Consider the following 42,625-nt stretch of genomic DNA (forward strand, 5'->3'; position numbering starts at 1 on the left):
CCAAGGTAAGCGCCACAATCAAGCCCTCATTGCGCTAGCTCGCCGGCGCTGTGATGTCTTGTTCGCCATGCTCAGGGACGGGACGCTGTACAGCCCGCCCAGAGCAGAAAACCCGTTGACAACGACATAGGGGCACCCCCCGAAGAAAAGCAGCTCATCCCATGCGTAAGACGGTTGTCCCGGTACTGTTCTAGCGACAGCATCCCCAAATCATACGCGGCGATCTACGCCAGACAACGTTTTTCTACCGACTCGGGATCACTCCCACTCAATCGTCGCGGGCGGCTTCCCCGAAATGTCATACGTGACGCGCGAAATCCCATCGACCTCGTTACAAATCCTTCGCGCCACGAGATCGAGGAACTCATACGGCAACCGCGACCATCGCGCAGTCATGAAGTCGATCGTCTCGACCGCGCGAAGCGCAATGACGTAGTCATAACGACGTCCGTCGCCCATGACCGCCACAGAACGCACGGGAAGGAACACGGCGAACGCCTGGCTGGTGCGATCGTAGAGGTCGTGTTTGCGAAGCTCGTCGAGGAAGATGGCGTCGGCCTGGCGCAGCAGGTCGGCGTATTGTTTGGTGACTTCGCCGAGTATGCGAACGCCAAGGCCGGGGCCCGGGAAGGGATGGCGATAGACCATCTCGCGAGGCAGGCCCAGCTCGACGCCGAGCTTGCGCACCTCATCCTTGAACAGCTCGCGCAGCGGCTCGCACAGCTTGAGATTCATCTTCTCGGGCAGGCCGCCGACGTTGTGATGACTCTTGATCACATGCGCCTTGCCGGTGCGCGCGCCAGCGGACTCGATCACGTCGGGATAGATCGTGCCCTGCGCCAGCCAGCGAATGCCCTGCAGCTTGCCGGCTTCTTCTTCGAATACTTCGACGAACAACCGGCCGATGATCTTGCGCTTGCGCTCCGGGTCCACTTCGCCCTTCAGCGCCGTGAGGAAACGCTCCTCGGCGTCGACGCGGATCACGCGCACGCCCATGTGCTTGGCGAATGTTTCCATGACCTGATCGCCTTCACCCTGCCGCAGCAAGCCGTGATCGACGAACACGCAGGTCAGCTGATCGCCAATCGCACGATGCAGCAGCGCGCCGACAACGGAAGAATCGACGCCGCCGGACAGACCGAGCAGCACGTTGTCGCGGCCGACCTGCTCACGCACGCGAGCGATCGAATCAGTGATGATGTTGTCAGGGCTCCAGCGCGCTTCGCAGCCGCAGATCTCACGAACGAACCGCTCGAGGATCTTTTCACCCTGCAGGGTGTGAGTCACTTCAGGATGGAACTGCACGCCATAGTAGTGCCGCGACTCATCGGCCATCGCCGCGAGCGGCACGCTGTTGGTGAAACCAACGGCCACGAAGCCGGGCGGCAGCTCATCGACGCGATCGCCGTGGCTCATCCACACATCGAGCAGCGGCCTGCCCTGCCCGTCTTTGTGATCGAACAAGCCGTCGAAGAGCTTGCAGGGCGCCGAGGAAGTCACCTGCGCGTAACCGAACTCGCGATGCGTTCCGGCAGTGACGCGCCCGCCGAGCTGCGCCGCCATCGTTTGCATGCCGTAGCAGATGCCGAGCACCGGCACGCCGCTCTGGAACACCGCTTGCGGGGCAGCTGGTCCTTTCACGTCGGTGACCGACTCCGGACCGCCGGAAAGAATGATGCCCTTGGCGCCGAACTCGCGGACCTCGGCATCCGTGATATCCCAGGGAAGGATCTCGCAATACACGCCGCTTTCGCGGACGCGGCGAGCGATCAGCTGAGTGTATTGCGCACCGAAATCGAGGATCAGGATGCGGTGCGCGTGGATGTCGGAGCGAGGCAAAGTATCAGCTGACACGGTAGTTGGGTGCTTCTTTTGTGATCGTCACATCATGCACATGGCTTTCGCGCACACCCGCGTTGGTGATGCGCACGAATTGCGGTCGCGTCCGCATCTCTTCGATGGTGCGACATCCGGTGTAGCCCATCGCCGCGCGCAGGCCGCCGGCCAGCTGATGCAGGATGGTGACCACAGAACCCTTGTACGGCACGCGGCCTTCGACGCCTTCGGGCACCAGCTTTTCCAGTTCCGCGGTCGCGTCCTGGAAATAACGGTCCTTGGAGCCGTGCGCCTGGGACATCGCGCCGAGCGAGCCCATGCCGCGATACGACTTGTACGAGGCGCCTTGATACAACTCGACTTCGCCCGGCGACTCTTCGGTGCCAGCGAACATGCCACCGCACATCACTGAATGGGCGCCCGCAACGAGCGCCTTGGCAATATCGCCGGAGAAACGAACGCCGCCGTCCGCGATCAGTGGCACGCCGGTGTTCTTCAACGCCTCGGCCACGTTTGCAACGGCGGTAATCTGCGGCACGCCCACGCCGGCGACGACGCGAGTGGTGCAGATCGAACCTGGTCCGATGCCCACTTTCACGCCATCGACGCCTGCCTCCACCAATGCCAGTGCCGCGTCGGGAGTGACGATGTTGCCACCGATGACCTGCTGATCGCGCCAGGTCTTCTTGATCTCGCGAATCATCTGGATCACGCCGCTGGAATGGCCGTGCGCGGTATCGACGACGATCACGTCGACGCCGACTTCACGTAACGCGGCGACGCGCTTCATGGTGTCCGCCCCGGTACTGACGGCGGCGCCGACGCGCAGCGCGCCTCGATCGTCCTTGGCGGCGCGAGGGAATTCGGTGGCCTTCTGGAAGTCCTTGACGGTAATCATCCCCTTCAGGTTGAAATCGGCGTCTACCACCAGCACCTTCTCGATGCGATGCTTGTGTAGCAGCGCCAGCACTTCGTCCTTGGGCGCGTTCTCGCGAACCGTGACCAGCCGCTCCTGCGGGGTCATGACGGTGGAGACCGGCGCGTCGAGCTTGGTTTCGAAGCGCAGATCGCGATGCGTGACGATGCCGACCGCCTTGGTACCCACCACCACCGGCACGCCGGAAATGTTCTTGGAGCGGGTCAGCTCCAGCACTTCGCGAATGGTCTTGTCGGGGGTGATGGTGAACGGGTCGTGGATGACGCCGCTTTCGAACTTCTTCACCTTGCCCACTTCGCGCGCCTGGGCCTCGATGCTCATGTTCTTGTGAATGATGCCGATGCCGCCTTCCTGGGCGATGGTGATGGCCAGCCGCGCTTCGGTGACGGTGTCCATGGCGGCGGACACGATGGGCAGGTTGAGGCGAATGCCGCGAGTGAATTGCGTGCTCAGGTCAGCGTCGCGCGGCAGGAAATCGGAGTAAGCCGGGACCAGAAGCACGTCGTCGAAGGTGAGTGCTTCCTCGAGAATACGCATGGGGGTGCCCGTGGGTAATCGATGAAAGCACGCCATTGTACGCGGCGGAGGTCTCTTGGTAAATCGGCATCGGGAATCCTGCCGTGGGCGCGCTTCCCTGCGCGCCTGTTCCGGCCTGCGCATCCAAACTGCGGCGTTCTCGCGGTCTGGGGATACGTTAAGTGTCCCCGGAAGGCATCCGGCAAAAGGCGTGGCTTTGCCGCTCGCCGCCGGTGGCGGGGTGCATCCTCGTACCCGAGGGAGTTCTCCATAGCACCGTTCATGGCGACAGGTAACGCCGGACGTGCGCACTCGGGACGTAGGCTGTAGCCTTCCGCCCATGAATCGCGAGCTGGAATTCGACTTCTCAACGCCCTCCCCGGCGCCCAATACGCCGCCGGGCACAGGCGCTGATTCGCGGCCGGCCGAGCCTCCGCCGCCTGCGCCCGCGGCAAAGAAGGCTGCCCCAGCCCGAAAGACGCCCCGGGCGCCGGTGCGCGCTCCGATAGACAATATCGATGAATCCGAGGTCATCCCCGCGCCCGAGCCTGAACGGGATGTCTATACCCCCGCTCGCCTGAACCGCGAGGCCCGCGCGCTGCTGGAGCGCGGCCTGCCTTCGCTGTGGCTGGAGGGTGAAATCTCCAACCTGTCTCGCCCCTCGTCCGGCCATTGGTACTTCTCGCTGAAGGACGAGTCAGCCCAGCTGCGCTGTGCCATGTTCCGTCAGAAGAACATGATGGCCCGCTTCACGCCCAAGGACGGCATGCACGTCCTGACTCGTGGCCGCGTGAGTCTGTATGAACAGCGCGGCGACTATCAGTTCATCGCCGATCACATGGAAGAAGCCGGTGAAGGCGTGCTTCGCCGTCGCTTCGAGCTGCTGAAAAACAAACTCGCGGCGGAAGGTTTGTTCGAAGCGGCGCGCAAGCGAGCGTTGCCACGATTGCCGAAGCGCATTGGCGTGGTCACCTCCCCCACGGGCGCCGCGGTGCGCGACGTGCTGAACATTCTGCGCCGCCGTTTCTGCACGATTCCTGTGTTGATCTATCCGGTTCAGGTTCAGGGCGCGAGCGCCGCCGGTCAAATTGCAGCGACGATCCGGCTCGCATCGGTGCGGGCCGAATGTGACGTATTGATCGTTGCCCGCGGCGGCGGATCGCTGGAAGACCTCTGGGCTTTCAACGAAGAAGTGGTGGCGCGTGCCATTTTCGATTGCCGCATTCCAGTCGTGTCGGGCATCGGGCATGAAGTGGATTTTACCATCGCCGATTTTGTCGCCGACGTGCGCGCGCCCACACCCTCGGGCGCGGCGGAGATCGTTGCGCCGGATTGCAACGAATGGACACGCAGCGTCGGTCTGCTCGGCCGGCGCCTGAGGACGGCGCTGGTTCGCGGCCAGGCGAGCCGACAGCAGCGTTTGGTGTGGCTCGAACGCCGGCTGGCTCAGGTTCATCCCGGCGTCGAGCTGCGACAGAAAGCCCAGCGGCTCGACGAGTTGGAGCAACGTCTGATCCGCTGCGCACGCAATGGCTTGCAAGAGCGCCGAACGACGTTGATGCACCTTGCGTCCCACTTGCGCCAGCGCTCACCGGCCCTGCGCGTGGCTGCAGCTCGTGGCCGTCTGGAAATGGCACGCAAGACATTGGGCACATCGTTGCAGCGGCGGGTGAGCGTTCTTCAGCATCGCCTGCGTGATGCGGCGGGACATTTGCGCCAGCAGTCACCCGCGACTCGCATCGCTGCCTTGCGCAGCCGACTGGCTATCATCGATCGAAGCCTCGACTCTTGCGTTCAGCGACAGCTGCATCGTTTGGAGGCCAGGCTGCGAATCGCGGCCGGCAAGTTGGATACGGTGAGTCCGCTCGCGACGCTGCAGCGAGGTTATGCCATCGTGACCAACGCCGAAGGTCATGTTGTGACCGACGCTAGCGAAGTGAAAAATGGCGACATGATCGAGTCTCGCCTGTCCCGCGGCTCACTGCGGGCCCGAGTCGAGCAAGTCACGCCGCATCGAGACGACGAGAACCAATGAAGTCAAAGCTGCTGTCCCGCATTCTTCGCCTTGCCCTGCCCCTGTTGCTGTTTGCCAGCCTGACTGCCGGCGCTGCCGAATTGCCCAAGGAAAGCCGCGTGCCCGGTGGCATCGCGCTGGTGCCCGTGCCCGGCGATCCTTCGAACAGTCTTGCGCCAACAGTGATTTTCAACACGCATCGTGTCGCAGTGGTGCGGCGGGATGATCAATGGATCGCCGTGGTCGGCATCCCGCTGGCCGAGAAGCCTGGCGAGCTGAAGCTGAAAGTCAGCACGCCGAGCGGCACGACCGAAGTGCCCTTTCGTATCACCGACAAGAGCTATCGGACGCAGCACCTGACCATCAAGAACCAGCGTCAGGTCGATCCCAATCCGGACGATCTCAAGCGCATCAGCACCGAAACCCAGCGCTCGGACGCCGCGCTTTCGAAGTTCACCGCGACGGATGCCCCGACGCTGCAGTTGATATCTCCAGTCGAAGGCGTGCGCTCGGACTCGTATGGTTCCCGCCGCGTGTTCAACGGTCAGCCGCGCAACCCGCACTCAGGCATGGACATCGCCGCTCCCAAAGGCACACCGATCCGCGCACCCGCCGCCGGCGTGGTCGTCGAAGCCGGCGACTTCTTCTTCAACGGCAACACGCTGTACATCGATCACGGCGACGGCCTGGTGACCATGTACTGCCACCTCGACAGCATCAAAGTAAAGCTGGGCGATCGCCTCGAACGAGGCGATCTGATCGGCACCGTCGGCGCCACCGGCCGCGTCACCGGTCCGCACCTGCACTGGGGCGTCGCCCTGAATCGCGCCATGATCGACCCGGCGCTATTCATCGGCATGAAGTAATCAGGCCGTCGCCAGCTCCAGGCCGGCGAGGAAGTCGGCGACCACGGGGCGGAAGCGGTCCATGTCGACCAGGAAGGAATCGTGGCCCTGGATTGAAGCCAGCCGCGCGAATTGCACGGTGCGAACGCCGTTGCTGAGGCCCTCGGCCAGTTCCTGCTGCTGCTCGATGGGGAATAGCAGATCGGTTTCCACACCGATGATCAGGGCGCGCTCGACAGTGTAACGGCGCAGGGCTTCGGCGACCGAGCCGCCGTGGTCGGCGAGATCGAACAGGTCCATGGCGCGCGAGAGATAGAGATAACAGTTCGGATCGAACTGGCCGATGAACTTGGCGGCGTGGTTCTCCAGGTACGCCTCCACTTCGAAATCGATGCCGAACGGGTCGCCGGGCTTGCGCTCGACGTTGGCGCGCTCGCGGCCGAAGCGCTGCTGCCATTCCTTCGCCGAACGATAAGTGATCATGCCGAGCTTGCGAGCCAGACGCATGCCCTGCACGGGAATGGCGTCGGGCGAGTAATTGCCGTCCAGCCAGGCGGGATCGCGGCGAATCATTTCCCGCTGCAGCGAACGCAAGGCGATGGCGAACGGCGTCGAGCGCGCGGCCGAGGAGATCGAAACCAAGGCCCGCGCTTCGCTCGGAAACAAGGCGCAATACGCCAGCACCGTCATGCCGCCCAACGACGGGCCGACCACGGCGGCGAGTTTCTTGATGCCCAGAGAGGCGACCACTTCATGGCCGGCGCGAGCGATGTCCTCGACGGTCAGCACCGGGAAGGTCAATCGATAGCACTGACCGGTGGCTGGATTGATGGATGCAGGCGACGTCGAGCCGAACGGACTGCCGAGCGAGTTCACGCAGATCACGAAAAAGCGCCGCGTATCGATGGGCCGGCCCGGCCCGATCATGTCCTCCCACCAGCCCGGCGCCGGGTCCTCGATGGAGGATGCCGCATGGGCGGAGGGCGACAGACCGGTGAAGATCAGGATGGCGTTGTCGTTGCAGAAACTCGGGTCGCCCCAGGTTTCGTAGGCGATGTGCACATCCTGCAGCGCGCCGCCCCGCCGCATGGGGAAGGGCCGGTCGAGCTTGAGAATCTTGCGAGCTGAAGCCATGAGTCGTCGGGGGGTCAAACCGGATTGTTACTGGGGAGTGTAATCCCCCGGGGCGGCAAACCAACATTGCGGGCCGCTATATGCAAATGCCCGGCCAGCTGCGGGTCAGCGCTTGGCGCGTTTCAGCTTGCGGGCCTGGGTGCGACGCTGGCGGGGTGTCAGGGGATTGCGTTTGCCCTTGAACGGGTTCTCGTCGGTGCGGAACTGGATGCGAACGGGCGTGCCTTCGAGGCGGAAGTTCTTGCGGAACACGTTCGCCAGGTAGCGCTTGTAAGCATCGGGGACGTGCTGGATCTGGTTGCCGTGGACCACGATGATGGGCGGGTTGCGGCCGCCTTGATGGGCGTAGCGCAATTTGATGCGGCGGCCGCGGACCAGCGGCGGCTGATGTTGCTGAATGGCAGTCTCGAGCACTCGCGTGAGCTCCGGCGTCGCCATCTCTCGCATCGATGCATCGTAGGCATGTTTGACAGCGCGCATCAGCTCACCGACGCCCGTGCCGTGCAAGGCAGAGATAAAGTGGACCGGCGCGAAATCCAGGAACGGCAGACGCAAATCCAGGCCCGCGCGAATCTCGTCGCGCTTCTCGGGAGGAATGCCATCCCACTTGTTGACCGCGATCAGCAACGCACGGCCGCGCTCTGCGACCATGCCGAACAGACTCGCGTCCTGCTCGGTGACAGCATCATGGGCATCGATGACACCAATGACGACGTTCGCCGAATCCACCGCCTGCAGCGCCTTGATGACGCTGAATTTCTCGATGGCTTCCTCGACGCGCGCCCGCCGACGCACGCCGGCAGTGTCGATCAACATATAACGATGACCATCGCGCTCGAACGGGACGAACACCGCATCGCGCGTCGTGCCAGGCTGATCGTATGAAATCAAACGCTCTTCGCCGAGCAGACGATTGATGAGCGTGGACTTACCGACATTCGGACGGCCGATGACCGCAACGCGGATATCGTCCTGGCCGCCCGCCGCCGCAGCGCCTTCCGCAAGCTCGATCCCTTCGAGCGCCTCATCCATCAGCGCACGCACACCGTCGCCATGCGCAGCGGAAATCGCGCGAGGCTCGCCTAATCCCAGTGCATAGAAATCGGCGCCAGCCGTGGCGGCGTCAACACCTTCAGCCTTGTTGGCGACAATGAAGACTTTCTTATTGAGCTTGCGCAGTGTCTGCGCGATGTAGTGATCGTCCGGCGTAACACCGCTGCGCGAATCGACGAGGAACAGAACGCGATCCGCCTCCTCCACCGCGCGCAACGCCTGCTTGACCATCTGCTGCTCGACGCCCTGAGCGTCGACCACCAGACCGCCGGTGTCGACCACCACATAAGGAATGCTGCCGACCTTGCCGTAACCGTAGTTGCGATCGCGAGTGAGGCCAGGCAGATCCGCCACCAACGCGTCGCGAGTGCGCGTCAGAAAGTTGAACAACGTCGATTTGCCGACGTTGGGGCGACCGACCAGCGCAATGACAGGCAGCATGAGCAGTGACTGATGACTAATAAGAGACGACTGCAAAAGCAGTCACTGCTGACAACGGCTATTCGCCGCTGTCAGCTGTTTTGACTTCGCGCGGCGCGCTGCGGAATACCAGCAGCTTGCCCGAATCGGTTTGCACGAACACGCGCTCGCCATCGGTGACCGCGGCATTGGTGATGCGTTCGCCATCGGTCTTCTGGCGCGCCACGATGGCGCCGGTCTCTTTGTCGAGCCAGTGCAGATAGCCCTCGAAGTCACCGACCACCAGCGCGTCGCCGTCGACCGTGGGTGCGCTCAGGCCGCGACGGCGCATCGTGTCCTGCTCCCACTGCACGGCGCCGTCCGAGCGACGCATGGCGATCACCACGCTATCCGCGTTGGTGAGATAAAGATTGCGCTCGTCCATGGCAAAGCCGCGATAGCTCGAAGCATCGCGAGCCCACCAGATCTGGCCGGAATCACGCGCGAGCATGGCGATGCGGCCTTGGAAGCCGACGACGAAGATGTCGTCGCCCGCGACGCGTGCCGGCGAGTCGATATCGGCCAGCCGCTCCAATTCAGTTCGTCCGCGCGGCGCATTGACGATCGTGTCCCACAGCACTTCGCCGTTGCGCGGATCGACAGCCAGAACCTTGCCGCTGTCGAAGCCCGCGATGATGCGATCGCCCGCCAGAACCGGCGGCGCGGTACCACGCAGCGTCAGTCTCGGCACGGACTCGTCGAGAGCCCACTTGGTCGAGCCATCGACCAACGACAATCCTTCGAGGTGACCATCGACGGTGCGGATCACCACCAGGTCGTTCACGATCAACGGCTGCGCGAGAATCTCGCTGGCAATCGCCTTACGCCAGCGCTCCGCTCCGTTGCTGGCATCGAGCGCGATGACGTCGCCATCGCTCGACCCCAACACGACCATACCCGCGCCGACTTCGGGACCGGCCGACAACGCCAGCTTGGTCTTCACCTGCCAGATACGCTTGCCATTGTTGGCGGCCATCGCAGCCACCACACCTGCGTGAGAAGCGGCATACACGGTGCCTTCGACGACGACAGGCTTCAGCGCCAGACGCAGCCGTTCAGCATCGCCACCGAGCCCTGCCGTCCACACACGGCGCACATCGCGCGTCGTGGTGATGTCAGTCAGCTCCGCAGGTGGATCGACATCCTTGTCATCGCCGCAGCCGAGCATGACCAGCAAGGCTGTCGTGGCGGCGGCAATGCGCGCACCCCGATACAGACGCGTCAAGGAAGTCTTGATTTCGATCATGGTTGACCCTCGGCCGGTGCCGGCTTGGTCGCAGAGGCCGTGGCGGCCTTATCGCCGCCCACATCCTGCAGTTTCATTTCCAACAAGGTGCGATCGATCGTGCGACCGGCCGTCGCATCGATGTTAGCCGCGAGCGCGGCGGCGTACTCGGCCCGGGCCGCGTCGGTATTACCTTTCGCAACCTGCGCGTCGCCGCGAATCTCACGAACCTGTGCGGCGAAGGCGCCGGCCTTGTCCGGGTTCAGCAAGCTCAACGCCTCGTCGTGCTTGCCTTGCTGAATCAGCAGACGAGCGACACGCAGCCGCGCCACCCATGCCAATTCGGCGTCTTCCGACTCTTTGATCACGGACTGCAACAGCGGCACCGCCTCGTCGTACTTGCCGTCGTCGACGTGCTTCTTGGCCAGCAACATCCGGCCCAGCTGTGTGTACGGCGAATCGTCGTAGTCGGCGACCAGCGTGGCGAGCGAGCGATTCGCGGCATCCAACTCGTTGCGCTCCAGCGCGCCCTGAAACTCTTTGTACACCGCCGCGGCCGCAATGGCCTCGGTGTGAGTGCGATGCTGCCAATACTGCCAGCCGCCCAGCAGCGCGAGGCCGAGCACGATGCCCCCCAGGACCCAGCTCCAGTTCTCGCGCCACCAGTTGCGCAGCGCCTCTTCCTGATCGCGATCGGTCAGATATTCATCGACCATGACTTGCCATCTTGATTGTAGTAAGGAGTGGAAGCTGGCCCGGCGCTTCAGGCCGGGTTCAGCCGTGATTTCAGCTCTTCGGCCAGTCGCTCCCAGGCGACTTCGACCTGCGGCGCTTCCACCCGCAGGGACTTCAGACCAGCGACACGCTTTTCAGTTTCCGCGTCGCCGAGAATCAATGCCCAGGCCGCGCCGCTCTTGTCGGCGCGCTTCATCTGGGACTTGAAGCTGCCGCCGCCGCAGTTCATTTCGAGCCGTATGCGCGGCACCTGATCTCGCAGCAGCTCGGCCAGACGCAATCCCTCCGCCTCGGCCCGCTCGCCCGCGATCACGAAATACACATCCGGCGGCGTCGCCGGCACCTCGCCCGTCTGCACGCGCAACAGCTCGATCAGGCGCTCCTCGCCCAGCGCCCAGCCGATGGCCGGCGTCGGCGCGCCACCGAGTTGCTCGACCAGGCCGTCATAGCGGCCGCCCGAGCACACCGCGCCCTGCGAACCCAGCTCGGTGGTCACGAACTCGAACACGGTGTGCGAGTAGTAGTCCAAGCCGCGGACCAGCAACGGATTCAGCACGTACTTGATGCCGAGCGCGTCGAGATGGCGGCACAGCCCGCTGAAGTGCTGGCGCGACTCCTCGTCGAGATGCTCGGTCAGCATCGGCGCGTTCTTGATGATGTCCTGCAGCTCGGGATTCTTGCTGTCCAGGATGCGCAGCGGATTGCCTTCCAGGCGCCGCAGGCTGTCGGCATCGAGCTTGGCTTTGTGGGCGGTGAAATACTCCACCAGCTTCTCGCGGTACACGCGGCGCGATGCCGGGGTGCCCAGAGAATTCAGATTCAGCTCGACGCGCCGCACGCCCGCCTTCCTCAACAGACGCGCGCCGATCAGGATCACTTCAGCGTCGATGTCCGGGCCCGCATAACCGAACGCCTCGACATCCAGCTGATGAAACTGGCGGAAGCGACCGCGCTGCGGCTTCTCGTGCCGGAACATCGGGCCAGCGCACCACACGCGCTGCTTCTGGTTGTGCAGCAGACCGTTGCTGATCATGGCACGCACGATGCCGGCGGTGCCCTCCGGACGCAGCGTCAGCGAGTCGCCCCCCGGGTCCTGGAAGGTGAACATCTCCTTCGAGACCACGTCGGTGTACTCGCCGATCGAGCGCTTGAACAACCCGGTGTGCTCGACGATGGGCACACGGATTTCCTGATACGCATACGACGCGAAGATCTCGCGCGCCAGATCTTCCAGGCGCTGCCACGCCGCTATCTGCGACGGCAGGATATCGTTCATGCCGCGAGGCGGCTGGATCTGCTGCTGGGTCACTCGACCGGAACCTCACCACTCGTCATCTGCACCACGCCGCCGGCGGCGATCAGGAATCGGGTCGAGTCGCGGCCCGCCTGGCGCGGCACCACCACCGGACGGTCGTTCACCTGAACCGTGACCGCCGAGGCATTGCCGAGCGTGACTCGCAACGGCGGCGTGCCCGTTACCGTGCGCGTCCGCCCGCTTTCCCCAAGACCGAACATCAAACGTTTGCCCGTGGCGTCGTAGATCTCGGTCCACGACGCATCGCTGAACTCGAGCCGCACCCGGAGCGCATCAGCAGCGCTGGTTGCGGCACCCGTCGTGCTCTGCGCCGGCGCGCTCGTGGTCGGCGCTGCCTCGCGCCGTTCTGCCTCGACCGCTGGCGTCGGCGCACCTTCGGGCGCCAGCGGCGCAGGCAACTCGGTGCTGCTCGCCTCGGCTTCTGCCGCAAACTCTTCGTTCAGCGCTTCTTGCATCGGATCGCCGGGCACTGCCACGGTCGACCAGATCCACCAACCGAGCGTCAACGCGATCAGCGCCACGCCCATCCACAATGGCCCCGCCAACGAACGGCGTTCCATGCCCATCGACGTCCCCACGGCCACCGACGCGGGAATCGGCGCTGGCACTTCCTGCTGCCCGACGACTGCCTCGTAACGTTCGATGATGAATTGCGGCGACAATCCCAGCAGCGCCGCGTACTGGCGCAGATGACCGCGCGCATACACGGGCACGCCCAATTCCCCGAAGCGATTGCCTTCGATGGCGTCGACCATGCGCACGTCCAGGTGCAGTTCTTCGGCAATGTGCAGCTGGGTTATCGAGCGCTTCTCGCGCTCCCGTCGCAACAATTCGCCGGGCGTCAGCGACTCCGGCCGCCGGGCATCGTCCCCGGCGGTCTCCTCAGCCATGCTGTCATTGCTGTCGCCAGCCGCATTCATCCAGGATTCCGCTCGGACTCGATCAGCTCCTTGGTTTGCGCGGCCCTCGGGTATTCCAGTTTCAGCCGCTCCGCGTAGTTCTTCGCGGCGGCCTCGTTGCCCAGGCCACGTTCGATACGCACGCCCAGCCACAGGGTCGTTGGCGTCGTGCGGCCCACTTCCATGTACCGTTCGAGGAAACCGCGAGCGGACAGATAATCGGTTTGGTTGTATTGCAGATCGGCCATCTGCAGCAGCGCTTCGCCGAACTTCGGCCGCACCGCCAGCGCCTTGCGCAAGTTCTCTTCGGCGCGCTTCAGGTCACCGCCGTTGCGGGCACAGTTTGCTGCGTTGAGATACGCGACCTCGGGCGTGCGATACAACGGATTGCTGGCGGCCTCGATCATCAATTTCTCGCCGCGCGAATGCTTGCCCTTCTGGCACAGGAACGCGCCATAGTTGTTCTGCATTTCCGGATTCTTCGGATCGAGCGACAGCGCCTTGGAAAAATGCGAATCGGCTTTGTCGCTCTGGCCGAGCCGCTCGTACAGGAAGCCCGCGGTGATGTGCGCGTTGGGGCTGCGGGGATTCTGCTCGAGGGCCTTGTCGATCTTCTCTTTGGCCTGCGGCAGGTTGCCGCGACGCAGATAATCCGTGCCGATCTGCAAATTGATTTCGGCCGCGCGCTCCGCATCGGGCTTGCCGAGCGTATCGCTGGTCGTCATGCAGCCGGCCAGGGAGGCAGCCAACGCGACCACGGACAGAGCCATCGCCGTTCTTTTCATCATTGCGCCGCTCATCACTGCACCGCCACTGAGATCAGCTTGGAACCCAGACGCACCGTCGTTCGATCGTGCACCCGGCCGACCAGCTGTCCGCATGCCGCATCGATGTCGTCGCCACGCGTGCGGCGCGTGGTCGCGATCACTCCGTTGGCATTCAGAATGTCACGGAAGCGCTCGATAGCGGCGGCACTGGATCGCTTGTAGCGCGTGCCCGGGAACGGATTGAACGGAATCAGGTTCAGCTTGGCGGGCCGGCCTTTCAACAACGCGACCAGCTCGTAGGCGTGTTCGGGAAGATCGTTCACGCCGTCGAGCATCACGTATTCGAACGTGATGCTGCGCGCGTTCTGCTTGTTCACGTACACCCAGCAAGCGTCCAGCAGTTCGGCGATCTTGTGCTTGCGATTGATGGGCACCAATTCGTCGCGCAATGTGTCGTTCGGCGCGTGCAATGACACGGCCAGCGCGCAGTTTGTTTCTTCAGCGAGCCGCAGCATCTGTGGCACCAGGCCGGAGGTGCTCACCGTGACACGGCGGCGAGAGATATCGAATCCCAGATCATCCATGAGAATTTCCGTGGCGGGGACGACGTTACGATAGTTCGCCAGCGGCTCGCCCATGCCCATGAAGACAATGTTGGTGACGACGCGATCGCCGCCGTGTTGGTAGCCCAGCTCCTTGTTCGCGAGCCACACCTGGCCGACGATCTCGGCGGCGGTGAGATTGCGATTGAAGCCCTGCTGGGCAGTCGAGCAGAACGTGCAGTCCATGGCGCAGCCGACCTGGCTCGAGATGCACAGCGTGCCGCGGCCAGGCTCGGGAATGAACACCATCTCGATGCCCTGCTTCACGCCCTCGCTTGCCCCATTCTGGGAAGGCATCGCCAGCAGCCACTTGCGAGTGCCGTCGCTGGACACTTGCGTCAGGGTGATCTCGGGCACCACGACTTCGGCAACTTCACGCAGCTTGGCGCGAAAGCTCTTCGCCAGATCGGTCATCTGCTCGAAGTCGGCAATGTGGCGCTTGTACAGCCACTTCATCAATTGCCTGGCGCGAAACGGCTTCTCGCCCATGTTCGCGACGAACGCCTCCAGCTCGGTCCGTGTCAGGCCGAGCAGGTTGGTCTTGGCAGTCGTCGCGTCCATGAGGTTCGCGGGAGGTTCGCTGATTCGCGCCGGCGGGATTACTTGGCGCGCGGGCAGAGATCGGCGGTCGCAAAGAAGTATGCGATCTCGATCTTCGCGTTGTCGACGCTGTCGGAGCCGTGCACCACGTTCTCTTCGATGCTGGTGGCAAAGTCGGCGCGAATCGTGCCCTTGTCGGCCTTCTTCGGATCGGTGGCGCCCATCAGCTCGCGGTTCTTGGCCACCGCGTTTTCGCCTTCCAGCACCTGCACGATCACCGGGCCGGAGCTCATGTACTTGACCAGGTCCTTGAAGAAGGGACGCTCCTTGTGGACGGCGTAGAAACCCTCGGCCTGGGCCTGGGTGAGCTGCAGCATGCGCGCGCCAATGATCTTGAGGCCAGCCTGCTCGAAGCGGCGGTACACCTCACCGATCACGTTCTTTTGCACGCCGTCGGGTTTGACAATGGAAAGTGTGCGTTCGACCGCCATGGAATCGTCCCGTTAATCAATGAATTGGAAAGAGTTTGCGACACCCGCCCGAGCTGCTGTCGCCGGGCGGCGGCAATTGCGCGCGCGCAGTCTACCCGGCATGGCCGGGACCAGCAAGAAAATGAATAGGGACGCGGAGTTAGGGCAATAGCCTGAGGCCAATCGCGGAAGCGGTTAGCAGTTGGTGGCTAGTGGTTGGTCAGCGAACTGACCTGCCACCATCTAACCACCAACCGCTAACCGCTGACCACTGAATGCCCTCAGACGCTGAAGCTCTCGCCGCAGCCGCACTCGCCCTTGGCCTTCGGGTTGCGGAAGCGGAACGCCTCGTTCAGCCCCTGCTTCACGAAATCCACTTCCGTGCCGTTGATGTAATCGAGGCTGTCGCGGTCGACGATGACCTTGACGCCCCGATCCTCGAACACCACGTCGTTGGAGCCGACGTCATCGGCGTAGTTCACCACGTAGGCGAAGCCTGAACAGCCGGTTTTCTTGATGGCGAGGCGCAGGCCCAGACCATGGCCCCGGCGTGTAAGGAAAGACTGGACACGATCGGCAGCAGCGGGAGTCAGTGAGATGCTCATAGCATGTACAAGCGTGATGGCGACGGTCTGCTGAATCAAGTGCGAGGGCCATGCCAAATTGGCCGGCCCATATTCCGAAACGAGCGGATTATGGAATAGATTTCTGGCCAAGGGGATCCCAGGCGGCCGCCAGTGCGCGTACGGCATCCTCGAGAATGAGAAGTCGTCCACGTTTTTCCAGCGGAAAGTGCAGCACCTGGTCGGCATCTCGCCAGTTCCAGGCGTTCAGCTCGGCGCGCGTCAGGCCCACCAACTGTTCGCTCAGCCAGGACCCCGCGGCGATGCAGTGAGGGCATCCGTAAGCCTCGAAACGCACCGCTTCGATTCGGTCCCCGGCGACACGCGCACTGAGCGCGAACATCGTCCCTTGGGCGATGCTGCCCGCTACGCCTCGGATAACGCCCTCGCCCGCTTCGAAATGCCCGCTATTGCGCGGGTGCTCGAAGTGGTCGACGACGACCGATGTGTATTCAGGTTCCATCGCTGACAACAGCTAGCCCGACTGCTTGGAGACGGGAGATAGCGTACGCAACCGGTTCACCTCGCGAGTCACCGACGCAATGGCGCGATCGATTTCATCCGCGGTCGTGAAGCGACCCAGGCTGAAGCGAATCGAGCTTTGCGCCAGCTGATCGCTTCGACCGAGCGCGCGCAGCACATACGACGCCTCGTCCGAACCGGACGCGCAGGCCGACCCTGACGACACCGCGATATCACGCAGGGCGAAGCGCAAGCTCTCGCCTTCGACCCCGTGGAAGCAAACATTGAGCACGCCCGAAACGCGCTCCGTGGGGCTTCCGTTCAGCTCGACGCCACCGAGGGCGGACAATCCCTCCCACAGCCGGTCGCGAAGCGCGCTGATGCGGGCGACATCCGACTCGCGATCGCGTTCGCCGATCTCGAATGCCTCGCCCATGCCCACGATCTGGTGCGTCGGCAGCGTGCCCGAGCGCAGCCCGGCCTCCTGCCCGCCGCCATAAAACAACGGCCGCAGCCCCAGAGGCGGCTTGCGACGCACGTAAAGCACGCCGATGCCTTTGGGGCCATAGCTCTTGTGCGCCGTCAGGGACAAGAGATCGATATTCATGGCCTCGACATTCAGCGGCAGCTTGCCGGCGCTCTGCGCCGCGTCCACATGAAACGCGACGCCTCGCTCGCGACAGATCGCGCCGATCGCGGCAACGTCCTGGATCACGCCCGTCTCGTTGTTCACGTGCATGATGGAAACCAGCTGCGTGTCGGGGCGCAGCGCTTCACGCACTTGCTCCGGACGCACGATGCCGTCGCTGCCCGGCTTCAGCCAGGTAACCTCGAACCCTTCCTTTTCGAGCTGTTTGAACGCATCGAGCACGGCTTTGTGCTCGGTGCGGGCCGTGATCACGTGGCGGCCCCGATCGGCGTGAAAGCGCGCGACGCCGAAGATCGCGAGGTTGTCGGACTCGGTCGCTCCCGACGTCCAGATGATGCTCTCCGGACGCGCCCCGATCGCCGCTGCGACTTGCTGCCTCGCCTTCTCGACCAGGGCACGGGCACGGCGCCCGAAGTCGTGGCCCATCGAGGAAGGATTGCCGTGCGCACCCTCGGGCCGCAGGCACTCGATCATCACTTCGGCGACGCGAGGATCGACCGGCGTGGTGGCGGCGTAATCGAGATAGATCGTGGTTGCTTTCGTGGTGCTCATGCCAGTCATCAGTCGGTGGTCACCAATCACTTCGTTCCGGCGGTGCGCCGGCGAGCTTGCACCGCGGTCAAGACGCCACGAAGGATGTTTATTTCATTCTGATCCAGACGCGCGCGATTGAACAGCCGACGAACGCGCGCCATCAGGTGACCGCCGCCGGTGCGGTCGCGAAAGTCGATCTCTTCCAGGACTCGCTCGAAATGCTCGTAGAACAGTTCCATCTCATGCGCTGTCGCGAACGGAACCTCGGCTGGCGGCGGCGTTGGCGCACCCGGGCGCGTGGCCAACAGGATCTCGTATGCAATGACCTGCACCGCCATGCCGAGATTCAACGACGCGTAGTCGCCCGCGGTCGGAATGGTCACCAGCCGATGGCACCGCGCCAGCTCGACATTCAGCAGGCCATACTTTTCCGAGCCGAACACGATGGCGACATTGCCGACCTGGGCGGCCTGAGCCACCAGCTGCGCGCATTCGCGAGGCTCGACCAGGTCGAACGTCAGGTGCCGCTGCCGGGAGCTGGTGCCCACCACGAAGCCGCAGTCGGCGATGGCGTCGTCGAATTCCTCATGCACCCGGGCAGCGTCCAGCACATCGTCCGCGCCCGAGGCGCGTGCGGTCGCTTCAGGATCGGGGAAAGCCTTGGGCCGCACCAGGTGCAGCTCGCTCAGCCCCATGTTTTTCATGGCGCGCGCCACCGCGCCAATGTTGCCGGGGTGCTTGGGATCGACCAGGACGACACGAATACTCATCGTAATGCGCTATTCTAGCGCCCCTCAGCTAGCGGTTGGCGGTTAGCGGTTGGTGGTTGGTCAGAATTTCGAGGCGACATTCTGAACTAACCACCAACCGCTAACCGCTAGCCACTGCCACGCTCTTTACCATTTCTGCCCCTGCCCTGGTCCGGTGCGATCGGGTCACGCTTTCGAGGTCGTTGTTACATGCAACCTTTGCTCAATATCGCCGTCCGCGCCGCGCGCCGGGCCGGTGAAGTCATCGTCCGCGGGATGAACCGCGTCCATCGCATCGACATCCGCCAGAAGGGGCAGAACGATTTCGTCTCGGAGATCGATACTCAGGCCGAGATGGAAATCATCGAGACGGTTCGCAAGAGCTATCCCGACCACGCCTTCCTCGCCGAAGAAAGCGGCTCGCATGGCGGCTCCGTGGACAGCGAGTTCGTCTGGATCATCGATCCGCTCGACGGCACCACCAACTATCTGCATGGCTTTCCGCAGTTCGCCGTGTCCATCGGTGTGCAGCGGCGTGGGCGCATGGAGCATGCGGTTGTATATGACCCGCTGCGGCAGGAGTTGTTCACCGCTTCGCGCGGTGAAGGTGCGCAGTTGGATGGGCGTCGGATTCGTGTGAGTCAGCATGTCGGGTTGGAACGGGCGCTGATCGGCACGGGGTTTCCTTATCGGGCCAACTTGCATTGGATCGACAACTACATGGCCATGTTCAAGGCCGTTACCCAGGCGACGGCGGGTATTCGTCGGCCGGGGGCGGCGGCGCTGGATCTGGCTTATGTGGCTGCGGGGCGGCTCGACGCTTTTTGGGAGTTTGGGTTGTCGCCGTGGGATACGGCGGCGGGCACGCTGCTGATTACCGAGGCGGGCGGGTTGGTGAGCTCGTTGCAGGGGAAGGAGTACAGGCAGGGTGGAAACATTTTGGCCGGCACGCCGAAGGTGCATGCGCCTTTGCTGGAGTTGCTGTTGCCTCATGTGCCGGCTGAGCTGAGTTGATCGCTTGCCGCCCCGCCTTCGGCTGGGCGGCCGCTCTAAAGTGGTTTTTATTTTTTGGGGGGCCTCCCTTCGGGAGGCCCGTTCTTTTGGTCCTCCTGCGGAGGACCCGCCAGTTTTTCCCTTCTTTGGTCTCCATGCCGGGAGCGGACCACGTTTCCTATCCGCGGTAGGAGGCCACCTCTCCTATTCCTTGACCAGTGCCGGGAGTAGCCACCTTTCCTGTCCTCGGTGCCATGCCGGGAGTAGCCACCTTTCCTGTCCTCGGTGCCCATGCCGGGAGTAGCCACCTTTCCTGTCCTCGGTGCCCATGCCGGGAGTAGGCACCTTTCCTGTCCTTGATCCTCACGCCCGGGCAAACCCGCGCCTCTGCGCGAGAGCACCAAAGAGAGATGACCGATGCTTGTGATTCTTCGTGAGTGCTCTCCGACAGCTACAACAAAACAGCCGAGCGGCAAGGAAAGTTCTCTCGATGCGTGCTGGCGAGGTCCGAAGGCGCTCTCAAACACCTGAAAAAGGCTGATGACGCCGCAAGGTCCACAGGGCCTTCTCCGAAAAAGAAAAAATCTAAATTTTGATCTCCCCCTCCCGTGCCAACGGGAGGGGGTCGGGGGGAGGGCTCTTCTATCCCAAACAAAAGCGCCCGGCCGCAACTGCAAACCGGGCGCCTGCTTGATCCAAAATGAATCGAAGCTACTGGGTTTCAGTCACGCCATTGCCAATCGGGCTCTTGCGATACCCGTACAACGCATACACCACCAACCCCACCCCCGCCCACAGGAAAAACGTGAGCTGCGTGCGCAGCGGCAGGGAGAACATGAGGAAGGCGCAACCAGCCATCGCCAGGGGCGCAACGATCCACACGCCGGGAGCGCGGAACGGACGATGACGTTCCGGCTCGCGTTTGCGAAGGATCATCACACCAGCGGACACGGTGAGGAACGCGAAGAGCGTGCCGCTGTTGGATAGATCGGCGAGCACGCCGACGGGGAAGAACGCGGCGAACACGGTCACGGCCAGGCCGGTGACGATGGTGACCACGTGCGGCGTGTGGAACTTCGGATGAATGCGAGTAAGCGCATCGTTGAACGGCAGCAGCTTGTCTCGCGCCATGGCGAAGAAGATACGGGTCTGGCCGAACAGCATCATCAGGATCACCGAGGGCAGCGCCAGGAACGCGGCCAGGCCGATCAGCTGCGACACCTTCTTCCAGCCGATCTGATCCAGCACGTGCGCCAGCGGCTCACCGCTGCACACCAGCTTGTCCGCATTCTCCGGCAGGCGGCAGGCCATGGCCATCTCGGCGCTGCCCGGCTCGTAGGCGAGATTGGTGGCCGGATCAACCACCGGCTGCGCGCCGACCGAGCCCACTGCACCGGAGGCGACCAGCACGTAGAAGATGGTGCAGATGAGCAGGCTGCCGATCAGGCCGATGGGCATGTTGCGCTGGGGATTCTTGGTTTCTTCCGCGGCGGTGGAGACCGCGTCGAAGCCCACGTAAGCGAAGAAGATGGAAGCCGCGGCACCGGCGATACCCATGCCGGAAATCTCGCCGATGAAGCCGTTGGGCGAGAACGGCTCGAAGTTGTCCATGTTCATCACGGGGATGGCCAGGAAGCAGAACAGCGTCAGCGCACAGACCTTGATACCGACCAGGATCGCGTTGACGGTCGCGCTCTCGCGCGTGCCCAGCACCAGCAGGCCCGTGACCAGCAAGGCGATGACCGCGGCGGGAATGTTCATGATGCCGCCCACATGCAAGCCGCTGGTGAATGCCGCGGGTACGTCTATGTTCAGCGTTCGTTCCATCAGGCCGACGAAATAGTTCGACCAGCCCACCGACACCGCGCTGGCGGCCACGGCGTATTCGAGGATCAGCGCCCAGCCCACCATCCAGGCGATCACTTCGCCGAGCACGGCATAAGAGTAGGTGTAGGCGGAGCCCGAGACCGGCACCATGGCGGCCAGCTCGGCATAGCACAGGGCCGTCACGGCGCAGACGAAGCCTGCGATCACGAACGACATCATCATGCCCGGACCGGCCTTCTGCGCGGCCTCGGCCGTCAGCACGAAAATACCTGTGCCGATCACCGCGCCGATGCCGAGCATGGTCAGCTGAAATGCACCCAGGGTGCGTGTCAGCGACTTCTTCTCGGCGCTCGCGAGGATTGCGGCGAGAGGTTTGATACGCCAATTCATTATGTCGGTTTCCTCGGGTCTGAGGGACTGGTTCTAGGGTAACAGCCGCACGCCAGCTGACTGACGGCCAGGGTACTCCTGGGTAGCCCGGCGGTGCGGATCATAGGCACATCCTGCCGTGAACGTCACCCGACAATGGCATGAACGTTCACTCACGAGCACGCTCTGTCGTGGCCCATCGAGTGCAATGCCGGCACCACAATGGGGCCAATCTCTGTAAAGTCCCGCACCTGTGTCGTCCTCGGAGTCTGGCTGGCCATGAATGATGTGCTGTTCGTGATGTTCGGCGTCACGGTCACGCCGTGGAAACTGATCGGTTACACCGGTGTATTCCTGTTCGCCGGCCGCTGGTTCGTGCAGCTGGCCGCATCCAAGGCCTCCGGCAAGCCGGTCATGCCGACCCTGTTCTGGTACATGAGCGCGACCGGCAGCGTGCTGCTGCTCAGCTACTTCATCTTCGGCAAGAACGACTCGGTCGGAGTCATGTCCAATCTCTTCCCGCTGTTCGTCGCGCTCTACAACTTGTATCTGGACACCAAGAACAGGCAGCGCAGCGCCGCCGGCGCTTGAGCAGATCACTCGAATCGTCGGCAGCGCGCGACCCGAGCTGCTACTACTCAAGATGTTCGAGTACTACTCTTCCTCCACCTTCTTGCGCAGCTTGACCGGCTGCTCCGCGGGCCGGTCCATGCGCTTGCGCAACCGCATGTTCAGCATTTCCACCGCCACCGAGAACGCCATCGCGAAGTAGATGTAGCCCTTCGGGATGTGGAAGCCCAGGCCCTCGCCGATCAGCGCCACGCCGATCAGGATCAGGAACGACAGCGCCAGCATCTTGATGGTCGGGTGGCGGTCCACGAAGTCGCTGATCGGGCCAGCCATGAACATCATCAGCAGCACCGCCACGATCACTGCGGCAATCATCACTTCGACATGATCGGCCATACCCACGGCGGTGATGACCGAGTCCAGCGAGAACACGATGTCGATCACGGCGATCTGCAGGATCACCGACATGAACGAGGCCCCGCCGTTGCCGGCCTCGCGGTGCTCGCTCTCGCCTTCCAGGCTCGAATGAATCTCCAGCGTGCTCTTGGCCAGCAGGAACAGGCCGCCGCCGAACAGGATCAGATCGCGCCCCGACACGCCGCGCCCCATGACCGAGAACAGCTCGTCCGACAGCCCCATCACCCACGTGATCGACAGCAGCAGCAGGATGCGCGTGAGCATCGCCAGTGCCAGGCCGAAGGTGCGTCCCCGGGCGCGCTGAGCGGGCGGCAGGCGCCCGACCAGGATGGAAATGAAAATGATGTTGTCGATGCCGAGGACGATCTCCAGGGCCGTCAGCGTCAGGAACGCCAACCAGACTTGGGGATCGGTGAGAAATTCCACTAGCGAGTCCTCATGCAAAGATCCCCGTTCAATCGTCCTGTTGTCGCTGCGCTCAGTCGTTACGCAAGTCGACGCCGGCACCGGCTTCTCGCCGCGATGACCACAGCGAGGCGATGATGCCGATGGCCAGGAACGCCACGATCACGCCCAGGGAGATGGCGTGCGGAATTTCCAGATGATGGTGCAGCATCATCTTCACGCCCACGAAGCCGAGGATGAAGATCAGGCTGAACTTGATGTACTTGAACATGACCATCAGTCCGGCGATGGCGAAATACAGCGAGCGCAGGCCGAGGATGGCGAAGGCGTTCGAGGTGAACACGATGAACGGCTCCTGGGTCACCGCGAAGATGGCGGGAATGGAGTCGACCGCGAACACCACGTCGGCGAAGTCGACCAGCAGCAACGTGACGAACAGCGGCGTGGCGGCTCGGGCGCCGTCGACCGTGGTGAAGAAACGTTCGCCGTCGAGCTTGTCGGTGACCGGATAGACGCGGCGAGCCAGGCGCACCAGCACGCTCTTGCCGGGATCGAACTGCTCGTCCTCGCTCTTGAGCATGCGTGCCGCCGACAGCAGCAGTATGGCGCCGAACACGTAGAACATCCAATCGAACGAATGGATCAGCACCGCGCCCGCCGCGATCATCGCGCCGCGTAACAGGATGGCGCCGACGATGCCCCAGAACAGCACCCGATACTGGTACTGCGGCGGGATCTTCATGAAGGTGAAGATCACGGCAATGACGAAGATGTTGTCGACCGACAGCGACCACTCGAGCAGATAGCCGGTGATGTACTGGATCATGGCCTCGTTGCCGCTGGGGGCATCGGGCGTGACGCGCCAGTTGAACCAGTGATGCTCGTAGACGCCGTACACCAGCGCGGAGAACGACAGCGCCACGATGATCCAGACGACGGTCCAGCCGAGCGCCTGGCGCACGCTCATCGCCTTCGACTCGCGGTGCAGGACCACCAGGTCCAGCGCCAGCACGCCGAGATACAAGGCGAAGAAGATGATCCAGACCATCGCGGATGCCGGTGCCTAGTGGGTGCTGCTGCTGGTAACGCCCCAGATGACGACCAGGATAACGGTTACGGCAGGGCGTCCAGTTCCGGGTCTTCCTTCTTGATGCTCATCAGGTCCTGCGCCTTCAGCCCCATGTCCAGCGCCAGCGAGCCGGCCACGAAGATCGACGAATACGTGCCGATCAGCACGCCCAGGATGATGGCGATGGAAAAGCCGGCCAGGCTCTCGCCGGCGAAGAGGTACAGCGACAGCACCACGAACAGCACCGAGAAGCTGGTCATCAAGGTACGCGACAGCGTCTGGTTGATGGACAGGTTCAGGACCTCGAACGGCGTCGCCTTGCGCTTCTCGAGGAACACCTCGCGGACGCGGTCGAACACCACCACGGTGTCGTTGATGGAGTAACCGATCACCGCCAGGATCGACGCCAGCACCGTCAGGTCGAAGGTCATCTGCGTGGCGGAGAAGAAGCCGAGAATGAACAGCGGATCGTGGATGGCGGCCAGGACCGTGGCGGCCGCCATTTTCTTCTCGAAGCGAAAGCCGACGTAGATCAGGATACCGATGAAGCAGAACAGCAGGGCGAGGCCGCCCTGCTCGGTCAGATCCTTGCCGACTTGCGGGCCTACCACTTCGGTACGCCGCACCTCGACGCCGGGCTCCGCTTGTCCCAGCGCCGCAGCGACCCGCGCGCTGACTTCATTCACGTCTTCGCCTGCGTCCGGCATCACTCGCACGGCCAGATCGCGGGAACTGCCGAATGACTGGACCTGCGCATCGTCAAATCCCGCCTGCTCCAGCGCGGCGCGGGCACCATCGATATCCGCGGCCTGGGGATAGATGACCTCGACGACCACACCGCCGGTAAAGTCGATACCGAGGTTCAAGCCACGCACGGCCAGCAAGGCGAGCGAACCGAGCATCAGAATCGCGGAGATCACATAAGTGATCCGCCGCGTGCCCATGAAATCGATGTTCGGAGTGCGCCGGAAAAATTCCATCTGACTTGCTCGATAGCGCTTGGGTTATACGGGCAGCGTGGCGAGGCGGCGGCGCCGTCCCCAGATCAGGTCGATCACGACGCGGCTGCAGATCACGGCCGTGAACAGCGAAGTGAGGATGCCCAGCACCAGAGTCACCGCGAAGCCCTTGATCGGACCGGTGCCGAACGCGAACAACACGATACCCGCGATCAGCGTGGTGATGTTCGAGTCGGCGATGGCCGAGAACGCTTTGTCGAAGCCTGCGCTGATCGCAGCGTGCGGCGAATTGCCGATACGTAACTCTTCACGTATGCGCTCGTAGATGAGCACGTTGGCATCCGCCGCCATACCGATCGTGAGCACCACGCCGGCAATACCGGGCAACGACAGCGATGCCTGCAACAGCGACATCAGCGCCACCAGCAGCACCACGTTCATGATCAGCACGAAGTTGGCCACCATGCCGAACGCGCGGTAATAGGCGGCGAGGAAGATGAAGGTCAGCACCGCGCCAAGCGCCAGCGCCTTGAGACCGCGATCGATGTTGTCCTGGCCGAGGCTCGGACCGATCGAACGCTGCTCGACGATGGTCTGCGGGGCCGCCAGTGCGCCGGAACGCAACAGCAACGCCAGCTCGTGCGCTTCAGCCGCCGCCAGGCCAGTGATACGGAAGCGGGATGACAGCACGCTCTGGATGGTCGCGGCGCTGATGACGCGCTCTTCGACACAAGTGTCGCCGGAACGCGTGCCCTTGCAGGTCTCGCCTTCGGCAAGATTCTTGGTTTCGATGTAGACCACGGCCATGCGGCGGCCGACGTTGTCGCGGGTCGCTTCCAGCATTTCCTGCCCGCCACGCGCGTCCAGCGTCACATTGACCTCGGGCGCGCCTTCGGAGAAGCCGCTGGTGGCGTCGGTCAGCTGTTCGCCGGTGGCGATGAGATCGCGTTTCAGCAGTATCGGGCGGCCGGCGTTGTCGCGATACAGCTTGGAGCCGATCGGAATGCGCCGGGTGCTCTCCGCTTCATAGGGGTTGTTGTTCTCGTCGACCAGACGGAATTCGACCGTGGCCGTCGCACCAAGCACGCGGACCGCCTGGTTCGGATCGCTGACACCGGGTAGTTGCACGATGATGCGATCGGAGCCCTGCCGCGCGACGATGGGTTCCGACACGCCGAGCTCGTTGACGCGATTGCGCAGCGTGGTGATGTTCTGCTCGATCGCGAAGTCCTGCCGCTGCTTCAAACGCTCGGGAGTGTAGGTGACCGTGAGCACCGTCGCCGGCTCGGCGCCGCCCGTCTGACTCTCGGTGATAACGATGCCAGGATCGTTTGCCTGAATCTTCTTGCGCGCAGCGGCCACGTCAGCGTCGGGACGCAGCGTGACCACGACGCGAGAGCCATCCTCGGTGACCTGACTATAGTGAATGCGGGCATCGCGCAGCTGCGTTCTCACATCCTGCGCCAGGCGTTCGTAGGCGAGCTTGATGGCACCCTCCACGTCCACCTGATACATGAAGTGCACGCCGCCACGCAGATCGAGACCCAGGCTCATCGGTTTGAGACCGACCTTGCGCAGCAGCTCAGGCGTGCGCGGCACGTCGGTCAGTGCAACGACATAATCGCCCGGCGCGGCGTCCTGGATCACGTCACGAGCCTTGATCTGGTCGTCGGTGCGAGCGAAGCGCAGCATCAGCCGCCCTGCTTCGAGGTACGAGCTGCTGGGCGTGACTTGAGCCGCCTCGAGCATGCCGCGCACTCGTTCGAGCTCGGCCGTGTCGATGGCTGCCCGGTCGTCACGCGCCAGCTGGATGGCGGGGTCCTCGCCGAAAAGATTCGGCAGTGCCAGCAGGATGCCGAGCACCAATGTCACGGCCACGAGCCAATAGCGCCAGGCGGGAATCTGGTACATGCGATGAAGCGGAGCGCTGGAGGTTTAGCGTGAGGTTCAGACGCTTTTCAAGGTGCCCTTGGGGAGCACCTGGGCCACGGCGTGGCGCTGCAGTTTGATATTCACGCCCTGCGCGACCTCGACCGTGAGGAACTGCTCGCTCACCTCGGTGACCTTGCCCAGAATGCCGCCGTTGGTGACCACCTCGGCGCCCACTTCCAGGGCGGCGACCATGGCCCGATGTTCCTTGGCGCGCTTGGTCTGCGGCCGGATCAGCAGGAAATAGAACACCACGAAGATCAGCACCAGCGGCAAGAATTGCATGAGCGCGCTGGGCTGGGCCGGGGCGCCGGTCGCCTGCGCGGCAGCGGTGGAAATCAACCAGTCCATCTTGCAATGCCCCCGAAAACTGCGAAAAAAGAGGGACGAATCCCCGACAAAGAATGTGACCCAAAGAACGTCATCATGATTGCCGCCGGCGCCCGGGGCGCCCCCCGGAAAGCCGGGGCCGGCAAAGAGCGGCGCATTATACACACCACCCTTCCGGCCACTATCCAGGCGGGGGCCGAAGACCCTTCCCGGCGTCGATTGGCCGCAATGCGCCGTGCAGCGGCCGGCCGCTGCCGTACACTGTGCTGCCCCGGCTTTGGGGTTGCGAGGTCCCGTATCACTACATGCTTTCCCGCGATGTCCTGATCCTGCTGCTGCTGATACTGCTGAACGGATTCTTCGCGCTGTCGGAAATGGCGCTGGTCGCCGCCAAGCGGGTTCGCCTGCAGGCCGCCGCGGAACAGGGCCGGGCCGGGGCCAGATCCGCGCTGGCGCTGATGGAGGATCCCACCACCCTGCTCTCGGCGATCCAGATCGGCATCACCCTGATCTCGCTGGTCACGGGCATCTACAGCACCAACGTGTTCGCCGATCCGCTGGCGAGCCTGCTGATAGACATCGGCGTGCATGCTTCGTTCGCGGAGGAAGCGGCATACACCGTCGTGGTGCTGATCGTGACGTTCGTATCGCTGATCCTTGGCGAGCTCATGCCCAAGCGCGTCGCCCTGTTGCACGCCGAAACGCTGGCGACCTTCGTCGCGCCGGTGATGCGTTTGTTCGCCACCATCATGGTGCCGTTCGTGTGGTTGTTGCGCGTGACGGTGAATGCGCTGCTCAAGCTGCTGCCCGTATCGTCCGCGCCCCAGGCGGCGGTCACTGAAGACGATGTGCGCGCCCTGGTCGCCGAAGGCACGCGCGCCGGCGTGTTCCTGGCATCGGAGCGGCGATTGCTCGAAGGCGTGCTGGCGCTGGCCGATCGCAAGGTCGGTTCCATCATGGTTCCGCGCCAGGACGTGATCTGGCTGAATCTGGAAGAGCCACTCGATGTGCTCTGGCAACGCGCCAAGGAAAGCGGTCATGCCCGCTTCCTGGTCTCGCGAGGCAACTTCGACAACCTGCTCGGCATGATCACGCTCGCCGATCTGAGCGAAGCGCTGCATCGGGGCGAGCTCGACCCGGACAAGGACCTGGAGCCGCCGCTGCATATTCCCGATTCGATTTCGGTGCTGCAGATGCTGGATCAGTTCCAGCGCTCCAGCACGCACCTGGCCGTGGTCACCGATGAATATGGTGAAATCGAAGGAATCACCACGCCCATCGACATTCTCAAGGCAATCGCCGGCGAGCTGCCCGACCTGGGCAGCCGCGAGCGCGCCGAATGGGTGCAGCGCGAAGACGGGTCGTATCTGGTGGATGGGCACATGCCCATCGAAGAGTTGCAGCAGCGATTGAACCGCCGCGACATGGGCGGCCGCGACTATCACACGGTCGCCGGTTTCGTGCTGGCGCGCCTCGGCCGCATTCCCAAGGCCGGCGACACACTGACCTGGCGCGATCTGAAGATCGAGATCATCGACATGGACGGCGTGCGCATCGACAAGATCCTGCTGCGCAAGCAGGCGGTCAGCTGATCGGTTCGAGCAGTCCGCCTGTCAGGGCGTTCCCGTTCTCTTCTTCATGGGCGTTGCGCCATCGGAGGAGACGATCGTCATGTCGTCATGCGTTGAATGCTCCTCCAGCCACTCGCGCCAGATGGCCAGCGACACCGCCAGCAGCACCGGGCCGATGAACAGGCCCACCAGGCCGAATGCCAGCACGCCACCGAGCACGCCGAACACCACCAACAGGAAGTGCATGCGCGTCGCGTTCGAGATCACCAGCGGGCGCACGATGTTGTCGACCCAGCTGACCAGAACCAGTCCCCACAGGATCAGGCCAACGCCATCGACCAGTTCGCCGCGAACGATCGCCCAAGTGGCCAGGCTGCCCCACACCATCGGCGCGCCGAACGGCACCAGCGCGATGATCACGGTGACGGCGCCCATCAACACCGGCGCTTCCACACCGAAAATCCAATAGCCGATGCCGGCGACCGCGCCCTGCGCCAGTGCGCCGAGCATCAGCGCATACACCACCGCCTGGGTCGTGTAGCCCGCCGCGTCGATGTAGTCGTGCACTCGAGGGCCCAATATTCCTTCGAGCACTGCGCGTGCTTCGCGCATCAGCCGCGGTCCGTCGCGCAACAGGAAGTACATGGAAAATACCGCAAAAAAGAGCTTGGCGATGTTGCGTCCGGCGCCGCCGATGAGCCGCGTCACTTCGACTGACGATTGCTCCATCATCACCATGAACTGCTCACGCAGCGCTTTCGGGTCGGCAGCGAGATGATTCAATATGTCCTGCGCCTGGGCGCCGACATAGGGCAGGTCGCGAACGGCCTGTGGCAGCACCGGCTTGCTCGCCAGGAAATTCTGGATCTCGGCGTATGCAGCCACGGCTTCGACTCGCAGCATCAGGATCAGCCAGACCAGCGGCACCACGATGATCACCGTGACGATCAGCGTGGTAATGAGCGCCGCCACCGGCCCGCGATTGCCCACCAGCTTCATGATCCGCAGGTGCAGCGGCCAGGCGACGTACGTCAGGATCGCCCCCCACACCAGCGGCACGATGAACGGCTGCAGCACCGAGAAGGTCAGCAGCAGAATGCCCAGGATCAGGCCGGAGACCAGCAGGCGTCGAAACCAGGGCGCGGTAGGCAGATCGGCGAGCATGGACGATTGTTGACTGGGTTTCATCGTGCGCGATGGCTGCTTATTCGCCCGCGTCGCTCTTCGACCGACGCGCCAGGAAATCCGCGGCGAAAGACTCGAAGCGATGCTCCTCGATGGCAGCGCGCATGGACTGCATCAGGGACAGATAGAAGTGCAGATTATGAATGCTGCCGAGCCGCGCAGCCAGAATTTCGCCGCAGCGATCCAGGTGCCGCAAGTAGGCGCGGCTGTAATTCGTGCAGGTGTAACAGGGGCAGGCCTCGTCCAGCGGTCCGGTGTCGGTTTCGTATCGAGCATTGCGAATGCGGACCACGCCCGTGCTGGTGAACAAGTGGCCATTGCGAGCGTTGCGCGTGGGCATGACGCAATCGAACATGTCCACGCCCCGGCTCACCGCTTCCACCAGGTCCTCGGGTGTGCCGACTCCCATCAGGTAGCGCGGCCGATCCTTGGGCAGCCGCGGGGTGATGGCCTCGAGCATGCGCTCCCGCTCCTGCTTCGGCTCGCCGACCGCGAGACCGCCGATGGCATAACCGTCGAAGCCGATCTGCTGCAACCCCGCCGCCGATTCCTCGCGCAACGCTGTATACATGCCGCCTTGAACGATGCCGAACAGGGCGTTGGGATTCTGCAGACGGTCGAACTCCGCCCGGCTGCGCAATGCCCAGCGCAATGACAGCTCCATCGAGCGCCTCGCTTCGGCTTCCGTGGCCGGATACGGCGTGCACTCGTCGAAGATCATCACTACGTCCGAATCCAGGTCGCGCTGGACCTGCATGGATTTCTCCGGGGTCAACAGCACCGCGTCGCCATTGATGGGCGAGCGAAAGTTCACGCCCTCCTCGGTGATCTTGCGCATGGTCGCGAGACTGAACACCTGGAAGCCGCCCGAGTCGGTGAGGATGGGCTTCTCCCAATGCATGAACCGGTGCAGCCCGGCATGAGCGCGAATCACGGGCATGCCCGGCCGCAACATCAGATGAAAGGTATTGCCGAGCACGACCTGCGCGCCCATGCCGACAAGCTCTTCCGGCGTCATCGCCTTGACGGTGCCGTAGGTGCCGACGGGCATGAAGATGGGCGTTTCCACCACGCCGCGAGGGAACGTCAAACGGCCGCGGCGCGCGCCGCCATCCGTCGCCAGCAATTCGAACTGCATGCCCATGAGCTAGCGGCGCTCCAGAAACATCGCGTCACCGTAACTGAAAAATCTGTAACGCCGCTCGACCGCATGCCGGTAGGCATGCATCACGGTGTCGAAGCCGCCGAAAGCGCAGACCAGCATCAACAAGGTCGACTCGGGCAAGTGAAAGTTGGTGAGCAACGCATCGATCGCCCGGAATCGATAGCCGGGCGTGATGAACAGTCGCGTCTCGCCCTCGTAAGGCTGCAACTCGCCCGATTGCGCCGCCGATTCCAACGTTCGAACGACCGTCGTTCCCACGGCCACCACTCGCCCGCCCCGCGCTCTGGTTGCAGCGATGGCATCGCACGCTTCAGCGCTGACGCTGAGGCGCTCCGCGTGCATGCGATGCTGCTGCAGGTCATCGACGCGAACGTTCTGAAACGTGCCGGCCCCGACATGCAAAGTCACAAACGTCGATTCGACGCCTTTGCCCTTGCAGCGAGCAAGAACGTCGTCATCGAAGTGCAGGCCCGCCGTCGGCGCCGCGACGGCTCCGGGTTCGCGGGCGTAGATCGTCTGATAGCGCGTGGCATCGTCCGCTTCGGCATTACGCTCTATATAAGGAGGTAACGGCATGGCGCCGTACTGTTGAAAGTACGCGAGCGGTTCGACAGTTAACTGCAACTCGAACAGATCCTCGTGCCGCTGGATGAAGCGCGCTTCCACATTGCCGGGCAGCGCGACCGGCGCCTCGGTCCGCAACGGCTTGCTGGCATGGACGTGCGCAAGGATGCGATTCCCGCCCAGCACGCGCTCGAGCAGGATTTCCACCTGCCCGCCTGTGGGCTTCACGCCGTGCACGCGTGCCGGAATCACCCGCGTGTCATTGAAAACCAGCAGGTCACCGGGCCGAACCAGTCCGGGAAAATCCGTGAAATTCAGATCCTTAGGCGAGCCGTTCGGCAACACGTGCAACAGCCGTCCCCCGGCCCGCTGGGCCGGAGGATGCTGAGCAATCAGGTCGACCGGAAGGTCATAGGCAAAGTCGCTGCGCCGCATGCGGCGCGCACGGTAGCAGAAGGTGAGCGGGGCTGCCTCTGCGAACACCACTTCGACATGACGCAGGTGCGGACCTCTGCCGCCTGTTCAATCAGGTACGTGATCACGATCACCGCGTAGCGACGTGCCAAGGCCGCTAGAGCTCGGCCTCTGTCTGCATTTTCTATTCGCGCGGGCCGCGGGCGCTGCATTACGTCGCCTCGACCCACATATTGCAAATACGAATCCCTCTCATTTACAGTAGCGTCCTGGCCAAGCCGCGACCGGACGAGAGCGGCTGTCAATAAACAGTCTTTTTGAGAACACCTCGATGGTTACCAACACATTGCCTCGCCGTCGCTCTCATTGCCTGCGCACCCAGGTGTTGATCCTGGCTGGCGGCAGCTTCGTGGCCAACCTGCCCGCCTTCGCTGAGGAGATAGATGTATCGAGACTGCCCACCATCGTGGTAGTCGGGCACGCCGAGAGCGACATCGCTCGTCAACCGGGTGCTGTGACCATCGTGACGACGGAAGAGCTAACGCTGAAGCAGCCGCGCTCAACCGAGGAAGCTTTGCGGACCGTACCGGGCGTGACCATCAAGCCCGAGGAAGAAACCGCCATCGTCGCCAACATCGGCGTTCGCGGCTTGAGCTCGGCGGATTACAAGACACTCATCCTCGAGGACGGCGTACCCGTCGCGCCGGGCCTGTTCGTAGGCAACGGTCGCTACTACAACCCGCGCGTTCAGCGCATGGAAGGCATCGAGATTCTGAAAGGCGCCGCCTCGCTGCGTTACGGTCCGAGCACCATTGGTGGCGTGATCAACTACATCACCAAGCAGCCTCGGGACGGTGTCGAGCTGGCCGTGCGCACTGGATCTTTCAACACACGCGAAGCCTCATTGGAACTGGGTGCCAGCACCGCCTCCGATGAGGCCCGCTTCGGCGCCCTCGTCACTCGCGCGCGCAGCGACGGCTTCATGGACAAGGGCTACGACATGACCGACGTCGTGCTCAAGATGGGCCTCGACATCGGCAGCAACCAGCGTCTGAGCATCAAGTACACCGACTACGACAACGACGCCAACATCTCCTATCGCGGCCTCTTCCTGCGGGACTATCAGAGCGGCCGGGACTACAACCCGGCGCCGGATGACTGGTTCCTCACGGGCCGACGCTCGCTCGATTTGAATCACGAGTGGCTGATCGGCGACAGCGCGCGTTTGAATACGCTCGTCTACGGCAGCGAGATGCATCGCAACTACTGGCGCTATGCGACCGACAACGCCGCGTCCGCCGCCGCCGGGCGCTGGGTCTACACCGACAACTTGAACGGCAACAATCGCGAGTTCGAGCGCTTCGGCGTGGAAAGCCGCCTGCAATTCGAGCACGCAATATTCGGGATCGCGAACGAAGCCGAGCTTGGCCTGCGCTATATGGACGAAGAGATGCAGGACAGGACAGTCGCAGCGACGCGCGCGACGCCGCGCACCGGAACGATCAACAAGGATGTCATCGATTCGGCGGAAAGCCTGGCGTTCTACGCGCAGAACCGCTTCCTGCTGACGGAGCGTTTCAGTGTCACCGCCGGCCTGCGTGCCGAACGCTACGAGCAGCAACGCAAGGATCGGCGCCGCTCGGTTGCTCAAGGCAACCAGGCGGACAGTTCGAATACCGAGCTGCTGCCCGGCCTCGGCGTCACCTACCAATTCACGCCCGAGCTGCAGATGTACGCGAGCGTCTACAAGGCGTTCTCGCCCGCGCTCAACGGCGATGCGCTGAATGGACTGGACGATCAGCAGCTCGATGCCGAGCGCTCGGTCAACATCGAGACGGGCGTGCGCGGCGGCGGTAAGCGCCTGAAGTACGAGCTGGCCTTGTTCCGTATGCAATTCGACAATCAGATCATCCCCGCCAACAGCAACAGCCAGTTCCAAGTGACCAACGGCGGCAAGACGCTGCATCAGGGCATCGAAGCCGGACTCGGCCTGGCGTTGGGCGCGGGTTTCAGCTTGAACGCCAACGCCACGTACATCGCCGATGCGGAATTCGACGGCGACCGTTTCACGCGTGACGGCACGCTGAGCACACCGGACGGCAATCGCATTCCCTACACCCCGGAATGGGTGGCCAACCTCACGCTCGAGCACGAGATCGGCGGCCTGCGCAGCGCGCTGAGCCTGCACCACACCGGCGCACAGTACACGGATGTGACCAACACTCGCGAGATCGCCGAGAGCCTGACCGGCTTTTTTACCGGGCGCATCGACAGCTACACGGTGCTGGATCTGAGCCTGGTCTACGACGTGAGCCGCAATTTGAGCTTCGGCGGCACGATCAAGAACCTGACCGACGAACGTTACATCGCCAGCTTGCGTCAAGGCATCTACGTAGGGCCGGAGCGCAGCTTCGACGTGGCGGCGCGCTACCGGTTTTAGGACGAGGAGGTCTTCGTGCAGGCAGTCGAGGCCCTCGCCTGCCCTGCACGGGCCCTCTTAGGCCCAATGGTGCTTAGTTAACCGTCTTTGTCGCAGCGGTTCGCGGATAGTGGATAGCGGTTGGCCAGAAATGAGCTAAATCCTGGCCGCCGTTCTGCCCTAACCGCTAACCGCCAACCACTGCAGGGCGCTAACTAAGTGCCATTGCTCTTAGGCCGGCTCCTCCTGCACGATACCGAGCACATGATCCGATGCGCCCGGCGGGGGCGGCGGCACCGGCATGGCCGGTACGGCACGAAACATGACGTTGCCGCTGTCATCGAACTGCGGCTCATCGAGCTCATCATGGAATATGAATGAGTTGGTGCGCGCCGCGGCCGGCTCGTCCGGGATCGTGATCTCAAACGACATCTTCTTTTTCTGGCGCAGCACGTTGAGCTTCAGCTGCTCGCCCGCCTGATACGAACCGAGGATGCGGAGCGCGTGGGTCGGGCTCGACGGCGTGCGCCCGTCGATATCGAGAATGACATCGCCATCTTCTAGCTTCAGCCGGCTATCCGACGGCGCGCGCACCACCAGCAAACCCTTCTCCGTACCGAAGTAATGCCCGAGCTTGGGCGTCAGCGGCACCAGCTCCGTCGAGCCAAATACGCCGGCGACGCGCAATGCCGCCATCGGCGGCAACGGCATCGCCGGGCCGCCCGCACGCGCGCCCGCTCCAAAGGGATGCGTAGCGAACAGGCGAACGGGCTCTTGGGCGGTGACGGTTGCGGTCGCGACCTTGTTGTCGCGCCGATAGCGCACCTTCACCTTCTCACCCGGTTTGACCTCGCCCATTTGCTTCAACAGCACATCGCGCGGAGACAGCTCTCCATCGCGCTTCAGTCGCTTGTCGCCGATGGCGAGCAGCACATCCCCCGCCTTCAGGCCGGCACTCTCGGCCGCTCCGCCCGGACTGACACTGACGATCGGCACTCCCTCGGACAACTCTTCACCGCGTGGCCCCAGGTTGATTCCAAGCATGGCTCGCTGTGGCATGACGCGAGTGAAGTGATGCACCGACGGCATCACATGCTCCGACATGGACATGCTCAGTTCCGCGACCTCGCGAGCTGCAACATCCAGCCTGCGTCGCGCGTCTTCGAGCTTCTTCTCGATCTTGGCCTGTGATTCTTCGGACTTCTTTTCCACTTCAGCCGCGGTCGCCGTCATTGCGAATGCTGCGGCAACGGCCAGCAGCGCGACACGCACCGTCATTGTCGATCCCAGATTCATAGGGCTTGCACTCCCATTGTCAAAACCAGGCCCCGCCGGCTTCGGCGTAGCGAACCTTCACCAGCGAATCCATCAAATCCACGCGCTCGCGCCATAGCCGGCGCGACTGCTCCTCGCTCAAGTCCTGGTCGGGCGCGGTGGAGAGCTGGAAATCCAGCCACTGAATGCGTTGCTCGATGGTGTCGATGGTCGCGGCCGTGGAAACTCGCTCGACCCGCGGACGCTCGGGCAACTTCCGTAACAGCCCTTCCAACCGCTGTGACTGCGCGACCAACTCTTCGAGATGGGGGTTCGCGTCCTGCGTCGGGGCTTCTGCTTCCGCCACTTCTGCGGGTGCTCCGGCGCTGCTCCGATCGGAGTTGCTCGTGATGAACGCGACCGCCGTCAACGTGATCGCCACTGTCACCGCGGCGGCCAGCCCCACCTTCTCCCAGCGCAGTCGCGGACGGCGCTCGGGAATGGCCTGCTGGATGCGATCCCACGCCATCGCCGGTGGCTCGAACTGCCGCAGCCCCTGCATTTCCGCGCGAACCGACGACAATCGCTGCAATTCATCGCTGCAGGTCGAACACGCCTTCACGTGTTCCGATACGTTCGCCGCGACCGGCTCGCCGTCGCGCAGACTCAACAAGTGCTCGATACGTGCGTGCATGACGCTGATCCCGCCGGTTGATCCAACAGTTCGCGCAAGCGGACATGTGCGCGCGCCAGTTGAGATTTCGAGAAGCTCGCCGTGCGTCCGAGCAGGCGTCCAATCTCCCCGTGTGTGTAACCCTCGACATCGTGCAGCCACACCACGCTGCGCGTGAGCGCAGGCAAGCTGGCCAAAGCACGCTCCACGTCGACACTCGCCGACGCCTGCACATCGGGCTGCGAGGCTTCGTCCAGCAACACCATGGACGCCGACGACTGTTCTTCGTTGTCCAGGTACAGCAGGCTGCGATGCCACGGCGATCGCAAGTACATCAGGCACTTGTTCACCGCGATGCTCCGCACCCAGCCGCCGAAGGCTCCGTCTCCGCTGTACGCATTGATGCTGCGCAGGACTTCGATGAAGGTTTCCTGGAACAGCTCATCGGCAATGGCCGTGCGCACCACCAGGCGGCGGATCAGGGTGTAGATGGGCCGGCGGCACGCCAGATAAATGGCCTCGTGCGCCCGCGGCTCGCCCGCCTGGGCAGCCCGGACCACTTCCGCGGCGACCTCGATACCTGAAAGTGCGACATTGCCTGCTTTGATGCGCCGGCGGGCAAAAAGGTCGCAAAAAGACATTGTGGCCGGCCAACGACAATCCGCTATAATCGCCGCCCTTCGCTCCCCGGGCCGGTGTGGCGGAACTGGTAGACGCAGCGGACTCAAAATCCGCCGCCCTTAAAAGCGTGTGGGTTCGATTCCCTCCACCGGCACCATCCCTACATCCGAGAGCGTCCAGTAAAGTCCTCTCACTCCCACTACGGCCTAGTTTTCTAGGCGTTTTGTTCCACCACGTTCTTCGGCTGTCCATGGGCAGCCTAGCACGCACGGGGGTAACTCTGGGAGTAACTCTAGGACTCGCCGCCCACCTGGGGGTAACTGGACGATGGCGCTTACAGAGCTTGAGATTCGCGCGGCCAAAGCCGTGGAGAAGCCGTTGAAGTTGTTCGACGGTGGCGGGCTGTATTTGCTTGTTACCCCCGGTGGTGGGCGGTGGTGGCGGCTCAAGTACCGCTACGAGGGGAAGGAGCGCGGGATATCGCTTGGGGTGTATCCGGATGTTTCGCTGAAGCGGGCACGGATCTGTCGGGATGATGCTCGGCGGATGATTGCGGAAGGGATTGATCCGAGTGCGCGGCGGCAGGCGGACAAGAACGCGCGAGCCGTCACCTTCGAGTTAGTCGCTAACGAATGGCTGGAGCTGCAAGCAAAGAAGCTTGCGCCGGTGACGCTGAGCAAGGCGCGGTGGATGATTAGCGAGTTCGTCTTGCCTCACATCGGGTCACGGCCGATCCATAAGGTCACACCGGCGGACGTGCTGGCAGCGTTGCGCCCGATTGAAGCTCGCGGCAAACACGAGACGGCGCATCGAACGAAACAATACGTTGGGCAAATCTTTCGATACGCCGTCGCCACGAGTCGCGCCGAGCGAGACATCACGGCGGATCTGCGCGGCGCACTCACGCCAGCGACGACCAAGAATCACGCCGCTGTCACCGATCCGGTGGCAATCGGAGCGCTGCTGAGAGCTATTGACGGCTACTGCGGCCAGCCCGTGACGCATGCGGCACTCAAGCTTGCGCCGCTGGTATTTGTACGGCCCGGTGAACTTCGGCACGCGGAATGGTCGGAAATAAACTTTGACGCAACCGAGTGGCGCATTCCAGGCGAGCGGATGAAGATGGGCGATCCGCACATCGTGCCGCTAGCGACACAGGCAATGCGGATCCTGCGAGATATGCATCAGCTGACCGGTAGAAGCCGTTACGTCTTTCCATCCTTGCGAACCAGTGCCCGCCCGATGTCGGAGAACACCATCAACGCTGCTCTGCGCCGGCTTGGATACGGGACCGACGAGATGACCGGCCATGGATTCCGGGCGATGGCATCGACCTGCTTGAATGAGCAGGGATGGCATCCGGACCTGATTGAACTGCAACTCGCCCACTCCGAACGCAATAAGGTGCGCGCAGCATACAATCGAGCCACGCGAATGGTGGAGAGGAGGAAGATGATGCAGGCGTGGGCGGACTATCTCGACGTGCTCCGGATTAGTTCGGATCTAAAAAAATGAACGCCCGCAGCCCGTTACCCTATTGAATAGATATAATTGGAAAGGCCACCCACACCGAAACAGAACACATGGCTATAACCTTAGATGAGGTGAGGCGACACATTCTGATCGCCCTGGTCTCCGACGATGATGACCTTCCGGCTTTCTTCGGACCAGCAGTTACTTCGGAGATGAGGCTTCCACGGTTGTTGTTGGTTGGGTCTGTTTGAACTGCAGCGGTGTGAGCTGACCGAGGCTCGAATGGGGACGGACCTCGTTGTACTCTCGCCGGAACTGCTCGATCAGTATCTTCGCATCGATCCGGTTCTTGAACCACTGCATGTTCAGGCACTCGTCTCGGAACTTGCCGTTAAAGGATTCGTTCGATCCGTTCTGCCAGGGCTTGCCGGGATCGATGTGTGCGGTATCGATGTTGGTCTCCGTCAGCCAGCGCAGGACCGCTCTTGATACGAACTCCGGGCCATTATCAGATCTGAGGTAGCGTGGGGCGCCATGCGTGCTCACGAGCTTCGAGAGAACCTCGATGACGCGACCAGAGCGGATGTTGCCGGCAACGTCGATGGCTAAGCACTCGCGGGTGTACTCATCGATCACCGTCAGGCACTTTAGCTGCTGGCCGTTAGCGCAGGCATCGAACACGAAGTCATAGGCCCAGACCTGATTGGCGCCAAGCGCCGGTAGTGGCCTGGGCCGGCTGGCGGCGATGCGCCGTCGAGGCCGCTTCTTAGGCACTTGAAAGCCGTACTGTCGCCAGATCCGATGCGTGCGATCCGCGCTCATCGCGTGACCCCGGCGGGCCAGGAACACCTGGATGCGCCGATAACCATAGCGCGGGTACTGCGCTGCCAGCTCGCGCATCGCTGCCACCACCGGCGCATCTCGCCGCGCCAGTCGAGACTCGTATTGCAAAGTGGATCTGGCCACTGACATCAGCGCGCACGCCCGTCGCTGCGACACACCGCGTTCGCACACGAACGCCACTTGCCGACGACGCACCTGCGCGCTTACCATTTTTTTGCTGCCACCTCCTTCATGACGTCGATCTCGAGATCACGCTCGGCGAGCAGCTTCTTGAGCTTAGCGTTCTCCTGCTCGAGCTGCCGCAGACGCTTTACGTCGACCGGCTCCAGCTGCCCGAATCGCTTGCGCCAGGCGTAGATCGTGACGTCGCTGATCCCATGCTTCTTGGCGACCTCCGCGACCGTCGACTGGTCCGCCTCGCGCAGGATCTTCACCATCTGTTCTTCTGTAAATCGGCTCTTCTTCATCTTGCTCCTCGATCCGAGGAGCCATCATCCCACAAAGTTGTCGCTGGTCCGAAATTCGGCTAGCAGGTCAGGTCCAGTTCGACGCGATGCTCGCGAACTCAAGCAAATCGAATCGGCCGGTCGACAAATGGTCGGCACCGACATCCCGGAGCGTCCTGCGATGCTCGATTGAACGCGCGCTGCCCGACCTGTCGCATTGCCTCAACGAAAATGTTACCGGTCCGCGTCGTTGCCTCACGTGAAGTGTTACTCGGGAGTATGGATGTCAACATGGTGTCTTCGCCAACAGGGAGACTCCATGAAGCCAAAGATGACGCATACAATAAGAGCGGAGCTCACAAACGCGATCCGGCACCGTTACAAGGCCAGCTCCGGTGAAGCCAAGCGCAGGATCCTGGATGAATTTATCGCCGCAACCGGATACCACGAGAAGTCAGCGCTCCGTGTTCTGAATCGCTCTCCTGCTGTTCGGGGCCGTCAGACACGGCAACGGTCATCGATATACGACGAAGCGGCACGAGCGGCCCTCATTGTGCTGTGGGAAGCATCGGATCGAGTGTGCGGCAAGCGCCTGAAGGCCTTGGTGCCGATCCTGCTGCCAGCCTTGGAGCGAAACGGCCATCTCAAGCTCAATCAGGAGATTCGCACCAAAGTCCAATCGATGAGTGCAGCGACGATGGACCGCCTGTTGCGAACACCACGGAGCGCAACGCGCATTGGAAAGGCGCGAAGAGTGGAGCCTGAACCGCGGCGGCGCATCAAGATGCGAACGTTTGCCGACTGGAACGAGCCGTCTCCGGGCTGCATGGAAATGGACTTGGTGGCCCACTGCGGGCCGGTCAACCGCGGCAGTTATATCCACAGTCTCGTTCTGACGGATATCGCGAGCGGATGGACCGAAGCCGCGCCGATCTTAGTCCGGGAGAGCACGATGGTAGTTGAGACGCTCGAGCGACTCCGCGCCGGATTGCCGTTCGCCTTGCGTGCAGTGGATGTCGACAACGGCACCGAGTTTGTGAACGAGAGGCTGATCGAGTACTGCTTGGGGCATGGAATCGAACTCACCCGGTCGCGACCCTATCGAAAGAACGATCAAGCATGGATCGAGCAGAAAAATGGCGCTGTTGTACGAAAGCTAATGGGCTACAGGCGCTTTGAGGGCATAGCGGCCGCGAGGGCGATAACTCGTCTCTATGGGGCATCCAGACTGTTCGTCAACTTCTTCCAACCATCCTTCAAATTGGCTGCCAAACACCGCGAGGGAGCGAAGGTGTCCAAGCGCTACCATCCGCCGCAGACGCCGTGTGAGCGGCTTCTGCAGACGGATAGTATCCCGATGGATGCCAAGCAGAAGCTGGGCGAGATCTCAGCGAAACTTGATCCGCTAAAGCTTCTGGAGGAAATGCGCGCGGTTCAGGCCTATTTAGCTGCGTTGGCGAGCGGCGAATCGCCCCCACCGATGACCTCTGAGCCTCCAAATCTTGCCTCGTTCCTGGCGAGCCTATCGAGCGCGTGGCGCGCCGGAGAGATCCGCCCGACATTCTCGATCGATGCGAAGCCACGTTATCTTCGAAGTCTACAAAGGATCTCGCCACAATCTCCTGTCGCAGCGCTTCCTGCGGCGACCACGCCCCCAACTCCGCCTATGACCAACTCAGCGCCCACGAAGCTGCTGGATAAGCCGCGGCTTGTATATGCCGAGCGACGTGCGAGCGCTCAAGCTCTGCGCATGGCCTGGCCGATCGTGTGTCGGCGGCTGGAGGGACTTCCTAACATCAACGCCAAGCAACTCTTCGAGGAGTTGTGTGTCCAGTTCCCAGGCCGCTTCGGTTCGAAGCAGTACAGAACGCTCCTCCGGCGCGTCAATCTCTGGCGCAAAGACGCTCTTGCTCGGGGTGTCACCATCGGCCCGAAGACGTACCGACGGTATAGCGACAAGCCGCGTGGTCGTCGTCCCGACATGTTCAAAGATCACTGGGCAGAAATCGTTGACTGCCTTGAAGCCAATCCGGATCTGACCGCCCTTGAACTTCTGATCGAGTTCCAAGCGAGATACCCTGGGCGATACGGCCTCCATCAACTTCGTACGTTGCAGAAGCGAGTCAAGGCATGGCGGCAAGAAGCAGTCGATCGGCTCATCTGTGGAGTTGGCGATCTGCCGGACAGCCTCGCCATCCTCCCACCGCGCTCAGTGTGACTACCAGCACTTCAATGGGGAAGCGGTAACATCGTTGGTGAGGCATCCGGTAACAAAATTACGTGAGGCAACACGACAACCTTCAGACGGAGGCGATTTGGTTGCTATGCTGCGCTCTTTGCAGGTTCAAACGGCATACGGGTTGGTAAAACCGGTCCGGGTGACAGGGATTGAACCTGTGCCTGATAGGGGCCAAGTTGTCCGCCGCCTGATTGCGCGAGTTGCGCAATCAGGTCTTCGTTTAATGTGCCCCGCTATGCTGTCTGTCCCGCCGAGTTTCTCGAGGAGATTAGGGTGGGGTGGGTGTCCTTACAGAACATCGCCCACTGATCCATCAACATCGCGCGTTTCACTAGTAGGGTGCCTCTCTGATAGGCCGCTTCAGCCTCGTCCTTAATCTTGTGGGCGATTGGCATCAGCATCGTTCGTTCGCCCAGCGGGCAGCGAAGAAAGCCGTGCCGCTCGTAGAATGCTACGGCGTCGTCATCAATGGCATGGGTGATCACTGCTCGTGCCCCTGCCGTATCGGCGGCACTGAGACACCGAC

36 protein-coding genes, 1 tRNA gene and 1 pseudogene are annotated in these 42,625 nt (G+C 62.8%); 9 read left to right on the forward strand and 29 right to left on the reverse strand.

Translation table 11 applies throughout. The features are described from left to right. Nucleotides 1-258: 258 nt before the first annotated feature. On the reverse strand, nucleotides 259-1,854 hold the full coding sequence (gene guaA / locus VGE08_RS05075; protein WP_349258630.1) for a glutamine-hydrolyzing GMP synthase: 1,596 nt from the start codon (nucleotides 1,852-1,854) through the stop codon (nucleotides 259-261). Next, nucleotides 1,844-3,310, reverse strand: coding sequence for an IMP dehydrogenase (gene guaB / locus VGE08_RS05080; protein ID WP_331066774.1), 1,467 nt, complete (start codon nucleotides 3,308-3,310; stop codon nucleotides 1,844-1,846). Before guaB ends, guaA begins: the two co-directional genes overlap by 11 nt. 472 nt (nucleotides 3,311-3,782) lie before the next feature. On the opposite strand from guaB, the gene xseA reads away from it, so the two are divergent. After that, on the forward strand, nucleotides 3,783-5,324 hold the full coding sequence (gene xseA / locus VGE08_RS05085) for an exodeoxyribonuclease VII large subunit (protein ID WP_331066775.1): 1,542 nt from the start codon (nucleotides 3,783-3,785) through the stop codon (nucleotides 5,322-5,324). Further along, on the forward strand, nucleotides 5,321-6,169 hold the full coding sequence (locus VGE08_RS05090; protein WP_331066776.1) for a peptidoglycan DD-metalloendopeptidase family protein: 849 nt from the start codon (nucleotides 5,321-5,323) through the stop codon (nucleotides 6,167-6,169). The genes xseA and VGE08_RS05090 overlap by 4 nt, the downstream gene beginning before the upstream one ends. Here the strand turns inward: VGE08_RS05090 and metX are convergent, their stop codons facing one another. The 13 genes from metX to VGE08_RS05155 all read right to left on the reverse strand — a co-directional run bounded on the left by metX (nucleotide 6,170) and on the right by VGE08_RS05155 (nucleotide 18,385). Beyond that, nucleotides 6,170-7,282, reverse strand: a complete 1,113-nt coding sequence (gene metX, locus VGE08_RS05095) for a homoserine O-acetyltransferase MetX (protein WP_331066777.1) — start codon at nucleotides 7,280-7,282, stop codon at nucleotides 6,170-6,172. A 105-nt stretch (nucleotides 7,283-7,387) separates the two neighbouring features. Further along, nucleotides 7,388-8,776, reverse strand: a complete 1,389-nt coding sequence (der, locus tag VGE08_RS05100) for a ribosome biogenesis GTPase Der (protein ID WP_331066778.1) — start codon at nucleotides 8,774-8,776, stop codon at nucleotides 7,388-7,390. A gap of 58 nt (nucleotides 8,777-8,834) precedes the next feature. Next, complete coding sequence (gene bamB / locus VGE08_RS05105; protein WP_331066779.1) at nucleotides 8,835-10,040, reverse strand: outer membrane protein assembly factor BamB; 1,206 nt, start codon at nucleotides 10,038-10,040, stop codon at nucleotides 8,835-8,837. Further along, nucleotides 10,037-10,735 (reverse strand): YfgM family protein, encoded by a 699-nt coding sequence (locus VGE08_RS05110; protein WP_331066780.1) that lies wholly within the window; start codon nucleotides 10,733-10,735, stop codon nucleotides 10,037-10,039. Before VGE08_RS05110 ends, bamB begins: the two co-directional genes overlap by 4 nt. A gap of 47 nt (nucleotides 10,736-10,782) precedes the next feature. Beyond that, nucleotides 10,783-12,063, reverse strand: coding sequence for a histidine--tRNA ligase (gene hisS, locus VGE08_RS05115; RefSeq protein ID WP_331066781.1), 1,281 nt, complete (start codon nucleotides 12,061-12,063; stop codon nucleotides 10,783-10,785). Continuing rightward, nucleotides 12,060-12,959: a RodZ domain-containing protein gene (locus VGE08_RS05120; RefSeq protein WP_331066782.1), complete on the reverse strand. Its 900-nt coding sequence runs from the start codon at nucleotides 12,957-12,959 to the stop codon at nucleotides 12,060-12,062. The genes hisS and VGE08_RS05120 overlap by 4 nt, the downstream gene beginning before the upstream one ends. 26 nt (nucleotides 12,960-12,985) lie before the next feature. After that, a complete protein-coding gene (gene pilW, locus VGE08_RS05125) occupies nucleotides 12,986-13,756 on the reverse strand; it encodes a type IV pilus biogenesis/stability protein PilW (protein WP_331066783.1) in 771 nt (256 codons plus the stop codon). 11 nt (nucleotides 13,757-13,767) lie between these two features. Next, a complete protein-coding gene (gene rlmN / locus VGE08_RS05130) occupies nucleotides 13,768-14,898 on the reverse strand; it encodes a 23S rRNA (adenine(2503)-C(2))-methyltransferase RlmN (protein ID WP_331066784.1) in 1,131 nt (376 codons plus the stop codon). A 38-nt stretch (nucleotides 14,899-14,936) separates the two neighbouring features. Further along, entirely contained in the window at nucleotides 14,937-15,368 is a 432-nt protein-coding gene (ndk, locus tag VGE08_RS05135) for a nucleoside-diphosphate kinase (RefSeq protein WP_331066785.1), read from the reverse strand. A gap of 260 nt (nucleotides 15,369-15,628) precedes the next feature. After that, a complete protein-coding gene (locus tag VGE08_RS05140) occupies nucleotides 15,629-15,952 on the reverse strand; it encodes a HesB/IscA family protein (protein ID WP_331066786.1) in 324 nt (107 codons plus the stop codon). Nucleotides 15,953-16,040: 88 nt separating this feature from the next. Then, on the reverse strand, nucleotides 16,041-16,433 hold the full coding sequence (locus VGE08_RS05145) for an iron-sulfur cluster assembly scaffold protein (protein WP_331066787.1): 393 nt from the start codon (nucleotides 16,431-16,433) through the stop codon (nucleotides 16,041-16,043). Nucleotides 16,434-16,445: 12 nt separating this feature from the next. Beyond that, nucleotides 16,446-17,633 (reverse strand): IscS subfamily cysteine desulfurase, encoded by a 1,188-nt coding sequence (locus VGE08_RS05150; protein ID WP_331066788.1) that lies wholly within the window; start codon nucleotides 17,631-17,633, stop codon nucleotides 16,446-16,448. A gap of 26 nt (nucleotides 17,634-17,659) precedes the next feature. Further along, on the reverse strand, nucleotides 17,660-18,385 hold the full coding sequence (locus VGE08_RS05155) for an RNA methyltransferase (RefSeq protein WP_331066789.1): 726 nt from the start codon (nucleotides 18,383-18,385) through the stop codon (nucleotides 17,660-17,662). 189 nt (nucleotides 18,386-18,574) lie between these two features. On the opposite strand from VGE08_RS05155, the gene VGE08_RS05160 reads away from it, so the two are divergent. After that, nucleotides 18,575-19,378, forward strand: coding sequence for an inositol monophosphatase family protein (locus VGE08_RS05160; RefSeq protein ID WP_331066790.1), 804 nt, complete (start codon nucleotides 18,575-18,577; stop codon nucleotides 19,376-19,378). Nucleotides 19,379-20,068: 690 nt separating this feature from the next. Here the strand turns inward: VGE08_RS05160 and VGE08_RS05165 are convergent. Further along, nucleotides 20,069-21,574: an amino acid permease gene (locus VGE08_RS05165; protein WP_331066791.1), complete on the reverse strand. Its 1,506-nt coding sequence runs from the start codon at nucleotides 21,572-21,574 to the stop codon at nucleotides 20,069-20,071. Nucleotides 21,575-21,832: 258 nt separating this feature from the next. On the opposite strand from VGE08_RS05165, the gene VGE08_RS05170 reads away from it, so the two are divergent. Continuing rightward, the gene (locus VGE08_RS05170; RefSeq protein WP_331066792.1) at nucleotides 21,833-22,144 is read left to right on the forward strand and encodes a lipid-A-disaccharide synthase N-terminal domain-containing protein; all 312 of its coding nucleotides are present in this window, start codon (nucleotides 21,833-21,835) and stop codon (nucleotides 22,142-22,144) included. Nucleotides 22,145-22,207: 63 nt separating this feature from the next. Here the strand turns inward: VGE08_RS05170 and VGE08_RS05175 are convergent, their stop codons facing one another. From VGE08_RS05175 to yajC, 5 genes are all read right to left on the reverse strand, one after another. Then, nucleotides 22,208-22,966 carry a TerC family protein gene (locus VGE08_RS05175; protein WP_331066793.1) on the reverse strand — a complete coding sequence of 253 codons (759 nt, stop codon included), beginning with the start codon at nucleotides 22,964-22,966 and terminating at the stop codon, nucleotides 22,208-22,210. A 52-nt stretch (nucleotides 22,967-23,018) separates the two neighbouring features. After that, the gene (locus VGE08_RS05180) at nucleotides 23,019-23,993 is read right to left on the reverse strand and encodes a TerC family protein (protein WP_331066794.1); all 975 of its coding nucleotides are present in this window, start codon (nucleotides 23,991-23,993) and stop codon (nucleotides 23,019-23,021) included. A gap of 65 nt (nucleotides 23,994-24,058) precedes the next feature. Beyond that, nucleotides 24,059-24,994, reverse strand: coding sequence for a protein translocase subunit SecF (secF, locus tag VGE08_RS05185; protein ID WP_331066795.1), 936 nt, complete (start codon nucleotides 24,992-24,994; stop codon nucleotides 24,059-24,061). A 24-nt stretch (nucleotides 24,995-25,018) separates the two neighbouring features. Next, nucleotides 25,019-26,884, reverse strand: coding sequence for a protein translocase subunit SecD (gene secD / locus VGE08_RS05190; protein WP_331066796.1), 1,866 nt, complete (start codon nucleotides 26,882-26,884; stop codon nucleotides 25,019-25,021). Between the two features lie 36 nt (nucleotides 26,885-26,920). After that, nucleotides 26,921-27,253: a preprotein translocase subunit YajC gene (gene yajC, locus VGE08_RS05195; protein ID WP_331066797.1), complete on the reverse strand. Its 333-nt coding sequence runs from the start codon at nucleotides 27,251-27,253 to the stop codon at nucleotides 26,921-26,923. A gap of 284 nt (nucleotides 27,254-27,537) precedes the next feature. On the opposite strand from yajC, the gene VGE08_RS05200 reads away from it, so the two are divergent. After that, nucleotides 27,538-28,824 carry a hemolysin family protein gene (locus tag VGE08_RS05200; protein ID WP_331066798.1) on the forward strand — a complete coding sequence of 429 codons (1,287 nt, stop codon included), beginning with the start codon at nucleotides 27,538-27,540 and terminating at the stop codon, nucleotides 28,822-28,824. Nucleotides 28,825-28,845: 21 nt separating this feature from the next. Here the strand turns inward: VGE08_RS05200 and VGE08_RS05205 are convergent, their stop codons facing one another. Genes VGE08_RS05205 through queA form a run of 3 tightly spaced genes read right to left on the reverse strand, consistent with a single transcriptional unit; the run spans nucleotide 28,846 to nucleotide 32,152 of the window. After that, the gene (locus VGE08_RS05205; RefSeq protein ID WP_331066799.1) at nucleotides 28,846-29,991 is read right to left on the reverse strand and encodes an AI-2E family transporter; all 1,146 of its coding nucleotides are present in this window, start codon (nucleotides 29,989-29,991) and stop codon (nucleotides 28,846-28,848) included. Nucleotides 29,992-30,007: 16 nt separating this feature from the next. Then, a complete protein-coding gene (gene tgt, locus VGE08_RS05210; protein ID WP_331066800.1) occupies nucleotides 30,008-31,126 on the reverse strand; it encodes a tRNA guanosine(34) transglycosylase Tgt in 1,119 nt (372 codons plus the stop codon). A 9-nt stretch (nucleotides 31,127-31,135) separates the two neighbouring features. Then, nucleotides 31,136-32,152, reverse strand: coding sequence for a tRNA preQ1(34) S-adenosylmethionine ribosyltransferase-isomerase QueA (queA, locus tag VGE08_RS05215; RefSeq protein ID WP_331066801.1), 1,017 nt, complete (start codon nucleotides 32,150-32,152; stop codon nucleotides 31,136-31,138). Between the two features lie 310 nt (nucleotides 32,153-32,462). Here queA and VGE08_RS05220 point away from each other — a divergent pair, with 310 nt between their 5' ends. After that, nucleotides 32,463-34,571, forward strand: coding sequence for a TonB-dependent siderophore receptor (locus tag VGE08_RS05220; RefSeq protein WP_331066802.1), 2,109 nt, complete (start codon nucleotides 32,463-32,465; stop codon nucleotides 34,569-34,571). A gap of 210 nt (nucleotides 34,572-34,781) precedes the next feature. Here the strand turns inward: VGE08_RS05220 and VGE08_RS05225 are convergent, their stop codons facing one another. The 3 genes from VGE08_RS05225 to VGE08_RS05235 are packed head-to-tail and all read right to left on the reverse strand — an operon-like array spanning nucleotide 34,782 to nucleotide 37,118. Then, on the reverse strand, nucleotides 34,782-35,846 hold the full coding sequence (locus tag VGE08_RS05225) for a PDZ domain-containing protein (protein ID WP_331066803.1): 1,065 nt from the start codon (nucleotides 35,844-35,846) through the stop codon (nucleotides 34,782-34,784). A gap of 19 nt (nucleotides 35,847-35,865) precedes the next feature. After that, nucleotides 35,866-36,498, reverse strand: a complete 633-nt coding sequence (locus tag VGE08_RS05230; RefSeq protein WP_331066804.1) for a hypothetical protein — start codon at nucleotides 36,496-36,498, stop codon at nucleotides 35,866-35,868. Next, nucleotides 36,471-37,118: an RNA polymerase sigma factor gene (locus VGE08_RS05235; protein WP_331066805.1), complete on the reverse strand. Its 648-nt coding sequence runs from the start codon at nucleotides 37,116-37,118 to the stop codon at nucleotides 36,471-36,473. The genes VGE08_RS05230 and VGE08_RS05235 overlap by 28 nt, the downstream gene beginning before the upstream one ends. A 50-nt stretch (nucleotides 37,119-37,168) precedes the next feature. Here VGE08_RS05235 and VGE08_RS05240 point away from each other — a divergent pair. After that, a tRNA-Leu gene (locus VGE08_RS05240) sits at nucleotides 37,169-37,255 on the forward strand. 170 nt (nucleotides 37,256-37,425) lie between these two features. Next, on the forward strand, nucleotides 37,426-38,613 hold the full coding sequence (locus VGE08_RS05245) for a tyrosine-type recombinase/integrase (RefSeq protein ID WP_331066806.1): 1,188 nt from the start codon (nucleotides 37,426-37,428) through the stop codon (nucleotides 38,611-38,613). A gap of 159 nt (nucleotides 38,614-38,772) precedes the next feature. On the opposite strand, the gene VGE08_RS05250 is transcribed toward VGE08_RS05245, so the two are convergent. Continuing rightward, nucleotides 38,773-39,881 (reverse strand): IS3 family transposase gene (locus VGE08_RS05250; protein ID WP_331066807.1). Its coding sequence is split into 2 segments (ribosomal slippage): nucleotides 38,773-39,635 and nucleotides 39,635-39,881, totalling 1,110 coding nucleotides; the frame shifts between segments, so codons are not numbered across the junction. Between the two features lie 298 nt (nucleotides 39,882-40,179). Here VGE08_RS05250 and VGE08_RS05255 point away from each other — a divergent pair. Continuing rightward, nucleotides 40,180-42,078 carry a transposase family protein gene (locus VGE08_RS05255; RefSeq protein WP_331066808.1) on the forward strand — a complete coding sequence of 633 codons (1,899 nt, stop codon included), beginning with the start codon at nucleotides 40,180-40,182 and terminating at the stop codon, nucleotides 42,076-42,078. Nucleotides 42,079-42,332: 254 nt separating this feature from the next. On the opposite strand, the pseudogene VGE08_RS05260 reads toward VGE08_RS05255, so the two are convergent. Next, nucleotides 42,333-42,625: pseudogene (locus VGE08_RS05260) on the reverse strand (hypothetical protein); the annotation flags it as partial.

It is taken from the genome of Steroidobacter sp. (assembly GCF_036406195.1).
GTDB lineage: Bacteria > Pseudomonadota > Gammaproteobacteria > Steroidobacterales > Steroidobacteraceae > Steroidobacter.

Bases quoted from the DNA above. Each gene is read 5' to 3' on its own strand.
- VGE08_RS05165 (WP_331066791.1), bottom strand. From the start codon at position 21,574: ATGAATTGGCGTATCAAACCTCTCGCCGCAATCCTCGCGAGCGCCGAG.
- VGE08_RS05110 (WP_331066780.1), bottom strand. From the start codon at position 10,735: ATGGTCGATGAATATCTGACCGATCGCGATCAGGAAGAGGCGCTGCGC.
- VGE08_RS05170 (WP_331066792.1), top strand. From the start codon at position 21,833: ATGAATGATGTGCTGTTCGTGATGTTCGGCGTCACGGTCACGCCGTGG.
- VGE08_RS05145 (WP_331066787.1), bottom strand. From the start codon at position 16,433: ATGGAACCTGAATACACATCGGTCGTCGTCGACCACTTCGAGCACCCG.
- rlmN (WP_331066784.1), bottom strand. From the start codon at position 14,898: ATGGACGCGACGACTGCCAAGACCAACCTGCTCGGCCTGACACGGACC.
- VGE08_RS05090 (WP_331066776.1), top strand. From the start codon at position 5,321: ATGAAGTCAAAGCTGCTGTCCCGCATTCTTCGCCTTGCCCTGCCCCTG.
- VGE08_RS05230 (WP_331066804.1), bottom strand. From the start codon at position 36,498: ATGCACGCACGTATCGAGCACTTGTTGAGTCTGCGCGACGGCGAGCCG.
- VGE08_RS05255 (WP_331066808.1), top strand. From the start codon at position 40,180: ATGAAGCCAAAGATGACGCATACAATAAGAGCGGAGCTCACAAACGCG.
- VGE08_RS05150 (WP_331066788.1), bottom strand. From the start codon at position 17,633: ATGAGCACCACGAAAGCAACCACGATCTATCTCGATTACGCCGCCACC.
- VGE08_RS05160 (WP_331066790.1), top strand. From the start codon at position 18,575: ATGCAACCTTTGCTCAATATCGCCGTCCGCGCCGCGCGCCGGGCCGGT.
- VGE08_RS05155 (WP_331066789.1), bottom strand. From the start codon at position 18,385: ATGAGTATTCGTGTCGTCCTGGTCGATCCCAAGCACCCCGGCAACATT.
- secF (WP_331066795.1), bottom strand. From the start codon at position 24,994: ATGGAATTTTTCCGGCGCACTCCGAACATCGATTTCATGGGCACGCGG.
- VGE08_RS05200 (WP_331066798.1), top strand. From the start codon at position 27,538: ATGCTTTCCCGCGATGTCCTGATCCTGCTGCTGCTGATACTGCTGAAC.
- yajC (WP_331066797.1), bottom strand. From the start codon at position 27,253: ATGGACTGGTTGATTTCCACCGCTGCCGCGCAGGCGACCGGCGCCCCG.
- VGE08_RS05180 (WP_331066794.1), bottom strand. From the start codon at position 23,993: ATGGTCTGGATCATCTTCTTCGCCTTGTATCTCGGCGTGCTGGCGCTG.
- secD (WP_331066796.1), bottom strand. From the start codon at position 26,884: ATGTACCAGATTCCCGCCTGGCGCTATTGGCTCGTGGCCGTGACATTG.
- guaB (WP_331066774.1), bottom strand. From the start codon at position 3,310: ATGCGTATTCTCGAGGAAGCACTCACCTTCGACGACGTGCTTCTGGTC.
- pilW (WP_331066783.1), bottom strand. From the start codon at position 13,756: ATGATGAAAAGAACGGCGATGGCTCTGTCCGTGGTCGCGTTGGCTGCC.
- der (WP_331066778.1), bottom strand. From the start codon at position 8,776: ATGCTGCCTGTCATTGCGCTGGTCGGTCGCCCCAACGTCGGCAAATCG.
- VGE08_RS05120 (WP_331066782.1), bottom strand. From the start codon at position 12,959: ATGGCTGAGGAGACCGCCGGGGACGATGCCCGGCGGCCGGAGTCGCTG.
- VGE08_RS05220 (WP_331066802.1), top strand. From the start codon at position 32,463: ATGGTTACCAACACATTGCCTCGCCGTCGCTCTCATTGCCTGCGCACC.
- VGE08_RS05205 (WP_331066799.1), bottom strand. From the start codon at position 29,991: ATGAAACCCAGTCAACAATCGTCCATGCTCGCCGATCTGCCTACCGCG.
- ndk (WP_331066785.1), bottom strand. From the start codon at position 15,368: ATGGCGGTCGAACGCACACTTTCCATTGTCAAACCCGACGGCGTGCAA.
- VGE08_RS05245 (WP_331066806.1), top strand. From the start codon at position 37,426: ATGGCGCTTACAGAGCTTGAGATTCGCGCGGCCAAAGCCGTGGAGAAG.
- VGE08_RS05225 (WP_331066803.1), bottom strand. From the start codon at position 35,846: ATGAATCTGGGATCGACAATGACGGTGCGTGTCGCGCTGCTGGCCGTT.
- bamB (WP_331066779.1), bottom strand. From the start codon at position 10,040: ATGATCGAAATCAAGACTTCCTTGACGCGTCTGTATCGGGGTGCGCGC.
- tgt (WP_331066800.1), bottom strand. From the start codon at position 31,126: ATGCAGTTCGAATTGCTGGCGACGGATGGCGGCGCGCGCCGCGGCCGT.
- metX (WP_331066777.1), bottom strand. From the start codon at position 7,282: ATGGCTTCAGCTCGCAAGATTCTCAAGCTCGACCGGCCCTTCCCCATG.
- VGE08_RS05140 (WP_331066786.1), bottom strand. From the start codon at position 15,952: ATGAGCATCTCACTGACTCCCGCTGCTGCCGATCGTGTCCAGTCTTTC.
- VGE08_RS05235 (WP_331066805.1), bottom strand. From the start codon at position 37,118: ATGTCTTTTTGCGACCTTTTTGCCCGCCGGCGCATCAAAGCAGGCAAT.
- queA (WP_331066801.1), bottom strand. From the start codon at position 32,152: ATGCGGCGCAGCGACTTTGCCTATGACCTTCCGGTCGACCTGATTGCT.